Below are 49205 nucleotides of genomic sequence, written 5' to 3'. Positions count from 1 at the left end.
CGCATCGCCGAGTTCGGTCTGGGTGATCGGCAGGGGGCAGCGGTGATCGCCGGCGAGGCCCACCGCTTCGAGCTTGAGGTACATCTCGCAGAACAGGTGGGCGATCCGGCCATAGGCCGACTTGCGACCCATGCCGGTCATCCATGCGCGAAAGATCGCCGCGTCGATCAGGGTGTCGCGCCACAGCACCGCCCCGAGGCGCGGGAAGCGCAGGGTCAGGTCGCGCAGGCTGTCGTGCGGGATGAACGCCACCGTGGCCACGGTCATGGTGCCGAGGCTGTGATCCATCACCGGCAGGTGGAGGCTCTGCAGATCGGGGGTGTCGCCGGGAATGTGGAACGAGAAGATCTGGCGGCGCCCGTCCCCCAACACCTTGTAGCGGCACAGCCAGCCTTCGAGGACCAGGCAGCATTGCGAGGGCATGTCGCCCTCCCGCACGATATCCTGTCTCGGCTCGAGGGTCCGGATTCTGACCGGCAGGTTGCGAACGGCCTCCTGCTCCTCATCCGAAAGGGTGGCGATGCTGTCGAGCTTGCGCAGCAGCATGGTCATGGGAGCGTTGTTGGAAACCGGGTGCATAGCAACTTCGCTTTGCCACATAGGCGGAAGCCCAAATCTCTCCCGGTCACCAGCCCCTATTGCAAAAACGCCGATGATGCGCGGATCGTAAGCGTCCTCCCTGCGCATGCATTATCCCAGGATAGCCCGCACGGGCTTTCCGCCCCGAACGTTCGCGGAAGTTCCTAGCCGAGCCGCAGCCCGGCCTTCGCCTTGCGCCGCTGGAGGTAAAGGCTCGTTCCGAGGGCGAGGCCGATGACGGCGAGCGACATGCCCGTGGTCAGGGTGCCGAGCGCGTAGATCTCCGGCGTGGTGACGGTGGTGGTGAGGCCCTGGAGTTCGAGCGGCAGGGTGTTGCGGCCGCCGATGGCCTGGCTGGTGCGGGCGAGTTCGTCGAAGGACAAGGTGAAGCCGAACAGGGCGACGCCGACGAGCGAGGGTCCGAGGATCGGCACCACCACGTGCCGCAGGGTCTGGGCGCCGGTGGCGCCGAGATCGCGGGCGGCCTCCTCGTAGGCCGGATCGAACCGGTTGAAGACCGCGAACATGATGAGGAGGCCGAAGGGCAGCGTCCAGGTCAGGTGCGCGCCCAGCGCCGAGGTGTAGAGCCCCATCAGGGTGCCGTGCTCCTGCAGCCAGCCCCAGCCGGTGGCGGCCGCCGCCCAGTTCACCGCATCGTCGAGGAGGCGGAATTCCAGGCCGATCCCGAGCGAGACCACGATGGAGGGCACGATCAGGCTCGCCACCGCGATGGTGAACAGCGCGCCCTCGCCGCGGAAGCGCTTGCGGAAGGCGAGGCCGGCGAAGAACGCGATGACCACGGTGAGGCTCATCACCACGAAGCCGAGGCGGAGCGAGCGCCACAGCGCCCCCCAGATGTCGACGATGCCGAGACCGGCCCAGAGCTTGCCGAACCAGTGCGTCGAGACCCCGTTCATCGGGAAGGTGAGGCCGCCCTGCGGACCCTGGAAGCTGAGGACCAGGATGGTCAGCGTCGGGCCGTACAGGAAGGCGGCGAACAGGGCGAAGAACGCCGCGAGGGCATAGAAGGCGGGGGAGCGGGGTCGGTCGCTCAACGCTAGAGTTCCTTCCGCAGGTCGATCAGGCGGGTCATCGCCACGATCATCAGCATCACGGCACCGAGCAGCACCACCGCGTTGGCCGCCGCCGCCGGCAGTTGCAGGGCCGACATCTGGACCTGGATGACCTTACCGACCGAGGCGATCTGCTGGCCGCCCATGACGCCGACGGTGACGAAGTCGCCCATCACCAGGGTGATCACGAAGATCGACCCGATGGCGATGCCGGGTTTGGCCAGCGGCACCACGACGTTCCACAGGGTTTGCCAGCCGGTGGCGCCGGAATCGTAGGCCGCCTCGATGAGCGAACGGTCGATCCGCGCCATGCTGTTGAAGATCGGCACGATCATGAAGACCGTGTTGAGGTGGACGAAGGCGAGCACCACCGAGAAGTCGGAATACAGCAGGCCCTCAATGGGGGATTTGATGAGGCCCATCCCCATCAGGGTGTCGTTGACGAGGCCGTTGCGGCCGAGGAGCGGGATCCACGAGATCATCCGGATCACGTTCGAGGTCCAGAACGGGATCGTGCAGACGAGGAACAGCGCCATCTGCATCGTCTTCGAACGCACGTGGAAGGCGACGAAATACGCCACCGTGAAGCCGATCACGAGGGTGCAGGCCCAGGTCAGCGCGCAGAACTTCAGGGTCGAGAGGTAGGTCCGCACGGTGGTGCAGGCGTCCGCCGTATTGAGGCAGCCCTCGAACACGTCGATGTAGTTCTGCACCGTGAAGGCCGGGATGATCTCGTACTCGTTGTAGGACCAGAAGCTGACGATCAGGGTCAGTGCCAGCGGCACCACGAAGAACACCAGGAACACGCACGCCAGCGGGGCGGCCTGGAGATAGGCCAGCGCGCGGCGCCGCCGCGTCTTGGCCGTGAGGCTCGTGGTGGGGGCCGTCACGGCCGGGGTTTTCGCGATGGCGGGGAGGGAGGAGAGTGCAGTGTCGGTCATGGCTCACTCCAGCCGAGCGCAGAACCTCTCCCCGCTTGCGGGGAGAGGGGCGAGCCCCCCTTGTCGGGGGCGAGCCGAGCGGCAGCCAGGGTGAGGAGGCGCCACCGTAAGAGGCACGACCGGCGATACCCCCTCACCGTCGCCCTGCCGGGCTCGCCTCGCCTCCCGACAAGGGGAGGACGAGGCCCTATCCCCGCCGGGCGGGGAGAGGGAAGCGCGCTCCGTGCCTGGTGCATCACCCCGCTCACGCGGCGATGAACTCGTTCCACTTGCGGACCATGTAGGTGTTCTCGTCCATCACCGCGTTCCAGCAGGCGACGCCCCCCATGCGGGCCTCGAAGGAGCCGCCGTCGCGGGTGGCGCCGGCCTTCTCCAGCACGCCGCCGTCCGGGCCCTTGATGTCCTTCTCGGCGGCCTTGCCCTCCATCCAGTAGGCCCACTCGTAGGGCTCCATGTGGGATTTGGCCGTCTCCAGCACCGCCGAGTAGTAGCCCTGGCGGTTGAGGTAGGCGCCGGCCCAGCCGGACAGGAACCAGTTGATGAAGTCGTAGGCCGCATCCAGCTTGCGGCCCGTCAGGGTCTTGGGCAGGCCGAAGCCCGTGGCCCAGGCGCGGTAGCCCTCCTTGAGGGGCTGGTAGGTGCAGGCGACGCCCTGCGAGCGCACCTTGGTGACGGCGGGCGACCACATCGACTGGATCACCGTCTCGCCGGACGCCATCAGGTTCACTGATTCGTTGAAATCCTGCCAGAAGGCGCGGAACTGGCCGGCGCGCTTGGCCTCGATCAGCAGCTTGATGGTGCGGTCGATCTCCGCCTTCGTCATGTTGCCCTTGTCGGGGTAGGTGTAGTCGCCGGTGGCCTCGATCACCATGGCGGCATCCATGATGCCGATGGAGGGGATGTTGAGGATCGAGGCCTTACCCTTGAACTCGGGGTTCAAGAGTTCCTTCCAGCTCGTGATCGGGCGCTTGATCAGGTCGGGCCGGATGCCGAGCGTGTCGGCGTTGTAGGTGGTGGGGATCAGGGTGATCCACTCGGTGGCCGAGCCGGCGAAATTCTTCGAGTTCTGCCCCTCGAGGTAGAACACCTTCTTGGGTGCCGTGCCCTGGTCGCCGATCTTCTTTCCGGCCACTTCGCCCTTGGTGAAGACCGGGGTGATGTTGTCGGCCTGCTTGATCCGGCGCGCATCCATGCCCTGGATGTTGCCCGAGGGGATGAGCTTCTTCAGGCTGAAGAACTCGGTGTCGAGGAGGTCGAACGAGTTCGGCTGGGTCACCACGCGCTTCGTCACCTCGTCGGTGACGACGGGGATGTACTCGAGGGTGATGCCGAGATCTTCCTTCACCTTGCGGGCGATGTCGCCGGACTGGTTCACGGCGGTGCCGAGGTAGCGCAGGGTCACGGGCTCGGCGGCGATCACGTTGGGAAAGCCGGTGATCGGGCCGGCGCCGAGGGCCAGTCCGGTGGCCCCCGCGCCCTGCAGCAGGGTGCGGCGGCTCAGCTTGATCGTGGTCGTCATGCGGATTCCTCGTACGCAGTGAGAAACGGTTCAGGCGCTCAGACGATGGGCGGCGGCGGCATCCCAGCCGAGGGGCACGGTCTGGCCCAGCGCGAGGGGGTGGCCGGCATAGGCGCCGTCGTCGATGACGGCCGTGAGCGCGGCCGCGCCGCTCCCGCCGAGGCCGTCGGCCTCGAAGCCCACATGCACGCTGGTGCCCTGATACTCGATGGAGACGACGCGCGCCGGCACCGCCCCGGGCCCCGCCTCCGCCCCGAGGCGCATCCGGTCCGCTCGGACGGCGACCTCCGTCGCATCGGGCAGGCGGATGATGTTGTGGCCGCCGATGAAGCGCGCGACGAAGGCGGTGGCGGGGCGCTCGAAGATCGTGCGGGGGTCGGCCGCCTGCTCGATGCGGCCGCCGTTCATCACCACCACGAGGTCGGACAGCGCCATCGCCTCCTCCTGGCTGTGGGTGACGTGGATGAAGGTGATGCCGAGTTCGGCCTGGAGCCGCTTCAATTCGGTCCGCATCCGCACCCGCAGGAACGGATCGAGGGCCGAGAGCGGCTCGTCGAGGAGCAGGACCTTGGGTCCGGTGACCAGGGCCCGGGCCAGCGCCACGCGCTGCTGCTGGCCGCCGGAGAGCTGGGCCGGCAGACGCTCGGCCAGATGCGCCATCTGCACGAGGTCGAGCATGGCGAGCGCCTTGGCCCGGCGCTCGGTCTTGCCGATGCCCCGCATCTTCAGGCTGAAGGCGACGTTGTCGCGGCAGTTGAGGTGGGGGAACAGGGCGTAGCTCTGGAACATCATCGCGGTGCCGCGCTCGGCCGGGGTGGCATCGCCCACCGCCTTCGGCCCGATGACCACGTCGCCGGAGGACACGGTCTCGTGCCCGCCGATCATCCGCAACGTGGTGGTCTTGCCGCAGCCCGAGGGGCCGAGCAGGCAGCAATAGGCGCCCGAGCGGACCTTCAGGTCGATGCCGTCCACGGCCGTGGTGTGGCCGTAGCGCTTGGTCAGGCGGATCAGCTCGACGTCCATGCGTTGTCTCCCGACCCGCATCCCAGCAAGGGGCGGGCCAGACGATACCCGATTCGCATCCGATGTCGCGGCGTCCGATCAGACCGGGGGACCGGCTTGCACAACCCGGTCGAGCACCCGTCCATGGCCGAGTGCGCCGGTCACCCGCCCGTCCTCGGCGACGATCTCACCCCGCGCGAGGGTCACCACCGGCCAACCCGTCACCGCGAACCCCTCCCAGGGCGTGTAATCGGCGCCGTGGTGGAGGTTGGCCTGCAGGATCGTCTCGCGCCGGTTCGGGTCCCAGAGGGTCAGGTCGGCGTCGAACCCGATGCCGATGGAGCCCTTGCGCGGGTAGAGCCCGTAGAGCTTGGCGTGATTCGTGGCGGTGAGTTCCACGAAGCGGTTGAGGGAGATGCGCCCCGCCGAGACGCCCTCCGAGAACAGGATCGGCAGACGGGTCTCGATGCCCGGGATGCCGTTGGGCACCCAACGGAAGGAGGTCCGGCCCTTCGGGTTCAGCTTGCCGGCCGGATCGTCGTAGCGGAACGGGCAGTGGTCGGAGGAGACCACGTCGAACAGGCCGGTCTGGAGGCCGCGCCAGATCGCGGCCTGGTTCGCGGCCTCGCGGGGCGGCGGCGAACAGACGTATTTCGCCCCCGCCATCGGGTCGTCGGCGCCGAGGCCCTTCATGTGGTCGGCGGTGAGCGTCAGGTATTGCGGGCAGGTCTCGGCTTGGATTTTCAACCCGCGCTCCCGCGCCCAGGCGATCTGCTCCATGGCCTCCGCGCCCGAGACGTGGACGATGACGATGGGGAGATCCACGAGTTCGGCGTGCGCGATCGCCCGGTGCGCCGCCTCGCGCTCCACCACCTGCGGCCGGGACAGGGCATGCCCGAACGGGCGGGTCTCGCCGGCCTTATCAAGCTTCTCGGTCATGTACCGGATGGCGTCGTAGCCCTCGGCATGGACCATGACGCGCGCGCCCTCGCGGCGGGCCACGTCGAACACGTCGAGGATCTGGCGGTCGTTCAGGACAAGATCGTCGTACGTCATGAACACCTTGAACGAGGTGTAGCCCTCGGCGATCAGGGCCGGCAGCTCCTGGCCGAGCACCGCCGGCGTCGGGTCGGAGACGATGAGGTGGATGGCGACATCGATGTGGCACTGGCCCTCCGCCAGCGCCCGGTAGGCATGGGTCGCCTCGCGCAGGGAGGCGCCGCGGGGCTGGAGCGCGAACGGCATCACGCAGGTGTTGCCGCCGGCCGCCGCCGCACGGGTCGCGGAGGCGAAGTCGTCCGCCATGACGATGCCGGGGCCGGAATCCTGCGCGATGTGGACGTGGCTGTCGATGCCGCCCGGCAGCACGAGGAGCCCGGAGGCGTCGAGGGTGCGGGCCGCATCCGTGATCCGCGCGGCGATTCCCGCGATGCGCCCGTCGCGGATGCCGAGATCGGCGCGAAACGTATCGGTGGCGGTGACCAGGGTGCCGCCCCGGATGGCGAGATCGAAGTCGGGCATTGCTTCAGTCCCTCACGCGGGCGATGATCGCGACAGGGCCGCCGCCGTCGGGTCCCTGGTGCTCGGCGCCGCCGGAGACGAACAGGTCGGTGCGCCCGATGGCGGCGGCGGCGACCCCACCGACCAGGGCGCGGGCGTGCCGGGTGGCGTTGATGTCGCTGTCGTCGTTCATGATGTGACGCCGGCCGCGGATCAGGCCGTCATGCGAGGGCTCGGCTTTCGCGAGCAGGGCGACCACGCGCTCCGACTCCTCCGGCGTCAGTTGGCCGGAGCCGGGAAAGCCCAGATCCGCCAGCACGCCCTGAACTGCGAAAAAATCGATGCCGTCGCGCATGACCCGGTGGGCGATGGCGTGGGGGCCGGTCCAGCCGGGCGCGTTGCCCAGCACGATGACTTCGTTGCGCATGAGTTCGATGCCGGCCGAGGCGCTGGCGCGGCCGGAATAGAGGTCCCGTCGCGCACCGATGGCGGCGTCGGCGAGGTCCTCGTCCGCCACTTCGCCGAGGGCCAGGGCGATGCCGAGGGCGGAGGCCCCGCGCGACAGGCCCATGGAGGCGTAGGTGTCGTGGGTGGCGACGTCCCGTCCGCGCGCGGCAGCCTCCTGGATGCGGGCGCTGGTCAGGAGCGGACACTTCACCTGGACGAAATGTACGGCCTCCGGGTCGTCGAGCCCGGCCCGGGCCATGGCTTCGGCGACCGCCGCTGCCGTCGCCCGCACCTGTGCCATGCGGCCGATCTCCTCGGGCCGGAAATCGGCCGTGAAGGCGGTGCCGATGGCCAGCGCCGTCGCGCCGGGCACGGCCGGGCCGTCGCGGCGCGCCAACACGAGGAGATGGGGGGAAAGGCCGCCCTCGGTGCCGCCCGACATCACCAGGGCGACCCGCCCGCCGACGGCTTCGGGCGTACACGCCATCGCGCCGGCGAGCGCGGTCTCCAGGGCCATCACGGCGAGCTGGCGGGTGAAATCGTTGACGCAGCCGTTGCCCTCGGTCTTGCCGAAGATCGCCACGATCTCATCCGCCGCCACGGCGCCGGCGGCGATGAGGTCCATCACCCCCGAGACGTCGGCGGGGTGCCGGGTCGGCACGCGGAAGACGAGGCATTCGGGCATGGAACGTCCGGGTCAGGGCGGTGACACAGGGGCAGAGCGCGCGCGAGGTCCGGTGTTGCGGGGCCGCGCCCGCCCACGCCACACGGGACCGTTCGCCGCGCACGAACGGCCCGGGAAGCGTATCGCCGATCCTGCACAAACCGCACCACGCCCTCCAGCCGCGACGCGGTGAGGCGGGCGGGATTCCCAGGCCCGGCCGGCGCCTACGCTGAGGTCATATGCCTAATCCGCAGGCAACTTCAGGGGCGGGTCGGAGGCCCGGTGGCATCGGGGATGGCGCTTTTCCATGCCGCTGCCTCCGCAAGCCGCGAGGAATCGTCGGCCGTCGGCTCCCCCGGGTCCGTGCTGGGATGCGCCGCGCGACCGTGTGCCCACGGGGGGCCCGTCGGCATTCCCCGGCGTGCGGGGCAGATCCCGTGGACCGAGCTTGCGGCACGGTGCGCGCGATCGAAGGCAGTGCGCGGTACCGCTGCGGCGTCGCACGGCGGGCTCGGCAATTCACCGAACCGGCCGACGACGCGCACACCACGATCCTATCCGGCCAGGGCCGTCCGGATCGCGTCCAGAGCCGCCGCCGCGCCCGTGCCCTCCGGTCCTCCGGCCTGGGCCATGTCGCGGCGACCGCCGCCGCCCTTGCCGCCGAGGTGGCCAGCGCCCGCCCGCACCAGGGCGACGGCGTCGAACCGTTCGGTGAGGTCGGCGGTGACGCCGACGACGAGACCGGCCTTGCCGTCGGGGGCGACGCCCACCAGGGCGACGATGCCGGAGCCGATCCGGCTCTTGCCCTCGTCGGCCAGGCTCTTGAGGTCGCGCATCTCGACGCCCTCGACCACGCGGGCCAGGAGCTTCACGCCGCCGATCTCCACGATCTCGTCACCGCCCGATCCGGCCCCGCCCATGGCGAGTTTTTTCCGCGCGTCGGTGAGTTCGCGTTCCAGGCGGCGGCGGTCCTCGATGAGGCTCGCCAGGCGCTCGGGCACGTCGGCGGTGGCGGATTTCAGCAGGCCGGCGATCTGCGACAGGGTGCGGCCCTCCTCGGCGCGGAAGCGCCGCGCGGAATCCGCCGTCAGGGCCTCGATGCGGCGCACCCCCGCGCCGACGGCACTCTCGGCGACGACGGAGACCTGACCGATCTCGCCCGTGCGCGCCGCATGGGTGCCGCCGCAAAGCTCCACCGAGAACGCCTTACCGCCCGCCCCAGGCAGGCCCATGGAGACGACGCGGACCTCGTCGCCGTACTTCTCGCCGAACAGGGCGCGGGCGCCGGAGGCCACGGCCTCGTCCTGCGCCATGAGCTTCGTCACCACGGGTGTGTTCTGGAGCAGCACGGCGTTGGCGATGTCCTCGACGGCGCGGATCTCGGCCTCGTCGAGGGGCTTGGGGTGGCTGAAATCGAAGCGCAGGCGCTCGGCCGAGACGAGGGAGCCCTTCTGGGCGACGTGGTCGCCGAGCACCTGGCGCAGGGCCTCGTGCAGGAGATGGGTCGCCGAGTGGTTGGCCCGGATGGCGGCGCGCCGATCGGCCTCGACGGAGAGTTCCACGGGCTGGTTCAGGGCGAGCCGGCCCTCGTCCACGGTGACGTGGTGGACGAAGAGGTCGCCGAGCTTCTTCTCGGTGGCCGTCACCCGCGCCTTCAGGCCGGCGGCCGTCAGCGTACCGGTGTCGCCGACCTGACCGCCGGATTCGGCGTAGAACGGGGTCTGGTTGACGAGGGCGAGGCCGGTCTGGCCGGCCTCCAGGGCCTCCACCTCGGCGCCGTCGCGAAGCAGAGCCGTGACGATGCCTTCGGCCGACTCCGTCTCATACCCCAGGAACTCCGTGGCGCCGGTGCGCTCCTTGAGGCCGTACCAGACGGTCTCGGTGGCGGCCTCGCCGGAGCCCGTCCAGGCGGCGCGCGCGGCCTTGCGCTGGCGCTCCATGGCGGCCCCGAACGCGTCGGTGTCGACGCCGATGCCGCGCGCCTTGAGGGCGTCCTGGGTCAGGTCGAGGGGGAAGCCGTAGGTGTCGTAGAGGGTGAAGGCCGTCTCGCCCGACAGGTTCTGGCCCTGCGCGAGGTCGCGGGTCTCGGCGTCGAGGATGGCCAGCCCCCGCTCCAGGGTGCGGCGGAACCGGGTCTCCTCCAGCCGCAGGGTCTCGCCGATGAGCGTCTCCGCGCGGGTGAGTTCGGGGTAGGCCTGACCCATCTCGCGCACCAGGGTCGGCACCAGGCGGTACATCACCGGCTCGCGGCAGCCCAGGAGTTCGAGGTGGCGCATGGCCCGGCGCATGATCCGGCGCAGGACGTAGCCCCGGCCCTCGTTGCCCGGCAGCACGCCATCGGCGACGAGGAAGGACGCGGCGCGCAGGTGGTCGGCGACGACCCGGTAGGAGGCGCGGGTGGCGGGCTCCGGCGGGCGGCCGACGGCGTGGCTCACGGCGTCGATGAGGGCGCGGAACAGGTCCGTCTCGTAGTTGCTCGTCACCCCCTGGAGGATGGCGGCCATGCGCTCCAGGCCCATGCCGGTGTCGATGGAAGGGCGTGGCAGGGCGAGGCGGTTGCCCGGCTCCACCTGCTCGTACTGCATGAACACGAGGTTCCAGAATTCGAGGAAGCGGTCGCCGTCCTCGTCGGGCGAGCCGGGCGGGCCGCCCTGAAGGCCGGGGCCCTGATCGATGAAGATCTCCGAGCACGGTCCGCACGGGCCGGTGTCGCCCATCTGCCAGAAGTTGTCCGAGGTGCCGATGCGGATGATCCGGTCGTCGGAGAATCCGGCGATCTTCTTCCACAGCGAGGCGGCCTCGTCGTCGTCGGCATAGACCGTCACCAGCAGGCGGTCCTTCGACAGGCCGAATTCCTTGGTGATCAGATCCCAAGCAAGTTCGATGGCCTGCGGCTTGAAGTAATCGCCGAAGGAAAAGTTGCCGAGCATCTCGAAGAAGGTATGGTGCCGCGCGGTGTAGCCGACGTTGTCGAGGTCGTTGTGCTTGCCCCCCGCGCGAACGCATTTCTGCGATGTGGTGGCGCGATTGTAGGTTCGCTTCTCGACACCGGTGAAGACGTTCTTGAACTGCACCATGCCGGCGTTGGTGAACATCAGCGTCGGGTCGTTGCGCGGCACCAGCGACGAGGACGGCAGAACCTCGTGGCCCGCCTTTGCGAAGTAGTCGAGGAAGGTCGACCGGATCTCGTTGACGCCGCTCATCGCTGTAAAGACTCTGTCGGTGGGCCCTGCCGGGTCGGTGCTGACGGCCATGACGGCTAGTCCGCGCGCAGGCGTCTCATACGGAGGGTTCCGGCTCAAGTCACGGGCGGTTTCACGTTTCGCACCGGCGGGTGCCCCTCGCCCGCGCGATGGTCTAGGTACGGGGATCACCACCGACCAAGGACACACCGCGCCCATGCCCGTCGAAATCCGCCTCCTTGCTTGGTCCTGCTTCCTCGGCCTCGTCCACATCATCGCCGCCTCCTACAGCGGCCTGCAGCAGCGCGGCGGCTTCACCTGGGCCGCCGGCAACCGCGAGGGCCGGACGCCGGAGGTGACGGGCGCGGCCGCCCGCCTGGAGAAGGCCTCGAAGAACTTCTTCGAGACGTTCCCGATCTTCGCCGCCCTGGTGCTCGCCTGCGTCGCCACGGGGCGCCACAACACCGCCGTGGTGCTGGGCGCCTACCTCTACTTCTTCGGGCGCCTCGCCTACCTGCCGGTCTACGGCTTCGGCGTGCCGAAGATCCGCTCCATCATCTGGGGCGTCTCGGTGGTCGGCATCCTGCTCGTGCTGTGGGGCCTGTTCGTCAAGATCCTGCCGTACTGACATCCCGGGGAGGGCCGTCCCCCGCGGGGGACGGCCCTCCCCTTGTGGAGACCGCCGGCAGGCCGGTATCGTCCGTTCGGCAACCGCCCCGATCATGCGGGCGGAGCCGGGAGAGAACCCCATGCGATCCGTCCTCGTCGCGACGCTTCTGGCCGGCGTCACCCTCGGTTCGGCCCCCCTCGGGGCGCAGGCGCAGGGGGCCGCCCCCGCCGAGACGAAGGCCAAGGCCGACGCCCTGGAGAAGCTCCAGGGCATGCAGAGCACGGGCACGGCCGAGGCGCCCGAGATTCCCCAGACCGGGCGCCGCGCCGATGCGCTCCGCCGGACGCTGGGCAAGATCAAGCTCCCCGAGGGCTTCCTGATCGACCTCTACGCCGTGGTGCCCGATGCCCGCTCCATCGCGGTCGGGCCCAACGCCGGCGTGCTGTTCGTCGGCACCCGCAAGACCAAGGTCTACACGGTGACCGACCGGGACAAGGACCGGGTCGCCGACGAGGTCCGGGCCTTCGCGCCCGGCATCGACTTCAAGATCCCCAACGGCGTCTGCTTCTCGAAGGACGGCGTGCTCACCATCGCCGAACAGAACCGGGTGCTGTCGTTCCCGGCGGCGGAGTTCTTCTACGAGAGCCCCGACGTCGCCGCCGGCGTGCTGGTCAAGCAGGGCGCGCTGATCCCGGCCGCGGAGGAGAGCTACAACCACACCGCCCGGATCTGCCGCATCGGCCCCGACGGCAAGACCTACGTGTCCCTCGGCCAGCCCTACAACGTGCCGCCGGCGGAGAAGCGCGACCTCTACGCCAGAACCGGCATCGGCGGCATCGTCCGGATGGATGCCGACGGGAAGAACCGCGAGGTGTTCGCCACGGGCATCCGCAATTCCGTCGGCATGGATTTCAGCCCCGCCGACAAGTCCCTGTGGTTCACCGACAACCAGGTCGACGGCATGGGCGACGACACCCCGCCGGGCGAACTCAACCGCGCCACGAAGGCCGGGGAATTCTTCGGCTTCCCGTGGTTCGGCGGCGGCGCCGTCCGCACCGTCGAGTACAAGGACGAGGAGCCTCCGAAGGGGGCGGTGTTCCCGCAGGCCGAGTTGCCGCCGCATGCGGCCGACCTCGGCATGGCGTTCTACACCGGCAAGCAGTTCCCGGCCGCCTATCGCGGCGGGATCTTCATCGCCGAGCACGGCTCCTGGAACCGCACCACGCCCATCGGCGCCCGGATCATGTTCGTGCCGGTGGAGAAGGACGGCAAGGCGGGCGCGCCGGTGCCGTTCGCCGAGGGCTGGCTCACGGGCGACGGCGAGTATCTCGGCCGCCCGGCGGACGTGGCCGTGTTCCTCGACGGCTCGCTGCTCGTCGCCGACGACACGGCCGGGGCGATCTACCGGATCTCGTACGAGGGGAAGTGACCTTTTGGGGGGCGGGCCGCGCGCCCGCCCGGCTCACCGGCCGCCGGCCGCGTCTGCCTCTTGGCCCTGCGGCTTCTGGTTCGACGGCCTGCGCGCGGATATCTCGATCGCCCCAGAACCCGGAGTCCGCATGCCCCATCCCGCCGCCGCCCTGTTCCTCGCCGCCACGCTCCTGAGCGGGCTCGCCATCGGTCCGGCGCGGGCCGGCGATGCCAAGGCGGGCCGCAAGGCCGCCACCGCCTGCCAGACCTGCCACGGCATGGACGGGCTGTCGAAGCTGCCGGAAGCCCCGAACCTCGCGGGACAGGTCGAGCCATACCTCGTCAAGGCGCTCACCGAGTACCGCGACGGGCGCCGGAGCAACGCGATCATGAATGTCGTCGCCAAGGGCCTGTCGGATGCCGAGATCGCCGACCTCGCGGCGTTCTATGCCGGCATCGCCATCGAGGTGCTACCGCCGGGCTGATGGTCGGAGGACGCGCCGCGGCCTAATCCAGGCGCCCGTGGAAGTGCAGAGGCTCGCGAGGCAGACGGCGCAGGCCACCCAGGAGATTTCCTGCCAGATCGCCGAGATCCAGTCCGCCACGAGTCAGGCAGTCTCGGCGATCGCCGCCATCACGGCACGTATCTGAGAGATCGCGAGATCGCGAAATCAACGGCGTCGCCTCCACCATCGCGGCCTCCCGCGAGCAGCAGGGTCCGACGACCCAGGACATCGTCCGTGACGTCGCCGAGGCCGCCTCGGCACGCTCGTGTCATTCGGGGCATTTGCCCGCCAAAATCGTCCGCTTCCTCGCGATGGCGCGGGCGGCGTGAATAGCGAGGCACCACGAGAAAGCCGCCGGGCACGGGGCCCGGCGGCTTTCTCATGTCGGGTGACGGGTCCGGAACTCAGGCTTCGCCTTCGTCCAGATCCTCTTCGGTGGGTTTGGCCGTATCCAGGATCTTGTCGGCGAGGATGCCGGAATTCTGGCGGATCGCCGCCTCGATCTTCGCGGCGATGTCGGGGTTGTCCCGCAGGAAACCCTTCGAGTTCTCGCGGCCCTGGCCGAGGCGCTGGCTGTTGTAGGAGAACCAGGCGCCCGACTTCTCGACGATGCCGGCCTTGACCCCGAGGTCGATGAGCTCGCCGACCTTGGAGACGCCCTCGCCGAACATGATGTCGAACTCGACCTGCTTGAACGGCGGGGCGACCTTGTTCTTCACCACCTTCACGCGGACCTGGTTGCCGATGGCCTCGTCGCGATCCTTCAGGGTCGAGACGCGGCGGATGTCGAGGCGGACCGAGGCGTAGAACTTCAGGGCGTTGCCGCCCGTGGTGGTCTCGGGGCTACCGTACATCACGCCGATCTTCATGCGGATCTGGTTGATGAAGATCACCATGCACTTCGAGCGCGAGATCGAGCCCGTGAGCTTGCGCAGGGCCTGGCTCATGAGCCGGGCCTGGAGGCCGGGCTGGCTGTCGCCCATCTCGCCCTCGATCTCGGCGCGGGGCGTCAGCGCCGCCACGGAATCGACCACGAGGACGTCGATGGCGCCCGAGCGCACCAGGGTGTCGGTGATCTCGAGGGCCTGCTCGCCGGTGTCGGGCTGCGAGATCAGCAGGTCGTCGAGCTGCACGCCGAGCTTGCGGGCGTAGATCGGGTCCAGGGCGTGCTCGGCGTCGACGAAGGCGCAGACGCCGCCCTTCTTCTGGGCTTCCGCGATGGTGTGGAGCGCCAGCGTGGTCTTGCCCGAGGATTCCGGGCCGTAGATCTCGATGACGCGGCCGCGCGGCAGGCCGCCGACGCCGAGCGCGATGTCGAGCCCGAGGGAGCCGGTGGAAACCACCTCCACCTCGGCCACCTGGGCGTTCTTGCCCAAGCGCATGATCGAGCCCTTCCCGAAGGCGCGCTCGATCTGCGACAGCGCGGCGTCGATCGCCTTCGCCTTGTCCTTGTCCACCATGGGAGCGTCCACAACTTTCAGCGCTGGCTGGGCCATTCGTCGGCATCCTTATGCATGGGGTGGGAGCAAGGCTCAATGCGCCTCGGATGACGATTGATGTACTCGTTTTGTTCTAATTCCGCAAGGCTGGCAGACGTGGTTTCGGAGCGACGGCTTCAAAACGATGGCGGACCGCTCGCCGGATTGCGTGGTCGGTCACGACACCCGCGCAGTCATTCCGGGTCGCCGCAGGCGAACCCGGAATCCAGAAACACAGGAAGGGCCATGTCGAACGCGCGTCGCGGCTCTGGATTCCGGGTTCCGCTCCGCGGCCCCGGAATGACGGCGTGGAGATCATCGGCCTCCGGCCAACTTATCTGACGTCAGGTTCGAAGCCCCGAGTCGCACGGTTCGTTGCCCCCGCAAAAATCAGCGCGCGATGGTCTCCTTCACGGTCTCCACGAGCTGCTTCAGGCTGAAGGGCTTGGGCAGGAAGTTGAAGTCCTCGCCCTCGGGCAGGTTCTTGCGGAACGCGTCCTCGGCGTAGCCGGAGACGAAGATCACCTTGAGGTCCGGGTGGTGCTTGCGCAGCTCCCGCAGGAGGGTCGGGCCGTCCATCTCGGGCATCACCACGTCGGACACGACGAGGTCGATGGGCTGGTTCTTGTCCTCGATGATCTTGAGGGCGTCGAGGCCGGAGGCCGCCTCCAGCACCGTGTAGCCGCGGGCCGACAGGGCGCGGCTGTTGACGGCGCGCACGGGGTCCTCGTCCTCCACCAGCAGGATCACGCCCTGGCCGGTATGGTCGGGCGCGGGCTTCCGCGGCGACGGGGCGGCGAGTTCGGGGGTGCCCTTGAGGCGGTGGGCCGCGATCTCGCCCGTGGTGCTCGTGGCCGGCAGGGGCGCCGGCTCCGGCTCGGCCACGGGCTCGTGGCGGGGGAAGTAGATGCGGAAGGTGGTGCCCTCCCCCACCGTCGAGCGCACGTCGATGGTGCCGCCGCTCTGCTTGACGATGCCGAACACCGTCGAGAGGCCGAGGCCGGTGCCCTTGCCGATCTCCTTGGTGGTGAAGAACGGCTCGAAGATCTTCTCCATGACGTCGGGCGGGATGCCCTGGCCGGTGTCGATGACCTCGATGAGGACGTGGTCGCCCGCCGGCATGCCGAGGCGCGCCTCCTCGGGGGTGGAATCGTGCACCACGTTGGCGGTGCGGATGAGTAGACGCCCGCCCTCAGGCATGGCGTCGCGGGCGTTGACCGCGAGGTTGACGATGACCTGCTCGAACTGGTTCACGTCGGCCTTGATCGGCCAGATCTCGCGCCCGTGCTTGAGGTCGAGGTCGACCCGCTCGCCGAGCAGGCGCTTCAGCAGCAGGGTGAGGTCGGACAGGGCCTCGCCGACGCTCATCACCTCGGGCCGCAGGGTCTGGCGGCGGGAGAAGGCCAGCAGCTGACGCACCAGGCTGGCGGCCCGGTTGGCGTTCTGCTTGATCTGCATGATGTCCTGGAACGCCGGGTCGGTGGGCCGGTGGCTCGCGAGCAGCAGGTCCGAGTAGCCGATGATCGCCTGAAGGACGTTGTTGAAGTCGTGCGCGATGCCGCCGGCGAGCTGGCCTACGGTGTCCATCTTCTGGGCCTGGGCGACCTGCTGTTCGAGCTGGCGCTGGGCGGTGGTGTCCAGGGCGTAGAGGATCACCCGTTCGCGGTCGCCGGATTCGTCGGCCTTGGTGCCTTGACCGGAAGTACCTTGAGCGGGCGTACCTTGAGCGGGCGTACCTTGAGCGGGCGTACCTGGGGCCGGAGCCCCTTCCGCGGCGCCCTCGACGCCGGCGGGGCTGAGCCAGACCCGGGCCGAGCGGTTGCCCGCCCCCGTCAGCATCACCTCGATGGGCTCGATGGCGGCGAGCCCGCCGGACGCCTTGGTCAGGGCCGTCTCCAGGGCAGCGCGGTCGCGCTCCACCAGGGCGTCCCAGATGGTCGGCTCGGCGTTGAGGCTGCCGTGCCCGTCCGGCATCGCTTGGCGCGGGGTGCCGCCGAACAGGCGCGCGAACGAGGCGTTGGCGCGGGCGATGTGGCCGGCGTGGTCCACCGTCGCGATGGCGATGGGGCTGTTGTTGAGGAAGCGCGCGAGGCGCACTTCCGCCGCGCGCTGGGGCTCGTCGGTCTCCGCGCCGGCCGAGCGGTTGAGCACGATGGTGCGCGAGGACCCGGGCTTGCCGTCCTGCCCGAAGGCGACGCGGTGGTAGAGCCGGGCCGGCAGGGGGTGGCCGTTGCGGCGGCGCAGATCGAGGTCGAACCGGTCGGTCCTGACCTCGCCGGGCTGTCCCCCCGTGGCGGTGAGCACGTCGGCGCCCGGCGCGATCTCGGGCAGGCGCAGGCCGCCCGAGCCCACGGTGGCGAGGTCGTAGCCGAGCCAGGTCGCCAGGGTGGCGTTCATGTAGACGACGGATCCGGCCGGATCGATGGAGAGGAAACCGGCGGGGGCGTGGTCGAGGTAGTCGATGGCGTGCTGGAGCTCCTGGAAGACGTTCTCCTGGCGCTCGCGCTCGTGGGTGATGTCGCTCACGGTCCACAGGGCGGCGGGCCGGCGCGGTCGGTCGATGGGCCGCACGGCGATGCGGTACCACGCGAAGGCGCGGTCGCCGGCCCCGTCGGGCGGCGGCGCCATGCGGATCTCCTCGCCGTGGCCGAGGCCCTCGCGGGCGGCCTGGGCCAGGCGGTAGACCGCCTCCGACACCTCGGGCGAGCCGACGAAGACCCGTTCCACGGCCCGCAGGTTGGCGAAGCTCTCACCGCCCGCGATGGTGAGGTAGGCCTCGTTGGCGTAGATGAGCCGGCCGCCCTCCTCCACCACGATGGTGCCCTCGGGCGAGGCGTCGACGATGGCCTTGGTGATGTCGTCGCGCCCCGTCTGCCCGGCGAGCTGGAGCGCGCCGATGGCGAGCGCAAACAGGCAGAACACGCCCGCCATGGCGAGCAGCGCCAGGAGGCCGAGGATGAGCGGCTGGGCCTGCTCGTTGGCGACGAAGGACAGGCCGACGGCCGCCCCCACCAGCAGCCCCGCCAGGACCAGGAGCAATCCGACGCGGCCCGGCCGCTCGGACCGGTCGATCGCGTTCGACGCGGCCTTGGTTGGTCCGCTGAACTCAGCCATCCCGGGTCGATCCACCTTTCTTGCGCCTACCGGTTAGCGCCCGGTCCGCACGCGCGGCAAGGGTCATCCCGCCACGGCTTCCGTTAAATTGCGGGGAAAAAGGTGCACAAACCGTGGTGCTTGGCCGATCTCGCACGCGCCGAAAGGCTCACGCCACCCGGCGCCGCAGGCGCATGACGAAGCCGATGACCTCGGCGACGGCCCGGTAATGCTCGGCCGGGATCTCCTCGTCGATGTCCACGGTGGCGTGCAGCGCGCGGGCCAGCGGCGGGTTCTCCAGCACCGGCACGCCGTGTTCCTTGGCGAGCGCCCGGATGCGGAGCGCTAGGCTGTCGACGCCCTTGGCGACGCAGATCGGCGCCTGCATGCCGGCCTCGTAGCGCAGGGCCACGGCGTAGTGCGTCGGGTTGGTGACGATGACGGTGGCGGTGGGCACGGCCGCCATCATGCGCTTCTTCACCCGCTGGGCGCGGATCTGCTTCATCCGGCCCTTCACCTCGGGGTTGCCGTCGCTCTCCTTGTGCTCCTGCTTCATCTCCTCCTTGGACATGCGCAGCTTCTGCCGCCACTGGAAGCGCTGGTACAGGGCGTCGCCCATGGCGATGACGACGAACACCGCAAGCATGCCGCCCATGAGCTTGAGGCAGATGGCCAGGATCGCCGCCAGGGTGGCGGTGAGGTCGAGGCGCACGAACGCGTCGAGGCGGTCGCGCTCGCCCCACAGGATGGTGCCGCCGACGATGCCCACCATGGCGAGCTTGGCCAGCCCCTTCACGAACTGGAACATCGCCTCCTTGCCGAAGATGCGCTTGACGCCGGCCATGGGCGAGAGCCGCTCCCATTTCAGCCCGATGGCTTCGACGGAGAACACCAGGGGGTGCTGGAGCAGGCCCGCGGCCAGCCCCGCCACCACCACCAGCCCCACCGGGATGGCGAGCGCCTGGGCGTAGAGCAGCATCGTGCGCAGGCCCATGGCGGCGTAGACGTGCGGGTCGGAGGGCACCGCGTGGGCGTTCATGAGGAAGCCGCGCATGCCGGCCACGAGTTCGCGCGCGATGGAGCCCGACGCCATCACCAGGGCCAGGGTGAAGGCCGCCAGGATGAAGAGCGTGTTGATCTCGACCGAGTTGGGGACGTTGCCCTGCTCGATGGCCTTCTCGATGCGCCGCGGAGTCGGGTCTTCGGTCTTGTCTTCCGGATCCGCATCGTCGGACATGGGTCAGGCCCCCGTGCTGCCGGAAGCGCGGCTCATCGCCCGGCGAGGTCCGCGAGGTAACGCCCGATATCGTCCAGGAACACCCCCATCATCACGCCCAGACTCCCGAGCAGCACCAGCATGCCGATGAGCACCGAGGCCGGCACGGCAACGAAGAACACCTGCATCTGCGGCATCAGCCGGGCGAGCACGCCGAGCCCGACGTTGAACAGGATGCCGAAGGCGATGAACGGCGCAGAGATCTGCACGCCCAGCGCAAAGCCCCGCGCGATGGCCTTCAGGGCCAGGGCCGCCGCCTCGCCGAACCCCGGTACGCCGTCCGGCGGCAGCAGCACGTAGCTCCGGCCGATGGCCGCGAGGGCGATGTGATGCAGGTCGGTGGCCACGATGAGGGTGACGCCGAGGAGCGCCAGGAAATTGCCCAGCGCCGTCTGCTGGCCGCCCTGCGTCGGATCGACGGTCATGGCGTAGGACAGGCCGAGCTGCTGCGACATCACCACGCCGGCGACCTGCAGGGCGGCGAGCACCATCCGCACGCTGAGGCCGAGCACCAGCCCGACCAGCACCTCGCCGAACAGCAGGGCGATGAGCCCCGGCCCGGCGATGGCCTCGCCCTGCATCGGCAGGAGCGGCCGCACGGTCGGGAACAGCACGAGGGTGAGCAGCAGCGCGAAGGCCAGGCGGAGGCGCGGCGACACGAGCTGCTCGCCGACCCCCGGCAGCAGCATCACCAGGGTGCCGACCCGCGCGAAGGTGAGGAGGAAGGCCGCCGCGATGCCGGGCAGGAGCAGGTTCATGGCCCGTCATAGCAGGTTCGCGGCCCGTCATGGCAGGTTCGCGGCCCTTCACGGCAGGTTCGCGGCCCGTCATGGCAGGCGTCACCCCCCGGAGACGATGCGGGCGGCGATGCGGGTCATGTAGCCGCCCATGGCGTCGCCCATGAAGGGCAGCATGAACAGCAGGGTGGCGAACACGGCGACGATCTTGGGCACGTAGATCAGGGTCTGTTCCTGGATCTGGGTCAGGGCCTGCAGCAGGGAGATCACGAGGCCGACCACGAGGGCGACCAGCATGGTCGGCCCCGCGACCTTCAGGAAGACGAAGATGCCGTCGCGCGCGACGTCGATGATGGCGAGGCCGGTCATGGGGGTGCTTCGTTTCGGATTCTGAGGAGCAGGTGGAAAAGTTGAACGCGTTCGACGGCTCGGGCCTTCGGAAATCTCCGGCCCCATGTCATCCCGGGGCCTTGTCATCCCGGGACCGCTCAGCGGAACCCGGGATCAAGAAACTCACGTTTTGCAAGGTCTTCCGCTGTCGGCGGCTCTGGGTTCCGGCTTCGCCTTCGGCGCCCCGGAAAGACGGTGCGGTTCACCTCGGATCGTCCCGCCCTCGCGCAGGGAGGAGCGGACGTGGGTCTTACCCCTAGATCTGCATCCGCATGATCTCTTCGTAGGCCGAGATCATGCGGTCGCGCACGGCGACCATGGTCTGGAGGGCGGTCTCGCTCTCGGCCACCGCCGTGACCACGTCGACGACGTTGGCCTTGCCGCCGGCCACCGCCAGGGCCTGGGTGTCGGCCCGGCGGCCGGCCTCGCCCACGGAATCCAGGGTCGAGGACAGCATCGCGCCGAAGTTCATGCCCTGCGGGCTGGCGACCGGCGCGGCCTTGGCCATCGCGCCCTTGGCGCCGATGTTCTGGACCGCGGCGTAGGCTCCGGCGGCGAAGGCGTTGGTGGCCATGGGGTGTCTTTCGCGCGAGGGCGTGCGGATCAGGCTTTGAGGATCTCGAGGGTCTTGGCCATCATCCGACGGGTGGCGGTGACCATGTTGAGGTTGGCCTCGTACGAGCGCTGGGCCTCGCGCATGTCCATGTTCTCGATGAGCCCGTTGACGTTGGGCAGGCTCACGTCGCCCTTCGCGTTGGCGGCCGGATTGCCCGGATCGTGCTTGACCCGGAACGGGGCTGAGTCGCGGCGCACGCGCCCGGTCTCGACGAGGCTCGCCCCGGTCTCGCGGTCGACCTGCTGGGTGAAGGTCGGGATCTTGCGCCGATAGGGCTCGCCGCCGGGCGTGGTGGGGGCCGATTCGGCGTTGGCGATGTTCTCGGCGATGACCCGCATGCGGCTCGACTGGGCCTTGAGGCCGGAGGCCGAGGTGGTGAGGGATTTGAGGAAGTCCATGGCGCTCTACCGTCGTCGAGGGGCGTTCAGCGGGCGGAGGATCGGCGGGTCGGTCAGCGCTTGCCGATGGCGATCTTCAGGGTCTCGAGGCTCTTCTGGTACATGGACGAGGCCAGGCCGTAGCTGCCCTGGTTGTCGGCGGCCTTGATCATCTCCTCCTCGAGATTCACACCGTTTCCGCTCGGCCTGATCTCGAAGCCCCGGACCCGGCGCGGATCGGCGCCTGGCCCCTCCCCCATCCCGGCGAGGGCGATATGCGCCGGGCTCGTCACCGCGAGGCTGCCCCCCGACGCGCCCACGGGTTGGGTCATCGCCAGGGTACCGCCGCCAGTGCCGCGACCGAGATCGGGGTTCGCCAGATCACGCGGCTTGAACCCCGGCATGTCGGCGTTGGCGACGTTCTCGGCCAGGATCTTCTGGCGGGTCTGGTGCCACTGCATCCGGGTGCGCAGCATGCCGAGGGTGGGCAGGTCGGTGACGGACACGGTGCGATCTCCAGCGACCGCGCCCGGTTGGAATTGCCGGGCGATGGGCAAAATCTGCCGTGCCCATGGTTAACGCCGCGTTAAGATCCTGCGCCGGCGGAACAGTCGGCCGCCGCATCAACAGCCTGTTAACGAAGTCTTAACGTTGTTGCCCCGGCTCGGCGCGGGCGTGATAGTGCTTCCACCAGCGTTGCGTCGGGCCGGTGGCCCCTAAAAAGCGAGAGACCCCGGTCTTGTCTTCGTTCTTCAGTTCAGACGGCTCCTCGACGATCCAGTTCGCGATCATCTTCGTCGTGATCTTCGCGGTGCTGGCCGCCGTGGTGTTCGCCTTCCGCCGCCTGACCGGCCGGGGCCACGCCCTCTCGACGAAACTCGGTGCGCGGGGACGCCAGCCGCGCCTCGGCATCGTCGACATCTACGAACTCGACCGGCAGCGTCAGCTCATCCTGCTGCGGCGGGACAACGTCGAGCACCTGCTCCTCGTGGGCGGCCCCAACGACGTGGTGATCGAGCGCAACATCTCGCGCGGCGTCGGCGCGCGGCTCGGCACCGACGAGGCGGCCCGCCGGGAGCCCGAGCTGGAATCCGAGGCGGAGCCCGCCGCCTCCCTCGAGCCGCCCCGGTTCCAGCCGGCCTTCGAACCGGCGTTCGAGATGCCGGTGGTGGTGGCCCCGCCCCTGCCCGGCTCGACCACCCGCCCGGCGAGCGTCGGCCGCCCCCTCGACCTCTCCGCGCCCGACACGGCGGACATCTTCGTGCCGGAGCCGCCGCGCGCGCCCGAGCCGACCCGTTCCCAAGAACCGAGTTTTGCCGCCGAGACGGCTCGCATCCGCGAACCGGCCACCGAGCCGGCGCCCCGCACCGACCCCCCCGCGTCGCGCCCGGCCCGTCGCCTGCCGCCCTCCCTCGCCAACCTCGTGCCCGGCGCGGCCAAGCGTGCCCAGGCCGCCGAGGAGGCGTCCCGCCCCGATCCCGAGCCGATTCCTGAAGTTCGCCCAGAGGCGCCGGTGCCGCAGCGCAGCTTCGACGCGGCCATCCTCTCCGACATGGCCCGCCAGCTCGAACAGGCCGTGCGCCGCCCGTCTCCCGCCGCGGCGCCCCCGCGCCTGCCCGAGCCGAACCGCGAACCCGTGCCGGCGCCGCCCGCGCCGACCTTCGTAGTCGCCCCGGAGCCGGCTCCGATCCCCGCGCCCGCGCCCGTGATGACGGCGGAGCCTCGGGCGGAACCCGAGGCGGTGTTCACCCCCGTCGCCGCCGTCGCCGAACCGGCCGCCGCCCCCACCTTCGCGGAGCCCCGGCCGGCCGAGCCCGAAGCCGTCGACCCGATCGCCGCCGCCATGGCCGCGACCGCCGAAGCGCCCCTGCTCGATGCGGGGCAGGCCGACGACCTGTTCGAAGCCCCCCAACCCGCCGCCCCCGTGACCGAGCCGGACCGTTCCGGACTCGACTTGGACCATTCCGCGCCGACCCCCGACGGACCGGTGGCGCCTCCCCTCGCGCCGGAGGCCCCGCCGCCGGCGCCCGAGCCGATCAAGCCCGATCCGGTCAAGCCCGCGCCGACAAAGGCCGCTCCGGCACCGAACCCGTTCTCCGTCGAGGAGATCGAGGCCGAATTCGCCCGGCTGCTCGGCCGCCCCCTCGATAAGAAGAGCTGACCGCCGGGCCCACTCCGGCTGGCCCCGCTTCGGTCATGACACCGACAGGTTTGCGGTGGAGGACGCGACGTTCCGGGGAATCGCATCGCGCGGCGCCCCGCCAGATCCCTGCGGAACCACGATGATCCGATCCAATCGCCGCGCCGTCGCGCTCGCCGCGACGGCGCTCGGCCTGACCCTGGCGGCGGGCGCGGCCACGGCACAGAGCCTCTCCGTGGATCTCGGCGCCGGCGGCGTCACCGAGCGCGCGCTGCAGCTCGTCGCCCTCATCACGGTCCTGGCGCTTGCGCCCTCGGTCCTCGTGATGGCGACCTCGTTCACCCGGATCGTGGTGGTGTTCTCGATCCTGCGCTCGGCGCTGGGCACCCAGAGCGCGCCGCCCAACGCCGTGGTCACGAGCCTCGCGCTCTTCCTTACGGCCTTCGTCATGGCCCCCGTCGGGCGGGAAGCCTACCGCACCGGGATCGAGCCCCTCATCGCCGGTCAGATCACCCAGAGCGTCGCGTTCGAGCGCGCCTCGGCGCCGTTCAAGGCGTTCATGCTGAAGAACGTCCGGGAGAAGGATCTCAAGCTGTTCCTCGACATGGCGAAGGTGCCGGTCCCGTCCGGCCCGGAGGCCATCGGCCTCGAGATCGTCACCCCGGCCTTCATGATCTCGGAGCTCCGGCGGGCCTTCGAGATCGGCTTCCTCCTGTTCATCCCGTTCCTGATCATCGATCTCGTGGTGGCGTCGATCCTCATGGCGGTGGGCATGATGATGGTGCCGCCCGCCACGGTGGCCCTGCCGTTCAAGCTGATCTTCTTCGTCCTTGTCGACGGCTGGACCCTGGTGGCCGGGTCCCTGGTGCAGAGCTACGGCACCTGAAAAGCCGCGCGACGGAGAAGCCTCGCCCCGCGGCTCGGCGCCGGTCAGCCCGGCGGTCCCGATCAGCCGGGCGGGGTTGCCGGTCCCTGCGCATCGGCGCGGGCCTCGCCCTCGCGCTTGCCCCGCTCGGGCACGGCGGCGTCGGGATAGCGCTTGCGGTATTCCGTGAGGAAGGATCGCAGGGTCTCCGCACTCGTGGCCTTCTGGGCGATCTCGCGGAAACCCGCCGTGCGCACGGCATTGGGCTGGGTCAGCAGGGCGAAGGTGCGCGCGTCGATGCTGTCCGCCATCGGGTCGGCGAACTTCGCCCGCAGGCGTTCCAGGCTCAGGGTTTCGCCGGCCAGCCCGTACGCGATGGCGGCGCGTAGGACGTCGGTCCGCTCCTTGTCGTCCAGGGGGGCCCGTTGGCGCCAGGCCTCGCTCACCAGGGTCTCGTGCGCCTCGCCGGCCTCGCGCCAGCGCCGTCCGGTCCACAGGATGTCGGCCCGCAGGCGCGCCGCATCGGCCCCCGGCTCGCCCTCGATGGTCTCCAGGGCGAGGTCCGTCCGCGAAAGGTCGGACAGGGCGCGTGCCCGGAGGAGCGCGCGGGCCCGGCGCAGATCCTCCGGCAGTTCGGGCAGATAGGTCGCGTCGAGGACCTGGAGCGCGGCCAGCGGCTTCTCGTCCATGAGCCGGATGGTGGCGAGCCGCGCGGCCACCTCGGCACGGGCCGGCCCGGCGAGGCGGTGGTCCACCTGATGCTGCAGCAGGTCCCCGGCGGAATCGAGGAGATCGAGCTCCACCAGGCGATCCGAGAGGCGGCGCACGATCTCGTCGCCCCGCCGACCGATCGGGGCGTAGTCCTTGAAGTCGAAGTACAGCGCCAGGGCCTCGACGCCGGACAGGTTCGCGCCGCGCTCGCCCAGATAGAGCTCGTCGAAGAGGGCCAGGGCCGAATCGTGCAGGGTGCGGGCGATGGGCGACTGGCCGCGCAGGGCGTCGGCCCGTCGCGCGGCCGTGAAGGCCTGACGCCAGCGCCCGGCCTCCTTGTAGAGATTGGCGAGGGCCGCGATCGCCCGGGTCTCGATCTCGTCGCCGTGCCACGTGAGCGACAGGGTCTCGATCCGGTCGATGGCCTCGGTGAGCGGCAGCTTGGCCGAGGCATGGGCCAGGATGGCGGCGCGCAACGCGGCATCCGCCGCGACGGGGCCGTCCCCCGCTTCCGCGAGGCGGCGGTAGCTCTCCAGGGCGACGGTGGTGCGGCCCGTGACCTCGTCGATGCGGGCGCGCAGGAGTGCGAGCCGATCGCGCAGCGGCCGCTCCGGAAAGCGCGCCCCCGCCAGGGTGATGTGGCGGCTCGCCGAGTCCCAGTCGCCCGCCTCGATGGCCGCTTCGGCGGCCGCGCTGCGCAGGAGGATCTGCAGATCGTCGGGGTACCGTTCGAGGATGCCGGCGGTCTCCCGGAACGCCCCGTCGGCCTTGGCCCACTGGCCCGCGAGGGCGTCGAGGTAGCCCTGCCACAGGCGCACTTCCGGATCGGATTTCAGGCCGTCGCTCTCCAGAATGCGCCGTGCCTCGCCCGTGTGGCCCATGCGGGCGGCCGCGATGGCGATGAGAAGGGAGACATCGCGCTGGCCGGCCAGCACCGGATCCTCCGCCACCGCGACCTTGAGGACGCCGTAAGCCTCGATCGAGAGGCCGTTCGCGAGGAAACTCCTGGCCAGGGTCAGGCGCAGGGGGCCGCGGGCGACGCGGGACGCCTCCGTCACCGCTTCGAGCTGGTGGCGCAGGAGCTCCCGAACGTCACCCCGGCGCGAGGCCTCCCAGGGGCCGCGATCGACGGCGAGATCGGCGACGGCCGCCAGCGGTGCATCGGTGGCCCGCGCGACGCCCGACACGGCCAGGCCGGAATCCCGGCCGATGGAGACACCGTCGAGGTCCGGCCGGACCAGCAGATCGTCCGCCTGCGCCAGGACGGCGATGCCCTGCCGGCTCGGCAGCAACTCGAAATCGACGAAGGCCTGACGCTTCGCGATGCCGGCGGGCTTCGGACCGTGACCGGTGACGACGCCGATGCGCTCTCCGTCGAGGTCGAGCCAGGTCGCGCCGCCGGGGCTGGGCAGCTTCACCCCGACGCCGAGGCGCCCGTTCGCCCCCGCATTCCGAACCGCCGATAGGGATTCGCTCGCCGCGAGATCCGTGCCCGCCACGAGCTCCCAGCCCGTCGGAGCCTCGGTGGGGCCGACCGGAACGAGGTCGAGCAGACGCTCGCGCGGGACGGGGAACCGCAGGATGACGAAACCACCCGTTCGCACGGGCGGCCCCAGGGGCGTCAGGATCGGATCGCCCGATGGAACGCTCACGGGGCCCGGCGTCTCGAACACGAGGGTGGCGATGCCCGCCCGCTCGAACAGGGCCGCGGCCGGCATCCGCTCGAAGGGAAACACCAACCCGGGGCCGGCGGGACGGATCACGGCCGCTCGCGCAACGACGGCCGGCGGCTTTGCCGGCGCGCCTGCGACCGGCTGCACCGGAGCGGTCGCGGGCGCGCCGGAGGACGGGTTGGGCTCAACCGCCGCGGGCTTGACGTCGGCCGTGGGGTCCGCCGCGCGGGCCTCGGACGGCTTCGTCTCCCGGGCCTTGGGGATCAGATCGAGGGTGACGCCGTCGGCGTCGCGCGTATGGGTGACCTCGTACCCGTCCGCGGGAGTCACCAGCAGACGGGCGCCCGCCGTATCCCCCTCCACGGACAGGGCCGCCACCGCGGGCTTCAGACGTCCGCGCGTCGCGGTGTCGTCGATCCGCCATGCGCCGGGCAGGTCGAGGCGCGTGGCCGCGCCGTCGCGCTCGAACCGCGCCGTCGCGGATTCGGGCAGACGCAGGCTGAGGCGCATGAGGTTGGGGCGAAGGGCCAGTTCCAGGGGCAGCCGGACGGGCTCGGGCGGCTTCGGACGGGCAGCGCGCAGGGCGGCCTCGGCGGCCTGGGTCCGGGCGAACAGCTCGGCCACAATCTCGGGCGGCAGGGGGGGCGGCAGACCGGCCCAGTCGAGGGGCAGGAGATCGATGAACGTCGTCTCGCCCGCGCTCTGCACGTTGACGCGATAGGGCCGTTGCAGGGCGAGCCGCAGGCCGGCCCCGTCGGGATCCCGCCGGACCACGGACACGTAGTCCGGCATCTGCGCGGCGAGGCGTTCCGCGAAGGCGGGACTGCGCTCCGAGAAGGTGATGACGAGAACCGCCCCCGAAATCCGGGCCTTGACCGTGACGGCGGTGTCGAAGCTCAGGGCGATACGGCCGTAGCGCTCGGCCTGCGTGCCGGCAGCCGATGTCAGGCGCCCTGCATCGGCGGGTCCGCACAGGACCAGACCGGCGAGGATCGACGCCGCGGCGAGGCCGGCCAGGGGCCGACGCCGTCGAGTCGCGATACCGGCACCCAGACCCATCGCAGAATTCGCCAAACCCGAGGGGCACCCGACTCGCACCGCGAGACGGGCGCCATACGCCACACCGTCCTGGTACTCTCTCAGGCCAGGGCTAACGTGGGCTTAAAAGGCGGGCGCGGCGCTACTGTGCCGCCCGCTTGACGACGAGCCCGGGGATCGTCGTCCCGGCCGGACCGAAATTGGCCTCGGCCCGGGTGCAGTTCGCGGGCGTGTCCTTGGTGTAGACCTCGGTGTAGGTGCGCGACCGCAACAGGAGGTCGCCGGCCGAGAGGTCTTCCAGGGTCACCCCGAGGCTAGAGACCACGGTCTTGAAGCGGGCGTAGTCGGGCTGCAGGTCCGGACACGCATTCTGCACGAAGTACAGGAGCCCGGAGAGTTTGGCGGCGCTGTTGCGCTGGCGTTCGGCCTTCGTTTCCGGAGGCCTGTTCTCCGGTGCGGCGGCATCGGGTGGCGGGGCGTCCGGTGTCGTCTGGGCGAGGGCGGGCGCCGTCGCCAGGGCGGCGAACACGCAGGCGGTCAGAACGGACTTCATGGGCGTTTCCTCGTGAGTGTGACCGAGCCGATGGTCTCGTCGGGCGCGGATTTTTGTTGCGCTTGGCTCTCGGTCGGTTCGTCGGCGGTGCCGGCGCGCGCCGGATCACCACCGCATCGGTGTCAGCCCGCCAACGCGGCGGCGCGGGCCAGGGCGGGACCGAAGCCCCCGAGGGGCACGGTGATGACCACCGGTTCCTTGGCGTCCGGCCGCGTGGCCGTGACCGTCAGGGCCTTGGCCGTCTTCATCGTGTCCGTCGCGAGGGTCGGGAAGCTGACGGGGACGATGCAGCCTTCCTGGCTGCAGCTCAGATAGGGCGCCCCCTGTCCGAGAACCGCCTCGTCGAGCTTGAACTGGACGCCGCCCTCGATGTTGACGCCGAGCGGCATCAGGATCAGCCCGGCGGCACGGCCCTCGGCGGGCGAGCGCAGTTCGATGGCGAAGGAGCGGCGTCCATCCGTCTTCGACCCTTGGGCCTGCATCAGCGTGCAGGTCGACGGCCCGGCGCCTTCCCGGGCGCAGACGACGGTCCAGTCGCCGTAGACCTCGCTGACCGAACTCGCGCCGGCAGGCCAGACGGCCGTGGGCGCCGTCGTGGCGGGAGCCGGTTTGGCCGCAGGCGCGGGCTTGGCCGCCGGGGCGGGCTTCGGTTTCGGCTTGGCTTTCGGCGCCGTCACGGCGGGCGCCTCCGGCTCGCCCTCGTCCTGAGCGAAGGTCTGCGTGGTCAGGAACGGTAGGAGTGCGAGCGACAGGGACAGGCCGAACAGCGCGGCGGTCTGCGGGCGGAACGGATAGAGCGGCGACAAGCTGGGCCTCCAGGGATGCGTCTCGAGCGTGTGCGACGCCACTCCCGCGAAAGCCCGCCCTCCGATCGACGGCGGGCGGTGCCGTATGGTGGCATCCGAGCCTGCCGCCTAACCCCGACGCCCGGCGCGCGCAACCATAAGGATGGTCTGAGACCCAAGCGTCAGCGCTTCGGTTCCACCCGGCCGGAAGGCTCGATGGCCTGCAGCTCGTTGGGGCCGAGGCCGGCGACCACCGGGGCCTGTGCCGGCGCCATGCCGCGGGCGCGGTTGGCGAGGGCGACGGTGAGTTTCTCCGCCGGCTCCGACTGCATCAGGGCGAGAACCTCCGCCATCTTGCGCGGGTTCATCGCCAGCACGATGGGGACCAGCACCTCCAGGGTGAGACGGTCGAACACCCGGGCGGCGTCCTTGGGCTTCATCGTCTCGTACATGGTGACGATGTTCTTCAGCGCCGCCTTCTCCGCCTCCGCCCGCTGGGTCGCGCCGCCCTCCGCGCTGCCTTCACCCTGTTTCAGGGCATCGATGCCGGTTTCGAGCTTACGCTCGGCCGTACCGATCAGCTGCTCGCGCAGATCGAGGGCATCGCTGCGCTGCTTGAGCGTCTCACGGCGCGTCGACAGGCGTTCGAGGATCGCGCGCTCGGATTCCGGCATCGCTTCCGGAGGCGGTGGGGGCCGGGTCGGTGCCTTCGTGGGCTCGGCGGCCGGCTTCTCCGGTTCCTTGGGCGTCACGGAGCCGGTGGTGGCCGGATCCGACGGCTCGTACCCCGTGCGTGCCTTGGAGAGAACACGGGCGAAGTCCGGCAGGGGCGCACCCGGCACCGGCTTCGCATCCTCGACCGTCAGCGCGGCGAGCTTCAGCACCAGAAGGCCGACGGCCGCGAGGGTGACGGCATCGACGAGCCGAAGCTTGATCGGGCGCGGCTGCGGAAAGCGAAGCCGTAGGCTCGGCTTCCCCGCCGAACCGGGCTTCTTGGACGATCCGGGCTGCTTGGCCGGACCGGGCTTCTTGGCTTGGCTGGGAATCCGGGTCGGCACCGGCGTCGTCATGCGGCCTTGCTCCGCAGGCGGCCGAGGGCCCGCTCCGACATGGCGAGGGCGGCGGCGGCGGCGGCGCCGAGCCGTTCACCGTTGGGGCTCGCCGGAACTTCCGCGGGCGTACGGGTCTGCGGCGGGACGATCTGCGGATGGGGCCGGACGGCCGTGTCGGCCATGGGCGGTGCCCTGAGGGTGCTCGCCTGGGTTCGACCCGCGCCGGTTTGCCCTCCCCCGGCTTGGGCGACGATGGCCGAGATCCGGCCGATGACCGCTTCGCCGGCCGCGACGTGGGTCGACAGGTCGGCGGCGTAACGCTCGGCGGTGGCGAGGCGGTCGGCCAGGGTCCGATCGCATTCGTCGAGGGTCGCCCGCAAGCCCGCGACGGCACGCTCGGCGGTGGTGCTGGCGACCATCAGTTCGCCGATGGTCTGCCGCATGCCGGCTTCGTCGGCCTTCATGCGCGCGATGCGTCGGCTGAGGCGGATACAGGACACGATGGTCGCGACGAGCAGGATGGCCACGAGAACGTCGGCCGTCAGGGTGACGAGGAGACTCATGGTGGGCTCACCCGTCGTTGCGGTTGTTCATGGAGGCTTCGAAGGCCTGGAACGTGGTGCGTGACCGGCGCAGCGGCCGGGTCAACTGCACGGCGATACTGTCGTCGACCCTGCCGATGCGGCCCTGCGTCAGGGCCCAGTCCCCGCAGCGCACGGAGATGAGGTCGGAGGGCTTGGTGTCGAACATCAGGGTGTCGCCGACCTTGAGGGACAGCACCTTCTTCAGGGGCAGCATCGTTTCGTGCAGCACCGCCTCCATGGTCGCGTCCGCCTGCCAGATCTCCGTGGCGAGATGGCTTTCCCAGACGTGGTCGCGGCCGAGCTTCTCGCCCATGAAGCTCTGCATGAGCAGTTCACGGATCGGCTCGATGGTGGCGTAGGGGAACAGGATCTGAAGCAGGCCGCCGCGCCCGTCCATGTCGAGCTTGAGGCTGATCAGGATCGCGGCGTTGGCCGGGCGGGTGATGGTGGCGAAGCGCGGGTTGGTCTCGATCCGGTCGATGGCGAAGCGCACGGGGGAGAGCGGCTGGAACGAGAGTTCGAGGTCGCTGAGGATGATCTCCACGAGGCGGCGGACGAGCTGCATCTCGATGGTGGTGAAGGGCCTGCCGTCGAGGCGCGTCGAGGTGCCGCCGCGCTTGCCGCCCAGCAGCAGGTCCATCGTCGAGTAGGCGAGGTTCGATTCGACGGTGACGAGGCCGGAATTCTCCCACGCGTCGGCCCGGAACACGCCCAGGAGCGTCGGGAGGGGGATGGCGTTGAGGTAATCGCCGAAGCGCACCGAGGTGATGTTGTCGAGGGTCACCTCGACGTTGTCCTGGAAGAAATTGCGCAGGCTCGTCGACAGCAACCGGATCATCCGGTCGAAGACGATCTCCAGCATCGGCAGGCGTTCGTACTGGACGACGCCCGAATCCACGATGGCGCGCACGCCGCCGGCGCCCGAGGCCGACAGCTCGCGCAGGGAGAACCCTAGGACGCCGTCGATCTCATCCTGGTTCAGGATGCGGTCGTTGCCGGCGAGTTCGGGAAGATTGTCGGTCTCCCCGTCCTCGATCATCGTCGCCCATTCGGCGGCGACGTCGCTCGCATGCGTCGTGGTGCCCTGCTCGGCCAGCGCCGCGCCCCACTCGTCGGCCAGGGACGTATCGCCCCCGGCCTCGTTTTGGGCAATGAGGGCTGCGGCCCAGTCGTCCTCGTCGGCGTCGGCCATGGGAGTCCCGAATGCGGTGGTGGAAGGAGGCCGAAACTACTGGACGATCACGTCCTTGAAGAGCACCGCCTCGGCCCGTGCCGGATGGATCGCCACGTTGACCCGCCGCAGCAATTCCTCGCGCAGGCGGTACAGGCCGGCCGAACCGGCGAGGTCGCTCGCGCGCAACTCGCGCATGTAGACCTGGAAGGCGTCCTCGATGCGCGGCATCAGCGGCTTCACTTCCTGCTCGACCTTGGCGTCCTTGAGCTCGATGGAGATCTTGATCTTGGCAAAGCGCGCCTTGTCCTGACCGGCCTCGCTCGACAGGTTGACCATCATCTCCCGCACGTCGAGGAAGACGATCGGGGCCTTGACCTCTACCGCGGTCGCCGCGTGCGCGTCGCCGGCCTTCTTCTTCATGACGAAGACGCCGCCGCCGCCGAGGGCGAGCAGCGCCACCGCGCCGATGATGATGAGCTTCTTCTTCGAACCGGCCGGAGGCGCGCCCTCCTCACCGTCCACGGCGGCCTTTGTCGGCTTCTTCGCCATCGATCCTGCCCTGACTGGAACGCCGCCGTCCTCGAGTCCCGCGTCAACGTGAAACTCCTGGTGTCGAGATATCGGCCCGCAGGGTTAACGGGTCGTTAAGGCGGCAAAAGCTGCCGGGTCGGACTTGCCGCGAGGACGGGGGACGGCTCGACCGGCCCGGTCGGGCATATCGGACAACTCTTTGTTTTCGTTCGGCAAAAAATGGTAGCGCCGGCTGGCACGCCGCGTGCGGACTGGTTCGATCAATACCGCTCGTCGCAGTTGGATCGTGTCATGCAGAACGCAATGTTCGTGGGGGTCTCGAGCCAGGTCGCGCTTCAGCGCGAGCTGGAGGTGATCGCCAACAACATGGCCAACGTCTCGACCAACGGCTTCAAGGCCCGCAACTCGCGGTTCCAGGAATACCTGATGCCGGTGGCGAGCGCGGACTCGTTCCCGAAGCCGGATCGGCGCGTGTCCTACGTCATCGACCAGGGCACGGCCCTCGATCTCGGTCAGGGCCCCATCGAGCAGACCGGAAACCCCCTCCACGTCGCCGTCCGGGGCGAAGCCTTCCTCGTCGTGCGGACGCCGGCCGGCGACCGCTTCACCCGCAACGGCGCCTTCGAGACCGACCCCCAGGGCAACCTCGTGACCAGCGACGGCTATCCCGTGCAGGGCGATGGCGGGCCGATCCAGATCGGCCCCCAGGAAACCGGCCTCGCCATCGGCCCCGACGGAACGGTCTCGACCAACCTCGGCATCCGCGGGCGGGTGCGCCTCGTGACGTTCGCGAACCCGCAGGCGCTGACCAACGAAGGCGCGAACCTCTACGCCTCCACGGCCGCGCCGACGGCCGCAGGGCTCGCCGGCCGCGTCGAGTCGGGGGCGCTGGAGCGCTCCAACGTCAAGCCGGTCATCGAGATGACGCGGCTGATGGACGTCAACCGGACCTACTCCATGGTGTCGGGCGTGATCTCGCGCCTCGATGAACTGCGCGGCACGGCGATCCGCCGCCTCGCCGAAGTTGCCTGAGGATCAGCACACATGCGCGCGCTCTACGCTGCCGCCACCGGCATGGCGGCCCAGGAACTCAACGTCCAGGTCATCTCCAACAACATCGCCAACCTTCGGACCACCGGCTACAAGCGTCAGCAGCCGCATTTCCAGGATCTGCTGTACCAGAACCTGCGCCGGGCCGGTTCCTCGACGTCGGACCAGAACACCCAACTGCCGGCGGGCCTCGCCATCGGCTCGGGCGTGAAGACCACCTCGACGGCCCGGGTGATGTCGCAGGGCACCTTGACCTCGACGCAGAAGGACTACGACGTCGCCATCCGGGGCGAGGGCATGTTCCGCGTCACCATGCCGGACGGGCGCACCGCCTACACCCGCGACGGCTCGTTCGACCTCTCGGCGCAGGGCCAGCTCGTCACCCGCGACGGCTATCTCGTCGATCCCGGCATCACGGTGCCGAACAACGCCACCTCCGTGACCATCAGCGCCCAGGGGGCGGTGCAGGCGACGGTGCCGGGCCAGACGGCGCCGCAGGCGCTCGGGCAGTTTCAGCTGGCGCGGTTCGTCAACAAGGTCGGCCTCGAATCCATCGGCGACAACCTGTTCATCGAGACCGCGGCGTCGGGCCCGGCCATCGCGGCTGCACCGGGCGCGGAAGGCTTCGGCAATCTCCAGCAGAGCTACCTCGAGGAAGCCAACGTCAACGCGGTGACGGAGATCTCGTCCCTGATCGCGGCGCAGCGGGCCTACGAGATGAACTCCAAGGTCGTGACCGCCGCCGACCAGATGATGTCCACCACCTCGCAGATGTTCCGCGGCTGATCGGGAGCGCCATCAAGATGTACGCCCTGAGATACGTTTCCCCGACCCTTCGGCCCCGCGTCTCGCCGGTCAATCCGGCGATGGTGGCCCGCGCCCTGTTCGCGCTCCTGGCATTCGGACTGCTCACCCTCCCGGTTCTGGCGGAGGGCCCGGCGCAGCGCCTTCGCCTGCGCGGCGACGTCACGGCGCGCGGCGACGTGCTGACGCTGGGCGATCTCGTGGAGGGGGCGAGCGCCGATCTTTCGGTGCGCCCGCTGTTCCGTGCGCCGTCCCTCGGGGGGCACGGCACCATCCAGGCCCGGCGCATCGCCGAGGCCGTCGCGGCCCTCGGGCTCGGCGAGATCGAGACGGGCGGGCGCGTCCAGGTCGCGGTCCAGCGCGCCGCCCGGCGCGTCGCCCAACCGGAGATCGAGGCCGCCCTGAAGCGGTCCCTCGAGACCGCCTACGGCCTCGACGGCCGCACCGTGGCGATCCGTCTCGATGGCGACGCGCCGGTGCTGCTCGCCCCCGTCGACCTCGACGGACAGGCCTCGGCCGTCGATCTCACCTACGATCCGCGGTCCCGGCGCCTCGCCGCCCTGGTGACGCTCGGCGACCGCCAGGCTTCGCTCCGGGTCACCGGCCTCGTCATGGAGATTCGCGAGGTGGTGGTCATCGGGCGCCAGCTCAACCGGGGCGAGGCCGTCACGCCGGCAGACTTCACCGTCGAGCGGCGGCCGAAGGAGGCGGTGCCGACGGATGCCCGGACGGGCGCGGCGGACCTGCCCGGACAGGTGGCGCAGCGGGGCTTGAGCGCGGGCGCGATCCTGCGCGGCGGCGATGTCGCGCCGCCCGACCTCGTCGCACGCGGCGAAGCCGTCACCATCGTGTTCGACGCGCCTGGCCTCGCCCTGTCCCTCCGGGGCCAGGCCAACGAGAGCGGCCGCCTCGGTGCCGCGATCACCGTGACCAACCCGGTCTCCAAGAAGGTGCTGCCCGCCACCGTGATCGGGCCGGGGCGCGTCTCCGTCGGCCCGGCACCGGCGCCGATCCAGCGCCAGGCCAACGCCGCCCTCGACGGCACCCGTTGATCCTCCCCCTTCGAATCGCCTCAGGCACGGTCCCGATGACCCACCGCGTTCGCCCCGCCCTCGCCGTAGCGCTCCTGTGCACGGGTCTGACCGCCTGCAACACCGCCGATCGGCTGTCGCAGATCGGCGCCACCCCGGCCCTGTCGGCCATTGAGGATCCGACGGCGCAGGCCGGCTACAAGCCCGTGCGGTTGCCGATGCCGGAGGTCCAGCCGGTCTCCTACGCGCCGAACTCCCTGTGGCGCACGGGATCGCGGGCGTTCTTCAAGGATCAGCGCGCCGCCCGCATCGGCGACCTCGTGACCGTGAAGGTCAACGTCACCGACCGGGCCAACCTGAACAACGAGACCAAGCGCTCGCGCTCCAACGCGGAGGGGTTCGGCCTGCCCAACGCCTTCGGCCTGGAGAAGAACCCCGCGGTGGCGGCCGCCGGCATCGCCGCCGACAAGCTCCTCGACGCGACCTCGACCACGTCGAGCGACGGAACCGGCTCGGTTCAGCGCAACGAGACCGTCACCACCAGCATTGCCGCCATCGTCACGCAGATCCTGCCGAACGGCAATCTCGTTGTGGAGGGCAAGCAGGAGATCCGCATCAACTTCGAGGTGCGCGAACTCATCATCGCCGGCGTGGTCCGCCCGGAAGACATCGAATCCGACAACACCATCGAGTCGACCAAGATCGCCCAGGCGCGCATCGCCTATGGCGGCCGCGGCCAGATCACCGACGTGCAGCAGCCCCGCTACGGCCAGCAGATCGTCGACGTGCTGCTGCCGTTCTGACGCGGTCCCGGACGGCACCGCGAACCCTCACCCGGGGACGATCGTCCCCGGGGAAATCTAGTGCTCCGTGCCGGGCCGGTTCGGGCGCGGCGCCTCGCCGTGGGTCTTCGTGAAGGCGGAGCGTTCCGGGTCGTTCTTCTTGGCGGCGACGCGGGCGCGCTGCCACAGGGCGACACCGATGACGATGCCGAGGGTCGCGAGGGCGAGGACGAGGATGAGAACTTCATTGTTCACGGCGTTGGCTCCCTGACGATAGTGTTATCGTGGGGAAGCCGAACCACGGTCCCAAGGTTCCGCGAACGACGCCCGGCATCCGACCAAGTCGACGCCAGTCTTCGACGCCGAGGCCACCGCCGCTCATCCGAATTGGCGCCGAACGGCGCCGGCCCGCACTGGATCGGGTTCGGCCGCGGCCTTCGTCCCGATCTTGTGCCCGGCGATCTCAATCGTCCCGGTAGACCCGCTCGCGCCGCTCGTGGCGCTCCTGGGCTTCCAGGGACAGGGTGGCGATGGGGCGGGCGTCGAGGCGCTTCAGGGAGATCGGTTCGCCGGTCTCCTCGCAATAGCCGTAGGAGCGGTCCTCGATGCGAGCGAGGGCGGCGTCGATCTTGCCCGTGAGCTTGCGCTGGCGGTCCCGGGCCCGCAGCTCGATGGCCCGGTCGGTCTCCGACGAGGCCCGGTCGGCGAGGTCTGGATGGTTCTCGTTCTCGCTCTGGAGGGCGACGAGGGTGTCCTGGGCCTCGCGCATGATGTCGGATTTCCAGCCGAGAAGCTTACGCCGGAAATATTCACGCTGCCGATCGTTCATGAACGGCTCGCTCTCACTGGGTACGTAGCCGTCCTCGAGTGTGATCTTCGCCATTCGCGCCCCTCGCAAGTCTGTCGCGGCCAGTTTGCGGCGATATTTTGCGTCGCTATAATGCAGGGATCGGTCCACGACAACGCGCCGATACCACAGGCGGGCCGGTTCGTAACAGGCATCCGCGCCCTGCGGCAAACACGCAACGGATGTACGGCGTGCCGATGCACCCGGGCCCGCTGCCCGACCGACCGGGATACCCGCGTTTCGCGGGCGCCGCCTTACGAAATTCCCCGCAGAACGGCCGACCGGCGCCGGTCCCGAAGTGCTCAGAACTGGAAGTAGATGAAGGCGTAGTTCGCGTCCTCGCCGATCCGCAGGAGCAGGGCGACGAACAGCAGGCCGAAGCCGAGCGCCGCGAACCGGGTCGGCGGTGTGCGCTGGACGACGCTCCAGGCCGTGGGGCCGAGGCAGGCGATGGCGGCGGCCGGCGCCAGGGTGCGCCACGGCAGGCCGGTGCCGAGGGGCGCGTGCCCGACGAGGCCGTCGAAGATGCGCACGGCGCTCGGGAAATCGGGCGCGCGGAACAGGACCCAGGTCGCCGCGACGAAGCCGAAGGTGAGGAGCCGGCCGAGCGGCACCGGCATGGGCAGGCCGCCACGCCGCCACAGCAGGCCAAGGGCGAGGCCGATCCCGTGCGCGAGGCCCCAGGCCACGAAGGTGAGGCCGGCGCCGTGCCAAAGGCCGCCCAGGGTCATGGTGGCGAGGAGCGCGAGAATCTGGCGGGCGAGGCCGTGCCGGTTTCCGCCGAGCGGAACGTAGAGGTAGTCGCGCAGGAAGCGCGACAGGGTCATGTGCCACAGACGCCAGAAATCCTGCAGGGACGTCGCCCGGTAGGGCGCGTCGAAATTCTGAGGCAGGATCACGCCGAACATCAGGCCGAGGCCGAGCGCCATGTCGGTGTAGCCGGAGAAGTCGAAGTAGATCTGGAAGGTGAAGCCCAGGGTCGCCTGCCACGCCTGCGCCACCGTCACGCCGGCGCCGCCCGCCGCCAGTTCGAAGACCGGATTGACGACCTGGGCCAGGGGGTCGCCGAAATAGACCTTCTTGGCGAGGCCGATGCAGAGCAGCATCACCCCCTGTCCGAAGCGCTCCGGCGCCACCGGTCCACGCTCGGCGAACTGAGGCATCACCTCGCGCCAGCGCACGAGGGGCCCGGCCAGCACCTGCGGGAAGAACGCGATGTAGAGGGCGTAGTCGCGAAGGCCGTAGGCGGGCGCCCGGCCGGCCCGGAGGTCGGCGAGATACATGCAGTGGTGGAAGGTGAAGAACGAGATGCCGAGGGGCAGGGCGAGGCCGACGGGGGGAAGCGCGAGGCCCGGCACCCAGGCGACGAGTCCGGCGAGAAAATCGAGGTACTTGAACACCGCCAGCGCCACGAGGTTCGCCGCGATGGCGATCGGGATCAGCCCGCGCGGGCGGCCGCGGAGATACGCCCGGGCCACCAGCCAGTTGGCTCCGATGGACACGGCGATGAGCGGCACGAAGCGCGGGTCCCACCAGCCGTAGAACACGAACGAGAGCAGGAGCAGGCAGTCGGGCCGCAGGGACGGGCGCCACCGCAGCACGAGGCCGTGGAGCGCGAGGGCGACGGGCAGGAAGCCGAGCAGGAAGATCGTCGAGTTGAACAGCATGCGCGCCGGGTCACGGGTGCGACGGATCGCGACCCGTCCGCGTGTCCGGGGCCGGGAACGGCTCGGCTTGTCGGGGATCGTGGCGGGGGCGTCAATGTCGGGGCGCGTTCAGGACCGGATCAGGCCGCTTCGCGCGCCTGAAGCTTGGCCAGTTCCACCGCCGCCCGCAATTCGATGTCGGCGATGAGGCCGTCGAGGCGGGGGTCGCCGCTCTCGCCCGAGCGCTGGGCGAGGCGGCCCGCGATGGCCTGGAGATCGCGGGTCGAGACCCGGCCCATGATGAGGGAGGCCTTCAGGCGGTCGAGGCCGTCGAGGAGGTCGTGGCCGCGCCGGGTCGCGCGGCGGCGGCGCTCCTCCGGCGTATCGGCATTGGTCTGGAGGGTGAGGATCGCATCGAGGCCGGCGAGGGACGAAGCTGGCGTCGCCGCGGCGCTGGTCGCTGTCGCCGGCGCCTGCCCGAGGGCGAAGGCCGGGCCCGCCTCGGTCCGGCGCGGTGCGGTGGCGCCCCCCGCGGCGGCGGCGGCGAATCGGGGGTCGATGCGCATGGGGGACGACCGTTCCGTATCCGCGCGGCCGGTTCCATCCGCCCCCTGGCCGCGCGGCGCCGGGGGACGGCCGATTCGGTGACCCCGCTCGCGCGGCCCCGGGATCGGTACGAGGCGGCAGAATCCGGCCGGATTGGTTAACCGCGGGTAAAGCCCCCGGCAGATCCTGCCGGGTCGGCACGAAGGGCGGTGGCCGCGTCCGTCCCGGCGCCGGACCTCCTCAGAAAAATTCGTTCAAAAACAAGGGTTTGCCGGTACGGTTGGTTTGGCACGCTCCTGGCAGATTGGCTCCCAAGACCGCGCCCTCCATCGAAACGCACCATGCGCATTCAGATGCCCCGCTCGACGTTCCGCTTCGCCTGGCGCTCCATCGCCCGCTGCCTCCTGGCGCTGGCCTGCGCCGGGCTGACGGCGGCCCCGGACCGGGCCTTCGCCCTGTCGCGGGTGAAGGACATGGCGAGCATCGAGGGCGTGCGCCAGAACCAGCTCGTGGGTTACGGGATCGTGGTCGGCCTCAACGGGACCGGCGACACCCTGAACAACATCCCGTTCACTCGGCAATCCCTGCAATCGATGCTGGAGCGCCTCGGCGTCAACACCCGCGGCGCCACCATGCGGACCCAGAATCTCGCCGCCGTGATGGTGACGGCGAGCCTTCCGCCCTTCGCCACGCAGGGCAACCGCATCGACATCACGGTGTCGTCGCTGGGCGATGCGAAGTCGCTCCAGGGCGGAACCCTGCTGGTGACGCCGCTCCTCGGCGCCGACGGCGAGGTCTACGCCCTGGCCCAGGGGTCGGTGGCCATCGCGGGCTTCTCGGCCGAGGGCGACGCCGCCAAGATCACCCGGGGCGTCCCCACCAACGGCCGGGTGCCCAACGGGGCGATGATCGAGCGCGAGATGGCGTTCAAGATGAACGACATGCGCTCCCTGCGCCTGTCCCTGCGAAACCCCGACTTCACCACCTCGAAGCGGATCGCGGCCGCCATCAACGACTTCATGGGCGCCGACACCGCCGAGCCCACGGACCCCGCCACCGTCACCCTGCAGATCCCGCCGAAGTACAACGGCAACATGATCCGCCTCGTCACCGAGATCGAGCAGCTCAAGGTCGAGCCCGACCAGACGGCGCGGGTCATCGTCGACGAGCGCTCGGGCATCATCGTCATGGGCCGCGACGTCCGGGTCTCCACCGTCGCCATCGCACAGGGCAACCTCACGGTGACCATCACCGAGCAGCCGCAGGTGAGCCAGCCCGCCCCCCTGTCCAACGGCCAGACCACGGTGGTGCCGCGCACGGGCGTGAAAGTCGATACCGGGGAGGGCAACAAGCTCGCCCTGGTCAAGGAGGGCGTGACCCTGCGCGAGCTCGTCGACGGGCTCAACGCGCTCGGCGTCGGCCCCCGCGACCTCATCTCGATCCTCCAGGCGATCAAGGCCGCCGGGGCCCTGCAGGCCGACATAGAGGTGATGTGATGCGCTCTTCCCCCTCCCCCAGCACGAGGCATTGACCATGCTGTTCGCTCCCCTTGCCGCCACCGCCGCCATCGGCGTCGGAAAAGCCATCGTCGGCGACATCGCCAAGACCGTCACGGGCGCCACCAGGGCCGCCGCGGGCGCTTCCAAGACCGCCGCGGCGGCCAACGCTCCGGCGACCGGCGCGGCGGCGACGACCAAGAGCGCCGCCGAGGCGAAGGCCCGGAAGGCCGCCTCGGAGTTCGAGACCATGTTCCTCGAGCAGAGCCTCGACCGGCTGACCCAGTCCGACGGCACCGAGGGCCCCCTCGGCGACAACGGCACGGGCGGCGGCGTCTACCGCTCGATGCTCACCAAGGAATATGCCGGCCAGATCGTGAAGAGCGGCGGCGTCGGCATCGGCGATCAGGTGTTTCGCGAGATGATGAAGATGCAGGAGGGCGCGAATGGCTCCGTCAACTGAGGGCCCCCTGCGCATCGTCGACCGCGCCGGAGCCGGGGCCCTGGTGGCCCGCGTCATGGAGACCCTCGACGCCCTGGAGGCGGTGCTGGCCCGCGAGAGCGACCACATCCGCGTCGGGCGCCTGCACGAGGGGCTGGCCGAAACCGAGCGGAAGACCGGCCTGTCGGCGGCCTATCTGCAGGGGTTGGAGACCATCAAGGCCAACGCCATCGCGCTGACGCGCTTCGCGCCGGAGGGGATCGAGGCCTTGAAGGCGGCGCACCGGCGCTTCACCAAGGCCGTGGAGGCCAACCAGATGGTGCTGGCCACCGCCCGCTCCGTGTCGGAGGGTCTGGTGAAGTCCCTGGCCGAGGAGGTGGGCCGCGCCCGCGCGCCGACGATCTACGGCCGCCCGTCGCACGCCCCCTCCCCCTATGCCCGCGCCGGCCACGGCGGCAGCCAGCCCCTGGTGCTGTCGCGCAGCCTGTAGGAATCCGGGGTGGCGCGTCTTTACGCTCCGTTATGGCCGGCGCGTCTAGGCTCGGGACGCGACCATCACGGGCCACGATCATGCGCGCCAAACGGACGAGCCTCGTCCATCTCATCTACTTCTCCCGGCTGAACCTCGCCGCCGATGCGCCGACGCGCGCCCGGCAGCTCGGCGAGATCACCCGTCAGGCCCAGAAGAAGAACGAGTTCTCCGTCATCACCAGCTTCCTCATCGTGGAGCAGAACTTCGCCGCGCAGATCATCGAGGGCGAACGCGCCTCGGTGAGCGACACCTTCAACCGCATCGGCAACGACACGCGCCACCGCGACGTGCAGATCGTCGAGTGGCGCGAGATCGTGAAGCGGGAATTCGTGAACTCGTTCTCCACGGGCGTGCGCGGACCGGCCAACGACGCCGTGTTCGTGAAGGCCAACCTCATGCCGATGTTCCAGCGCGGCACCCCGAAGGCCACGGGCATCCACGCCCTGGCCATGCAGTTGCAGAGCGAATCCATGTCGAAGCAGGGCATCGACCACCTGTTCGTCTGAACCCCATCCGGACGCCCCGTCGCCGCCCCCGGCCTTGAGACGCGAAACCCATGAGCGAGACGCCCCCGATCCTCATCGTCGACGACCAGGAGAAGCTCCTGAAGCTCGTCATCCTGCTCATGAACCGGCTGGGGTTTCCCGATGTCGAGGGCGTCAACGATGCGCCGACGGCCCTGGAGCGCCTGCGGACGCGCAAATACGCCCTGGTGATCTCCGACCTCGACATGGAGCCCATGGACGGCCTCGCCTTCCTGCGCGAGATCCGCGCCGACGACGCCCTGATGAACACGCCCTTCATCCTCACCGAAGCCTCGTTCGACTTCGAAGACATCAACCTCGCCCACCAGGCCGGCGCCGACGCCTTCATCCTCAAGCCGTTCGACATGTCGGTGCTGAAATCGAAGCTGAAGCAGGTCATCAACCGCAAGCCGCGCAAGCGCGAGGCGCCGCTGGCCGCCGAATCCGCCCTCAGCGTGGATTTCCCCATGCTGGGCAAGTTCTGAGCGGACCCGCTCCGACGCGCCGGCGCGTCCCCGATGATCGCCCCTCCCACCGGCCCGGCCGGGCGGCTCGCCCAGCGGGTGTCCCTCACCCTCGCGCTCCTCTTCGGCGTGGTCGGCGGCGGCGCGGCGGCGCAGGACGGCCCGCGCCCGGATCTGCGCCGGTCCCTTTCCGAGATCGTCGCCGAACTCCCCCTCCGGCAGGCCGACTTCGCCGGGCTCTCCGCGCTCCGCGACCGGGCCGAGGCCCTGGCGGCGGAGAGCCGCGAGGTGCAGGCCCGGGACGCGGCGGCCCTGGAACGGGCGCGGACGGCACGGCTCGACGCCGGCCGAATCGAACCGCCACCAGAGCGCGACGCCGCCATCCGGGCGGCCGACGACGCCCTCCGGTCCGCCGAGGAGCGGGTCCAGGCGGACAAGGCCCTCGCGGCCGACCTCGACGGCCTCGGCAATCGCATCACCGAGGCGCGGCGCAGGCTCTTCGCCGCGCGCCTGTTCGCCCGCGGCGCAAGCCCGCTCTCCTTCGGATTCTGGAGCGAACTCGTCGACCGGGCGCTGCCGCAGGTCGCCGGCAAGCTGTCCGATCTCGGCACCGCCATGGCGGCCGGCCAGGAGGGTGACGACGCCGCCGAGATCGCCATCGGCGCCGCGGTGGTCCTGACGGGCCTGCTGCTGCTCTACGCGGCGATCCGGAAGGCGCGCCGGTACGCCCTGGACCGCTGGCAGCGTTTCGCCGCGCGGACGAGCATCAGCCCCCGGCGACGCGCCGCCGTGCACGCCCTCCTCGACATGACGCTCACCGTCTGCTCGTTCCCCCTTGCGGTCGTGCTGCTCCTCGTCCTGAACGACGACATCGATTTCACGCCCGGCAGCCTCGACGCGATCATCTTCCGCGTGCTCACCGCCGTCGCGGGCGCCCTCCTCGGGGCGGGCATCCTCCGGGCCATGGTGGCGCCGCGCGATCCGGCCCACCGGCTCCTCGCCGTCAGCGACGGGACGGCCCTGATCGTCGCGCGTACGGGCCACGCCCTGATCCTGGTCTACGCCGCCGATCTGGTGTTCGCCGAGTTCGCCGTCGCGGCGCATTTCCGCATCGTGATCAGTCAGGCCGCCACCATGGCGATGGTCGCCCTGTGCTGCGCGCTCCTGGGGCTGGCCCTCCTGCGCCTCAGCCGGGACGAGGCCCCGGCCGAGTCGGACGCGATGCCGGCGGCGCGGTCGGCCGCCTCCCTCACGATCCTGACGCCCGTCGTCTGGGCCGTGGTCGCGGTTTCGTTCGCCGCGATGCTCGCCGGCTACACGGCCCTCGGCGGCTTCCTCATCGGCCGCCTGATCGTCACGGGCCTGCTCCTCGCCCTGGGCTGGGTGGTGCTGATCTGCGTCGACGCCCTGTTCGTGACCCGGGCCGACATCGAGACCAGCCCGCGGCTGCTGCGCCTGAGCCGGGCCTTGGCGGTGCCGCCCGACACCCTGGCCCTCGGCTCGGCCGTGGTCTCGGGCGTGCTGAACGTCCTCGCGGTGACCGCGATGATCTTCGTCGTCATCGGCCCCTGGAACCTCGCCTACGGCGAACTCAACCCGTTCCGGGACGCGTTCCTCGGCACCCATCCGGGCGATGTCCGCACCCTCGTCGGCGCTGCGGGGTTCGCCGCCCTGACCGCCATCGTCGGCGTGGCCCTGACGCGGGCCGCGACGGGTTGGCTCGACCGCAGGGTCCTGCCGCAGACGCGCCTCGACGCCGGCGCCCGCTACTCCGTGATCACGGTGGTGGGCTATGGCGGCCTCGTGCTCACCCTCCTCCTGGCGCTGGGTCAGCTCGGGGTGAATCCGCAGAGCCTGACGGTGATCGCCGGCGCGCTCTCCGTCGGCGTCGGGTTCGGCCTGCAGAGCATCGTCTCGAATTTCGTCTCGGGGCTGATCGTCCTGGCCGAACGCCCGATCCGGGTCGGCGACCTCGTGACGGTCAAGGGCGAGGAGGGGCGCGTCAAGAAGATCAGCGTCCGCTCGACGCTCCTCGCCACGGGCGATCGCACGGACCTCATCGTGCCGAACACCGACATCATCACGTCCATCGTCCGCAACAAGACCCTAACGGACGTGTCCCAGCGCCTGCGCCTGCCGGTGGTGCTGGCCCAGGACACGGATCTCGCGCTGGCGCGCGACATCCTCGTCGCCGTCGCCGCCCGTCATCCCAACGTCGCGGCCGACCCCGCGCCGGTGCTGCTCCTGACGAAGCTCGGCGAAAATCTCGAAGTCGAGGCGCGCGTCTTCGTCCACGACGTGTCGCAGAGCGACGTGACCCGCAGCGAACTCAACCACCTGCTGCTCGAATTCTTCCGCCGCTCCGGCATCAAGCTGGGCGGGACCGCGTGAGCCCGCGCCGGAAGCTCGCGAACCCGAAACCGGCTCAGGCCACCGCGCGCTTCTGGTAATCCTTGATGTCGGAGAACCGCAATGCGGGCGCCCGCTCTTCCTCGTAGCGCAGGGAGAACGCCGTGGTGGCCATGAACACCGGCGCGCCGTCGAGGTCGCTCGCCAGGGCCGAGCCGTGGCTGCCGATGAAGTTGTCCAGATCGGTCTCCTTGTCGGCCTCGATCCAGCGGCAGATGGAGAACCGGGTCGGCTCGTAGTCGATGGGCAGGCCGTACTCGGCCTGGAGCCGTTCCTTCAGCACGTCGAGCTGCAGGGCGCCGACCACGCCAACGATGGCCTGGGACCCATCATGCGGGCGGAACACCTGCACCACGCCCTCCTCGCCCATCTGCTGCAGGGCCTCGCGCAGCTTCTTGGCCTTCATCGCGTCCGTGAGCTTGATCCGCCGCAGGATCTCGGGGGCGAAGCTCGGCACACCGCGGAACACGATCTCCTCGCCCTCCGTCAGGGTGTCGCCGATGCGCAGGGTCCCGTGGTTGGGGATGCCGACGACGTCGCCGGCGAAGGCTTCGTCCGCGATGGCGCGGTCCTGGGCGAAGAAGAATTGCGGCGCGGAGAGCGACATGGGTTTGCCCGTGCGCACGAGCTTGGCCTTCATGCCCCGGCTGAGCCGGCCCGAGCACACCCGCATGAAGGCGATGCGGTCGCGGTGGTTCGGGTCCATGTTCGCCTGGATCTTGAACACGAAGCCGGTCATCTTCGGCTCGGTGGGCTCCACAAGGCGCTTGTCGGCGTCCTGGCCGCGCGGCGGCGGGGCGAAGCGGGCGAGCCCGTCGATGAGATCCCGCACGCCGAAGTTGCGGAGCGCCGAGCCGAAGAACACCGGCGTGAGGTGCCCCTCGCGGAACGCCTCCAGGTCGAAGCGCTTGAGGCCGGACTCGGCGAGCTCCGCCTCCTCGCGCCAGGTGGCGACCTCGCCTTCCTCCGTGAGAAGCCCATCGAACAGCGGATCGTCGACGCCCGTCACCGGCACGGTGCCGGCATCGTCGGCAGCGTCGAGGCGGCGCACCCGGCCGTTGCCGAGGTCGTAGGTGCCGGCAAAGCTCCGCCCCCGGCCGATGGGCCATGTGACGGGGGCGACGTCGAGGGCCAGCACCTTCTCGATCTCGTCCAGCAGCTCGAACGGGTCGCGGGCCTCGCGGTCGAGCTTGTTGATGAAGGTGACGATGGGAATGTCGCGCAAGCGGCAGACCTCGAACAGTTTTCGCGTGCGCGCCTCGATGCCCTTGGCCGCGTCGATGACCATCACGGCCGAATCCACCGCCGTCAGGGTGCGGTAGGTGTCCTCCGAGAAGTCCTCGTGGCCCGGGGTGTCGAGGAGGTTGAAGACGCAATCGCCGTACTCGAACGTCATCACCGAGGTGACGACGGAGATGCCGCGCTCCTTCTCGATGCCCATCCAGTCGGAGCGGGTGGAGACGCGGTTGCGCTTGGCCTTGACCTCGCCGGCGAGTTGGATGGCGCCGCCGAACAGCAGCAGCTTCTCCGTCAGCGTGGTCTTGCCGGCATCCGGGTGGGAGATGATCGCGAAGGTGCGGCGCCGGGCGACGGGATCGCTCTTCGGGTCGGGCGCTTTGTGTTCGGCGGATTTGGTCTCGGTCTGCATCAGCATGGCGGGCAACGGTGTTCCGGGTCCGCGGCGGGCGGACGATGGCCGCCGGACGGCGACCCGAGAGAGCGGGCTGTGTAGGCGTTTCCGGGGGGAAGCGCAAAGCCGCCGGAATGGGCTCAGCCCCGGCCGATATACGGCATCTTCGTCGCGAGCACGGTCATGAACTGGACGTTGGCCGAGAGCGGAAGCCCCGCCATGTAGACCACGGCGTCCGCCACGTGGGCCGCGTCCATCACCGGCTCCGGCTTGATGCTGCCGTCGGCCTGCCGGGCGCCGTGCGAAAAGGCCCGCGTCATCTCGGTCTCGGCATTGCCGACGTCGATCTGCCCACAGGCGATGTCGTGGGCGCGCCCGTCGAGGGAGATGGCGCGGGTCAGCCCCGTCATGGCGTGCTTGGTGGCGGCGTAGGGCGCCGAGTTCGGGCGCGGCACCTGGGCGGCGATGGAGCCGTTGTTGATGATGCGCCCGCCGCGCGGGTCCTGCGCCTTCATCAGCCGGAACGCCCCTTGCGTGCACAGGAAGGCGCCCGTGAGGTTCACGTCGACGCTGGCACGCCAATCGGCCAGCGCCACCTCGTCCACGGGCACGCTCGGGGTGAACACGCCGGCGTTGTTGAACAGCACGTCGAGGCGGCCATACGCCTCCCGGGTCGCCGCGAACAACCGCGCGACGGAATCCGGGTCGGCGACATCGGCCTCGACGGACAGGGCCTCGCCCCCCTGCCCCCGCACCGCCTCGGCGACAGCCTCGAGCCGCGCCCGCCGCCGCCCGGCCAACACCACGGCGTATCCGGCTTCGGCGAGCCCCAGGGCCACCGCCCGGCCGATGCCCGAGCCGGCCCCGGTCACCATCGCGATCCGTCCCGCCATCCGCCGCGTGCTCCCTACTCCGCAACCGCTCATAAAGGCGGCGTCGCCCTGTTGCCAGCCTCCCCCACTCCGTCTAGACACCACCCGGCCTTGCGCCGATGGGGCGTCGCCAAGTGGTAAGGCAGCGGTTTTTGGTACCGCCATTCCCAGGTTCGAATCCTGGCGCCCCAGCCAAATTTCCTTAGGGAAATCAGCACTTAGCTCGGCCGACAAATCGGATATAAAAGAACAGACGGTGTTTTCGGCCGCACAAAGGCCCGCACACTCCGTTCACGCCTCGTCCCGCCTGCCTATCGGTAGGGAGGCCTGTGAGCAAGCCTTCGCCGAGATCGCAGCGGCGGTAGCCCGGCGCCGCACGCCCTGCCCCTGGAACCCCTTCCCAGCAAACAGCCCGTGGGGCCGCCAGATTGACGAGGCTTACCGCCGCGATCTGGCTGGCGAAAGCTTGGTCCGGCGCATCTACCCGCGTCGCCCGGCCGCCACCGCCCTCGCCTCTTCCGCAGGGAGGGCCAGCGTATGAGCGCGAACACCTACGCCATCGCCGACCTACACGGCCGGTTCGACCTCTTCACGCAAGCCATCGCGGCGATCACCGAGCGCGGCGGCGGCAAGGTCGTCTTCACGGGCGACTATGTGGACCGCGGGCCGGAGAGCCGACAGATCATCGAAGCCCTCATGGCCGGGCCGCCCGAGGGGCAGACGTGGGTCTGCCTCAAGGGCAACCATGAGGACATGATGGCCGAAACCATCATGGCACCGTCGGAGCCCGATTGGTGGATCGGCAACGGCGGGGCAGCCACGGTGCGCTCCTACGGCGACACGATCCCGCTGGAGCACGTCCGCTGGGCCGCACGCCTGCCGCTCTATCATGAGACGGAGCACCACATTTTCTGCCATGCCGGCGGTGACGAGACGAAGTCCCTGGCCGATCAGACCGAACGGGATCTCTGCTGGTTCCGATGCGCGCGGGATCGGGACTACGGCATCGACGGCAAGCACGTGATCCACGGGCACACGCCGTTCAAGGATGGCCCTGTGTGCCTCCCCAGCCGCACGAACCTCGACACGGGCGCGTATGCCACCGGGCGCCTTGTCGTGGGTGTGTTCGATGAAGCGAAGCCGGGCGGCCCGGTCCACGTGATCGAGATCACCGCACTTGCCCCCTCCCTCTCCGGGAGGACGTGAGATGGACGGATCAATCCTCCTCTGGCTGCTCATCGGGCACGCCGTCGCCGACTATCCGCTTCAGGGCGACTGGCTCAGCAAGGCCAAGAACCAGACCCTCAACCTCGTTCCAGGCGAGGCGATCTGGCCGGGCGCGTTGCTCTCCCATGCGGCCATCCATGCCGGGGCTGTCCAACTGGCGACCGGGTCGTGGTCCCTAGCGGGCGCCGAGTTCGCAGCGCACGCCCTGATCGATCACACGAAGTGCGCGGGCCGGCTCTCCTACAACGTCGACCAATCACTTCACGTCGCCTGCAAACTGGTTTGGTTCGCCCTGCTGTGAACCGCCCCGGGTTTCCCGGAGGCTGTTTGGTTTGGATCAAGCGGCCAAGGCTTGCACCTCGGTCTGGGCATAGTAGTGCGCTTCGGCTTCGGCGGG

Annotated in this window: 46 protein-coding genes, 1 tRNA gene and 1 pseudogene; 19 read left to right on the top strand and 29 right to left on the bottom strand. The window is 70.0% G+C overall.

The window, feature by feature from the left end:
• The 8 genes from ASF27_RS08165 to alaS form a co-directional block, all read right to left on the bottom strand.
• Nucleotides 1–552, bottom strand: a 552-nt coding sequence (locus tag ASF27_RS08165) for a Crp/Fnr family transcriptional regulator (RefSeq protein ID WP_244480951.1), incomplete at its 3' end; no start/stop codon positions are given.
• A 191-nt stretch (nucleotides 553–743) separates the two neighbouring features.
• On the bottom strand, nucleotides 744–1634 hold the full coding sequence (locus ASF27_RS08160) for an ABC transporter permease (protein ID WP_056359174.1): 891 nt from the start codon (nucleotides 1632–1634) through the stop codon (nucleotides 744–746).
• Between the two features lie 2 nt (nucleotides 1635–1636).
• A complete protein-coding gene (locus ASF27_RS08155; protein WP_056304628.1) occupies nucleotides 1637–2593 on the bottom strand; it encodes an ABC transporter permease in 957 nt (318 codons plus the stop codon).
• Between the two features lie 244 nt (nucleotides 2594–2837).
• Nucleotides 2838–4112, bottom strand: a complete 1275-nt coding sequence (locus tag ASF27_RS08150) for an extracellular solute-binding protein (RefSeq protein WP_056304627.1) — start codon at nucleotides 4110–4112, stop codon at nucleotides 2838–2840.
• A 30-nt stretch (nucleotides 4113–4142) separates the two neighbouring features.
• Nucleotides 4143–5135 (bottom strand): ABC transporter ATP-binding protein, encoded by a 993-nt coding sequence (locus tag ASF27_RS08145; RefSeq protein WP_056169380.1) that lies wholly within the window; start codon nucleotides 5133–5135, stop codon nucleotides 4143–4145.
• A 78-nt stretch (nucleotides 5136–5213) separates the two neighbouring features.
• A complete protein-coding gene (hydA, locus tag ASF27_RS08140; RefSeq protein ID WP_056359170.1) occupies nucleotides 5214–6635 on the bottom strand; it encodes a dihydropyrimidinase in 1422 nt (473 codons plus the stop codon).
• A 4-nt stretch (nucleotides 6636–6639) separates the two neighbouring features.
• Complete coding sequence (locus ASF27_RS08135) at nucleotides 6640–7746, bottom strand: ring-opening amidohydrolase (RefSeq protein ID WP_056304625.1); 1107 nt, start codon at nucleotides 7744–7746, stop codon at nucleotides 6640–6642.
• A gap of 533 nt (nucleotides 7747–8279) precedes the next feature.
• On the bottom strand, nucleotides 8280–10928 hold the full coding sequence (gene alaS / locus ASF27_RS08130) for an alanine--tRNA ligase (RefSeq protein ID WP_056359168.1): 2649 nt from the start codon (nucleotides 10926–10928) through the stop codon (nucleotides 8280–8282).
• 196 nt (nucleotides 10929–11124) lie between these two features.
• On the opposite strand from alaS, the gene ASF27_RS08125 reads away from it, so the two are divergent.
• From ASF27_RS08125 to ASF27_RS23030, 4 genes and pseudogenes are all read left to right on the top strand, one after another.
• On the top strand, nucleotides 11125–11535 hold the full coding sequence (locus tag ASF27_RS08125) for an MAPEG family protein (RefSeq protein ID WP_056263868.1): 411 nt from the start codon (nucleotides 11125–11127) through the stop codon (nucleotides 11533–11535).
• Between the two features lie 121 nt (nucleotides 11536–11656).
• Complete coding sequence (locus ASF27_RS08120; RefSeq protein ID WP_056359165.1) at nucleotides 11657–12946, top strand: PQQ-dependent sugar dehydrogenase; 1290 nt, start codon at nucleotides 11657–11659, stop codon at nucleotides 12944–12946.
• A gap of 130 nt (nucleotides 12947–13076) precedes the next feature.
• The gene (locus ASF27_RS08115) at nucleotides 13077–13412 is read left to right on the top strand and encodes a cytochrome c (RefSeq protein WP_056263865.1); all 336 of its coding nucleotides are present in this window, start codon (nucleotides 13077–13079) and stop codon (nucleotides 13410–13412) included.
• Nucleotides 13413–13452: 40 nt separating this feature from the next.
• Nucleotides 13453–13762: pseudogene (locus tag ASF27_RS23030) on the top strand (methyl-accepting chemotaxis protein); the annotation flags it as partial.
• 75 nt (nucleotides 13763–13837) lie between these two features.
• Here ASF27_RS23030 and recA read toward each other — a convergent pair.
• The 8 genes from recA to flgB form a co-directional block, all read right to left on the bottom strand.
• Nucleotides 13838–14929 (bottom strand): recombinase RecA, encoded by a 1092-nt coding sequence (gene recA / locus ASF27_RS08110; protein ID WP_056169360.1) that lies wholly within the window; start codon nucleotides 14927–14929, stop codon nucleotides 13838–13840.
• A 372-nt stretch (nucleotides 14930–15301) separates the two neighbouring features.
• Nucleotides 15302–18025: an ATP-binding protein gene (locus ASF27_RS08105; protein ID WP_056359162.1), complete on the bottom strand. Its 2724-nt coding sequence runs from the start codon at nucleotides 18023–18025 to the stop codon at nucleotides 15302–15304.
• Nucleotides 18026–18173: 148 nt separating this feature from the next.
• The gene (gene flhB, locus ASF27_RS08100) at nucleotides 18174–19241 is read right to left on the bottom strand and encodes a flagellar biosynthesis protein FlhB (RefSeq protein WP_056359158.1); all 1068 of its coding nucleotides are present in this window, start codon (nucleotides 19239–19241) and stop codon (nucleotides 18174–18176) included.
• A 32-nt stretch (nucleotides 19242–19273) separates the two neighbouring features.
• On the bottom strand, nucleotides 19274–20038 hold the full coding sequence (fliR, locus tag ASF27_RS08095; protein ID WP_056169349.1) for a flagellar biosynthetic protein FliR: 765 nt from the start codon (nucleotides 20036–20038) through the stop codon (nucleotides 19274–19276).
• Nucleotides 20039–20119: 81 nt separating this feature from the next.
• Nucleotides 20120–20386: a flagellar biosynthesis protein FliQ gene (gene fliQ, locus ASF27_RS08090; protein WP_056169344.1), complete on the bottom strand. Its 267-nt coding sequence runs from the start codon at nucleotides 20384–20386 to the stop codon at nucleotides 20120–20122.
• A gap of 277 nt (nucleotides 20387–20663) precedes the next feature.
• Entirely contained in the window at nucleotides 20664–20981 is a 318-nt protein-coding gene (gene fliE / locus ASF27_RS08085) for a flagellar hook-basal body complex protein FliE (protein WP_056169341.1), read from the bottom strand.
• Nucleotides 20982–21010: 29 nt separating this feature from the next.
• Nucleotides 21011–21421: a flagellar basal body rod protein FlgC gene (flgC, locus tag ASF27_RS08080; RefSeq protein WP_056169338.1), complete on the bottom strand. Its 411-nt coding sequence runs from the start codon at nucleotides 21419–21421 to the stop codon at nucleotides 21011–21013.
• Between the two features lie 53 nt (nucleotides 21422–21474).
• Nucleotides 21475–21906: a flagellar basal body rod protein FlgB gene (flgB, locus tag ASF27_RS08075; protein ID WP_056169410.1), complete on the bottom strand. Its 432-nt coding sequence runs from the start codon at nucleotides 21904–21906 to the stop codon at nucleotides 21475–21477.
• Between the two features lie 233 nt (nucleotides 21907–22139).
• On the opposite strand from flgB, the gene ASF27_RS08070 reads away from it, so the two are divergent.
• Entirely contained in the window at nucleotides 22140–23561 is a 1422-nt protein-coding gene (locus ASF27_RS08070) for a hypothetical protein (RefSeq protein ID WP_056359156.1), read from the top strand.
• 121 nt (nucleotides 23562–23682) lie between these two features.
• A complete protein-coding gene (gene fliP / locus ASF27_RS08065; protein ID WP_056359153.1) occupies nucleotides 23683–24426 on the top strand; it encodes a flagellar type III secretion system pore protein FliP in 744 nt (247 codons plus the stop codon).
• 62 nt (nucleotides 24427–24488) lie between these two features.
• On the opposite strand, the gene ASF27_RS08060 is transcribed toward fliP, so the two are convergent.
• The 7 genes from ASF27_RS08060 to fliL all read right to left on the bottom strand — a co-directional run bounded on the left by ASF27_RS08060 (nucleotide 24489) and on the right by fliL (nucleotide 32524).
• A complete protein-coding gene (locus tag ASF27_RS08060; RefSeq protein WP_056359150.1) occupies nucleotides 24489–27848 on the bottom strand; it encodes a hypothetical protein in 3360 nt (1119 codons plus the stop codon).
• 121 nt (nucleotides 27849–27969) lie between these two features.
• The gene (locus ASF27_RS08055) at nucleotides 27970–28380 is read right to left on the bottom strand and encodes a hypothetical protein (RefSeq protein WP_056169326.1); all 411 of its coding nucleotides are present in this window, start codon (nucleotides 28378–28380) and stop codon (nucleotides 27970–27972) included.
• Between the two features lie 122 nt (nucleotides 28381–28502).
• On the bottom strand, nucleotides 28503–29186 hold the full coding sequence (locus ASF27_RS08050; protein ID WP_082478885.1) for an invasion associated locus B family protein: 684 nt from the start codon (nucleotides 29184–29186) through the stop codon (nucleotides 28503–28505).
• Between the two features lie 161 nt (nucleotides 29187–29347).
• Nucleotides 29348–30235, bottom strand: a complete 888-nt coding sequence (locus tag ASF27_RS08045) for a hypothetical protein (RefSeq protein ID WP_244474252.1) — start codon at nucleotides 30233–30235, stop codon at nucleotides 29348–29350.
• Nucleotides 30232–30780 (bottom strand): DUF6468 domain-containing protein, encoded by a 549-nt coding sequence (locus ASF27_RS08040; RefSeq protein WP_056169323.1) that lies wholly within the window; start codon nucleotides 30778–30780, stop codon nucleotides 30232–30234. Before ASF27_RS08040 ends, ASF27_RS08045 begins: the two co-directional genes overlap by 4 nt.
• A 7-nt stretch (nucleotides 30781–30787) precedes the next feature.
• Nucleotides 30788–31993, bottom strand: coding sequence for a flagellar motor switch protein FliM (fliM, locus tag ASF27_RS08035; protein ID WP_056169321.1), 1206 nt, complete (start codon nucleotides 31991–31993; stop codon nucleotides 30788–30790).
• A gap of 36 nt (nucleotides 31994–32029) precedes the next feature.
• On the bottom strand, nucleotides 32030–32524 hold the full coding sequence (gene fliL, locus ASF27_RS08030; protein ID WP_056169319.1) for a flagellar basal body-associated protein FliL: 495 nt from the start codon (nucleotides 32522–32524) through the stop codon (nucleotides 32030–32032).
• A 273-nt stretch (nucleotides 32525–32797) separates the two neighbouring features.
• Between fliL and flgF the strand changes: the two genes are divergently transcribed.
• The 4 genes from flgF to flgH are packed head-to-tail and all read left to right on the top strand — an operon-like array spanning nucleotide 32798 to nucleotide 36194.
• Complete coding sequence (gene flgF / locus ASF27_RS08025) at nucleotides 32798–33538, top strand: flagellar basal-body rod protein FlgF (protein ID WP_056169315.1); 741 nt, start codon at nucleotides 32798–32800, stop codon at nucleotides 33536–33538.
• A gap of 12 nt (nucleotides 33539–33550) precedes the next feature.
• Nucleotides 33551–34342, top strand: coding sequence for a flagellar basal-body rod protein FlgG (gene flgG, locus ASF27_RS08020; RefSeq protein ID WP_056169314.1), 792 nt, complete (start codon nucleotides 33551–33553; stop codon nucleotides 34340–34342).
• A 17-nt stretch (nucleotides 34343–34359) separates the two neighbouring features.
• Nucleotides 34360–35412, top strand: coding sequence for a flagellar basal body P-ring formation chaperone FlgA (gene flgA / locus ASF27_RS08015; RefSeq protein ID WP_056263849.1), 1053 nt, complete (start codon nucleotides 34360–34362; stop codon nucleotides 35410–35412).
• Between the two features lie 35 nt (nucleotides 35413–35447).
• On the top strand, nucleotides 35448–36194 hold the full coding sequence (gene flgH, locus ASF27_RS08010; protein ID WP_056169311.1) for a flagellar basal body L-ring protein FlgH: 747 nt from the start codon (nucleotides 35448–35450) through the stop codon (nucleotides 36192–36194).
• Nucleotides 36195–36251: 57 nt separating this feature from the next.
• Here flgH and ASF27_RS22680 read toward each other — a convergent pair whose 3' ends face one another.
• The 4 genes from ASF27_RS22680 to ASF27_RS07995 form a co-directional block, all read right to left on the bottom strand.
• On the bottom strand, nucleotides 36252–36428 hold the full coding sequence (locus ASF27_RS22680) for a hypothetical protein (protein WP_200918727.1): 177 nt from the start codon (nucleotides 36426–36428) through the stop codon (nucleotides 36252–36254).
• A gap of 208 nt (nucleotides 36429–36636) precedes the next feature.
• Nucleotides 36637–37056, bottom strand: a complete 420-nt coding sequence (gene dksA / locus ASF27_RS08005) for an RNA polymerase-binding protein DksA (protein ID WP_056169307.1) — start codon at nucleotides 37054–37056, stop codon at nucleotides 36637–36639.
• Between the two features lie 266 nt (nucleotides 37057–37322).
• Nucleotides 37323–38687 (bottom strand): MBOAT family O-acyltransferase, encoded by a 1365-nt coding sequence (locus ASF27_RS08000; protein ID WP_056359147.1) that lies wholly within the window; start codon nucleotides 38685–38687, stop codon nucleotides 37323–37325.
• Nucleotides 38688–38806: 119 nt separating this feature from the next.
• On the bottom strand, nucleotides 38807–39232 hold the full coding sequence (locus tag ASF27_RS07995; protein ID WP_056359144.1) for a flagellar assembly protein FliX: 426 nt from the start codon (nucleotides 39230–39232) through the stop codon (nucleotides 38807–38809).
• 321 nt (nucleotides 39233–39553) lie between these two features.
• Here ASF27_RS07995 and ASF27_RS07990 point away from each other — a divergent pair, with 321 nt between their 5' ends.
• From ASF27_RS07990 to ASF27_RS07965, 6 genes are all read left to right on the top strand, one after another.
• The gene (locus ASF27_RS07990; protein ID WP_056169299.1) at nucleotides 39554–40708 is read left to right on the top strand and encodes a flagellar basal body P-ring protein FlgI; all 1155 of its coding nucleotides are present in this window, start codon (nucleotides 39554–39556) and stop codon (nucleotides 40706–40708) included.
• Nucleotides 40709–40745: 37 nt separating this feature from the next.
• Nucleotides 40746–41171 (top strand): rod-binding protein, encoded by a 426-nt coding sequence (locus tag ASF27_RS07985; protein ID WP_056263845.1) that lies wholly within the window; start codon nucleotides 40746–40748, stop codon nucleotides 41169–41171.
• A complete protein-coding gene (locus tag ASF27_RS07980; protein ID WP_056169293.1) occupies nucleotides 41155–41640 on the top strand; it encodes a hypothetical protein in 486 nt (161 codons plus the stop codon). The genes ASF27_RS07985 and ASF27_RS07980 overlap by 17 nt, the downstream gene beginning before the upstream one ends.
• An 80-nt stretch (nucleotides 41641–41720) precedes the next feature.
• Nucleotides 41721–42188 (top strand): BLUF domain-containing protein, encoded by a 468-nt coding sequence (locus ASF27_RS07975; RefSeq protein ID WP_056169290.1) that lies wholly within the window; start codon nucleotides 41721–41723, stop codon nucleotides 42186–42188.
• Nucleotides 42189–42238: 50 nt separating this feature from the next.
• On the top strand, nucleotides 42239–42691 hold the full coding sequence (locus ASF27_RS07970) for a response regulator (protein WP_056169287.1): 453 nt from the start codon (nucleotides 42239–42241) through the stop codon (nucleotides 42689–42691).
• A gap of 33 nt (nucleotides 42692–42724) precedes the next feature.
• On the top strand, nucleotides 42725–45061 hold the full coding sequence (locus tag ASF27_RS07965; RefSeq protein WP_056359139.1) for a DUF3772 domain-containing protein: 2337 nt from the start codon (nucleotides 42725–42727) through the stop codon (nucleotides 45059–45061).
• Nucleotides 45062–45095: 34 nt separating this feature from the next.
• Here the strand turns inward: ASF27_RS07965 and ASF27_RS07960 are convergent, their stop codons facing one another.
• Nucleotides 45096–46733 (bottom strand): peptide chain release factor 3, encoded by a 1638-nt coding sequence (locus ASF27_RS07960; RefSeq protein WP_056169275.1) that lies wholly within the window; start codon nucleotides 46731–46733, stop codon nucleotides 45096–45098.
• A 116-nt stretch (nucleotides 46734–46849) separates the two neighbouring features.
• Nucleotides 46850–47602 carry an SDR family oxidoreductase gene (locus tag ASF27_RS07955; protein WP_056359136.1) on the bottom strand — a complete coding sequence of 251 codons (753 nt, stop codon included), beginning with the start codon at nucleotides 47600–47602 and terminating at the stop codon, nucleotides 46850–46852.
• Nucleotides 47603–47701: 99 nt separating this feature from the next.
• Between ASF27_RS07955 and ASF27_RS07950 the strand changes: the two genes are divergently transcribed.
• The 3 genes from ASF27_RS07950 to ASF27_RS07940 all read left to right on the top strand — a co-directional run bounded on the left by ASF27_RS07950 (nucleotide 47702) and on the right by ASF27_RS07940 (nucleotide 49109).
• Nucleotides 47702–47776: transfer RNA gene (locus tag ASF27_RS07950), tRNA-Gln, on the top strand.
• Nucleotides 47777–48118: 342 nt separating this feature from the next.
• The gene (locus ASF27_RS07945; RefSeq protein ID WP_082478882.1) at nucleotides 48119–48787 is read left to right on the top strand and encodes a metallophosphoesterase; all 669 of its coding nucleotides are present in this window, start codon (nucleotides 48119–48121) and stop codon (nucleotides 48785–48787) included.
• Between the two features lies 1 nt (nucleotide 48788).
• On the top strand, nucleotides 48789–49109 hold the full coding sequence (locus ASF27_RS07940; RefSeq protein WP_056359133.1) for a DUF3307 domain-containing protein: 321 nt from the start codon (nucleotides 48789–48791) through the stop codon (nucleotides 49107–49109).
• The last annotated feature ends 96 nt before the right edge of the window (nucleotides 49110–49205 follow it).

Origin of the sequence: Methylobacterium sp. Leaf102, from assembly GCF_001422425.1 — a bacterium.
Taxonomy (GTDB): Bacteria; Pseudomonadota; Alphaproteobacteria; order Rhizobiales; family Beijerinckiaceae; genus Methylobacterium.
The sequence above is the reverse complement of the archived record's forward strand: the minus strand, read 5'-3'. Positions and strand labels throughout refer to the sequence as shown.

Bases quoted from the DNA above. Each gene is read 5' to 3' on its own strand.
- fliE (WP_056169341.1), bottom strand. From the start codon at position 20,981: ATGGCCACCAACGCCTTCGCCGCCGGAGCCTACGCCGCGGTCCAGAAC.
- ASF27_RS07965 (WP_056359139.1), top strand. From the start codon at position 42,725: ATGATCGCCCCTCCCACCGGCCCGGCCGGGCGGCTCGCCCAGCGGGTG.
- ASF27_RS07970 (WP_056169287.1), top strand. From the start codon at position 42,239: ATGAGCGAGACGCCCCCGATCCTCATCGTCGACGACCAGGAGAAGCTC.
- ASF27_RS07995 (WP_056359144.1), bottom strand. From the start codon at position 39,232: ATGCGCATCGACCCCCGATTCGCCGCCGCCGCCGCGGGGGGCGCCACC.
- flgA (WP_056263849.1), top strand. From the start codon at position 34,360: ATGTACGCCCTGAGATACGTTTCCCCGACCCTTCGGCCCCGCGTCTCG.
- ASF27_RS08105 (WP_056359162.1), bottom strand. From the start codon at position 18,025: ATGGCTGAGTTCAGCGGACCAACCAAGGCCGCGTCGAACGCGATCGAC.
- flgH (WP_056169311.1), top strand. From the start codon at position 35,448: ATGACCCACCGCGTTCGCCCCGCCCTCGCCGTAGCGCTCCTGTGCACG.
- ASF27_RS08150 (WP_056304627.1), bottom strand. From the start codon at position 4,112: ATGACGACCACGATCAAGCTGAGCCGCCGCACCCTGCTGCAGGGCGCG.
- ASF27_RS08000 (WP_056359147.1), bottom strand. From the start codon at position 38,687: ATGCTGTTCAACTCGACGATCTTCCTGCTCGGCTTCCTGCCCGTCGCC.
- ASF27_RS07940 (WP_056359133.1), top strand. From the start codon at position 48,789: ATGGACGGATCAATCCTCCTCTGGCTGCTCATCGGGCACGCCGTCGCC.
- ASF27_RS08135 (WP_056304625.1), bottom strand. From the start codon at position 7,746: ATGCCCGAATGCCTCGTCTTCCGCGTGCCGACCCGGCACCCCGCCGAC.
- ASF27_RS08145 (WP_056169380.1), bottom strand. From the start codon at position 5,135: ATGGACGTCGAGCTGATCCGCCTGACCAAGCGCTACGGCCACACCACG.
- ASF27_RS07990 (WP_056169299.1), top strand. From the start codon at position 39,554: ATGCGCATTCAGATGCCCCGCTCGACGTTCCGCTTCGCCTGGCGCTCC.
- ASF27_RS07975 (WP_056169290.1), top strand. From the start codon at position 41,721: ATGCGCGCCAAACGGACGAGCCTCGTCCATCTCATCTACTTCTCCCGG.
- dksA (WP_056169307.1), bottom strand. From the start codon at position 37,056: ATGGCGAAGATCACACTCGAGGACGGCTACGTACCCAGTGAGAGCGAG.
- ASF27_RS08115 (WP_056263865.1), top strand. From the start codon at position 13,077: ATGCCCCATCCCGCCGCCGCCCTGTTCCTCGCCGCCACGCTCCTGAGC.
- ASF27_RS07960 (WP_056169275.1), bottom strand. From the start codon at position 46,733: ATGCTGATGCAGACCGAGACCAAATCCGCCGAACACAAAGCGCCCGAC.
- ASF27_RS08120 (WP_056359165.1), top strand. From the start codon at position 11,657: ATGCGATCCGTCCTCGTCGCGACGCTTCTGGCCGGCGTCACCCTCGGT.
- fliP (WP_056359153.1), top strand. From the start codon at position 23,683: ATGATCCGATCCAATCGCCGCGCCGTCGCGCTCGCCGCGACGGCGCTC.
- ASF27_RS08045 (WP_244474252.1), bottom strand. From the start codon at position 30,235: ATGACGACGCCGGTGCCGACCCGGATTCCCAGCCAAGCCAAGAAGCCC.
- ASF27_RS07955 (WP_056359136.1), bottom strand. From the start codon at position 47,602: ATGGCGGGACGGATCGCGATGGTGACCGGGGCCGGCTCGGGCATCGGC.
- recA (WP_056169360.1), bottom strand. From the start codon at position 14,929: ATGGCCCAGCCAGCGCTGAAAGTTGTGGACGCTCCCATGGTGGACAAG.
- ASF27_RS07945 (WP_082478882.1), top strand. From the start codon at position 48,119: ATGAGCGCGAACACCTACGCCATCGCCGACCTACACGGCCGGTTCGAC.
- fliR (WP_056169349.1), bottom strand. From the start codon at position 20,038: ATGAACCTGCTCCTGCCCGGCATCGCGGCGGCCTTCCTCCTCACCTTC.
- ASF27_RS08060 (WP_056359150.1), bottom strand. From the start codon at position 27,848: ATGGGTCTGGGTGCCGGTATCGCGACTCGACGGCGTCGGCCCCTGGCC.
- fliL (WP_056169319.1), bottom strand. From the start codon at position 32,524: ATGGCGAAGAAGCCGACAAAGGCCGCCGTGGACGGTGAGGAGGGCGCG.
- flgF (WP_056169315.1), top strand. From the start codon at position 32,798: ATGCAGAACGCAATGTTCGTGGGGGTCTCGAGCCAGGTCGCGCTTCAG.
- flgG (WP_056169314.1), top strand. From the start codon at position 33,551: ATGCGCGCGCTCTACGCTGCCGCCACCGGCATGGCGGCCCAGGAACTC.
- alaS (WP_056359168.1), bottom strand. From the start codon at position 10,928: ATGAGCGGCGTCAACGAGATCCGGTCGACCTTCCTCGACTACTTCGCA.
- fliQ (WP_056169344.1), bottom strand. From the start codon at position 20,386: ATGACCGGCCTCGCCATCATCGACGTCGCGCGCGACGGCATCTTCGTC.
- hydA (WP_056359170.1), bottom strand. From the start codon at position 6,635: ATGCCCGACTTCGATCTCGCCATCCGGGGCGGCACCCTGGTCACCGCC.
- ASF27_RS08125 (WP_056263868.1), top strand. From the start codon at position 11,125: ATGCCCGTCGAAATCCGCCTCCTTGCTTGGTCCTGCTTCCTCGGCCTC.
- ASF27_RS08040 (WP_056169323.1), bottom strand. From the start codon at position 30,780: ATGAGTCTCCTCGTCACCCTGACGGCCGACGTTCTCGTGGCCATCCTG.
- flgC (WP_056169338.1), bottom strand. From the start codon at position 21,421: ATGGACTTCCTCAAATCCCTCACCACCTCGGCCTCCGGCCTCAAGGCC.
- flhB (WP_056359158.1), bottom strand. From the start codon at position 19,241: ATGTCCGACGATGCGGATCCGGAAGACAAGACCGAAGACCCGACTCCG.
- ASF27_RS07980 (WP_056169293.1), top strand. From the start codon at position 41,155: ATGGCTCCGTCAACTGAGGGCCCCCTGCGCATCGTCGACCGCGCCGGA.
- ASF27_RS08155 (WP_056304628.1), bottom strand. From the start codon at position 2,593: ATGACCGACACTGCACTCTCCTCCCTCCCCGCCATCGCGAAAACCCCG.
- ASF27_RS08055 (WP_056169326.1), bottom strand. From the start codon at position 28,380: ATGAAGTCCGTTCTGACCGCCTGCGTGTTCGCCGCCCTGGCGACGGCG.
- ASF27_RS07985 (WP_056263845.1), top strand. From the start codon at position 40,746: ATGCTGTTCGCTCCCCTTGCCGCCACCGCCGCCATCGGCGTCGGAAAA.
- fliM (WP_056169321.1), bottom strand. From the start codon at position 31,993: ATGGCCGACGCCGACGAGGACGACTGGGCCGCAGCCCTCATTGCCCAA.